At 54.9% G+C, this 57,671-nt stretch carries 45 protein-coding genes and 1 pseudogene (2 of these 46 only partly in view); 16 read left to right on the forward strand and 30 right to left on the reverse strand.

The window, feature by feature from the left end:
• Positions 1–438, forward strand: the 3' portion of a protein-coding gene (gene ssuC, locus EGY08_RS05295) for an aliphatic sulfonate ABC transporter permease SsuC (RefSeq protein ID WP_004130990.1). 354 nt of this gene lie to the left of the window's left edge; only the last 438 of its 792 coding nucleotides appear in the window; its start codon lies off the left edge, out of view; its stop codon occupies positions 436–438.
• Positions 435–1,208: an aliphatic sulfonates ABC transporter ATP-binding protein gene (gene ssuB / locus EGY08_RS05300; protein ID WP_004130988.1), complete on the forward strand. Its 774-nt coding sequence runs from the start codon at positions 435–437 to the stop codon at positions 1,206–1,208. The genes ssuC and ssuB overlap by 4 nt, the downstream gene beginning before the upstream one ends.
• A 66-nt stretch (positions 1,209–1,274) precedes the next feature.
• Here the strand turns inward: ssuB and pepN are convergent, their stop codons facing one another.
• The gene (gene pepN / locus EGY08_RS05305) at positions 1,275–3,890 is read right to left on the reverse strand and encodes an aminopeptidase N (RefSeq protein ID WP_123828298.1); all 2,616 of its coding nucleotides are present in this window, start codon (positions 3,888–3,890) and stop codon (positions 1,275–1,277) included.
• Between the two features lie 328 nt (positions 3,891–4,218).
• Here pepN and pncB point away from each other — a divergent pair, with 328 nt between their 5' ends.
• The 4 genes from pncB to EGY08_RS05325 all read left to right on the forward strand — a co-directional run bounded on the left by pncB (position 4,219) and on the right by EGY08_RS05325 (position 10,180).
• Positions 4,219–5,421 carry a nicotinate phosphoribosyltransferase gene (gene pncB, locus EGY08_RS05310; RefSeq protein ID WP_004130976.1) on the forward strand — a complete coding sequence of 401 codons (1,203 nt, stop codon included), beginning with the start codon at positions 4,219–4,221 and terminating at the stop codon, positions 5,419–5,421.
• Positions 5,422–5,724: 303 nt separating this feature from the next.
• On the forward strand, positions 5,725–7,125 hold the full coding sequence (gene asnS, locus EGY08_RS05315) for an asparagine--tRNA ligase (RefSeq protein ID WP_004130975.1): 1,401 nt from the start codon (positions 5,725–5,727) through the stop codon (positions 7,123–7,125).
• 591 nt (positions 7,126–7,716) lie between these two features.
• Entirely contained in the window at positions 7,717–8,802 is a 1,086-nt protein-coding gene (locus EGY08_RS05320; RefSeq protein ID WP_004130973.1) for a porin, read from the forward strand.
• 187 nt (positions 8,803–8,989) lie between these two features.
• On the forward strand, positions 8,990–10,180 hold the full coding sequence (locus EGY08_RS05325) for an amino acid aminotransferase (RefSeq protein WP_004130971.1): 1,191 nt from the start codon (positions 8,990–8,992) through the stop codon (positions 10,178–10,180).
• A 59-nt stretch (positions 10,181–10,239) separates the two neighbouring features.
• Here EGY08_RS05325 and EGY08_RS05330 read toward each other — a convergent pair whose 3' ends face one another.
• The 7 genes from EGY08_RS05330 to cmoM all read right to left on the reverse strand — a co-directional run bounded on the left by EGY08_RS05330 (position 10,240) and on the right by cmoM (position 20,962).
• Positions 10,240–10,887, reverse strand: coding sequence for an MBL fold metallo-hydrolase (locus tag EGY08_RS05330; RefSeq protein WP_112165336.1), 648 nt, complete (start codon positions 10,885–10,887; stop codon positions 10,240–10,242).
• 13 nt (positions 10,888–10,900) lie between these two features.
• Complete coding sequence (locus tag EGY08_RS05335; RefSeq protein WP_004130967.1) at positions 10,901–11,452, reverse strand: YcbK family protein; 552 nt, start codon at positions 11,450–11,452, stop codon at positions 10,901–10,903.
• Between the two features lie 295 nt (positions 11,453–11,747).
• On the reverse strand, positions 11,748–13,541 hold the full coding sequence (gene ldtD / locus EGY08_RS05340) for a L,D-transpeptidase (RefSeq protein WP_123828299.1): 1,794 nt from the start codon (positions 13,539–13,541) through the stop codon (positions 11,748–11,750).
• 182 nt (positions 13,542–13,723) lie between these two features.
• A complete protein-coding gene (gene mukB, locus EGY08_RS05345; RefSeq protein WP_087830109.1) occupies positions 13,724–18,172 on the reverse strand; it encodes a chromosome partition protein MukB in 4,449 nt (1,482 codons plus the stop codon).
• Complete coding sequence (mukE, locus tag EGY08_RS05350) at positions 18,172–18,876, reverse strand: chromosome partition protein MukE (protein ID WP_004100725.1); 705 nt, start codon at positions 18,874–18,876, stop codon at positions 18,172–18,174. The genes mukB and mukE overlap by 1 nt, the downstream gene beginning before the upstream one ends.
• The gene (gene mukF, locus EGY08_RS05355) at positions 18,857–20,179 is read right to left on the reverse strand and encodes a chromosome partition protein MukF (RefSeq protein WP_004130959.1); all 1,323 of its coding nucleotides are present in this window, start codon (positions 20,177–20,179) and stop codon (positions 18,857–18,859) included. Before mukF ends, mukE begins: the two co-directional genes overlap by 20 nt.
• Before the next feature lie 3 nt (positions 20,180–20,182).
• Positions 20,183–20,962 carry a tRNA uridine 5-oxyacetic acid(34) methyltransferase CmoM gene (gene cmoM, locus EGY08_RS05360; protein ID WP_123828300.1) on the reverse strand — a complete coding sequence of 260 codons (780 nt, stop codon included), beginning with the start codon at positions 20,960–20,962 and terminating at the stop codon, positions 20,183–20,185.
• A gap of 121 nt (positions 20,963–21,083) precedes the next feature.
• Between cmoM and elyC the strand changes: the two genes are divergently transcribed.
• Positions 21,084–21,863 (forward strand): envelope biogenesis factor ElyC, encoded by a 780-nt coding sequence (elyC, locus tag EGY08_RS05365; protein WP_049113078.1) that lies wholly within the window; start codon positions 21,084–21,086, stop codon positions 21,861–21,863.
• Here the strand turns inward: elyC and EGY08_RS05370 are convergent.
• The 14 genes from EGY08_RS05370 to EGY08_RS05435 form a co-directional block, all read right to left on the reverse strand.
• Entirely contained in the window at positions 21,840–22,733 is an 894-nt protein-coding gene (locus EGY08_RS05370) for a YcbJ family phosphotransferase (RefSeq protein ID WP_004130954.1), read from the reverse strand. The genes elyC and EGY08_RS05370 overlap by 24 nt on opposite strands.
• 142 nt (positions 22,734–22,875) lie before the next feature.
• Entirely contained in the window at positions 22,876–23,622 is a 747-nt protein-coding gene (gene kdsB, locus EGY08_RS05375; protein WP_004130953.1) for a 3-deoxy-manno-octulosonate cytidylyltransferase, read from the reverse strand.
• Entirely contained in the window at positions 23,619–23,801 is a 183-nt protein-coding gene (ycaR, locus tag EGY08_RS05380) for a protein YcaR (protein ID WP_004130952.1), read from the reverse strand. The genes kdsB and ycaR overlap by 4 nt, the downstream gene beginning before the upstream one ends.
• Before the next feature lie 52 nt (positions 23,802–23,853).
• Positions 23,854–25,083, reverse strand: a complete 1,230-nt coding sequence (locus EGY08_RS05385) for a winged helix-turn-helix domain-containing protein (protein WP_087830102.1) — start codon at positions 25,081–25,083, stop codon at positions 23,854–23,856.
• A 46-nt stretch (positions 25,084–25,129) separates the two neighbouring features.
• A complete protein-coding gene (lpxK, locus tag EGY08_RS05390; protein ID WP_123828301.1) occupies positions 25,130–26,110 on the reverse strand; it encodes a tetraacyldisaccharide 4'-kinase in 981 nt (326 codons plus the stop codon).
• The gene (gene msbA, locus EGY08_RS05395) at positions 26,107–27,855 is read right to left on the reverse strand and encodes a lipid A ABC transporter ATP-binding protein/permease MsbA (protein ID WP_004130949.1); all 1,749 of its coding nucleotides are present in this window, start codon (positions 27,853–27,855) and stop codon (positions 26,107–26,109) included. Before msbA ends, lpxK begins: the two co-directional genes overlap by 4 nt.
• Before the next feature lie 45 nt (positions 27,856–27,900).
• Entirely contained in the window at positions 27,901–30,156 is a 2,256-nt protein-coding gene (locus EGY08_RS05400) for a ComEC family protein (RefSeq protein WP_004130948.1), read from the reverse strand.
• A 215-nt stretch (positions 30,157–30,371) separates the two neighbouring features.
• Positions 30,372–30,659 carry an integration host factor subunit beta gene (ihfB, locus tag EGY08_RS05405; RefSeq protein WP_004100704.1) on the reverse strand — a complete coding sequence of 96 codons (288 nt, stop codon included), beginning with the start codon at positions 30,657–30,659 and terminating at the stop codon, positions 30,372–30,374.
• Between the two features lie 150 nt (positions 30,660–30,809).
• Positions 30,810–32,483, reverse strand: coding sequence for a 30S ribosomal protein S1 (gene rpsA / locus EGY08_RS05410; RefSeq protein WP_004100702.1), 1,674 nt, complete (start codon positions 32,481–32,483; stop codon positions 30,810–30,812).
• A gap of 137 nt (positions 32,484–32,620) precedes the next feature.
• A complete protein-coding gene (gene cmk, locus EGY08_RS05415) occupies positions 32,621–33,304 on the reverse strand; it encodes a (d)CMP kinase (protein ID WP_123828302.1) in 684 nt (227 codons plus the stop codon).
• A gap of 171 nt (positions 33,305–33,475) precedes the next feature.
• Positions 33,476–34,243, reverse strand: a complete 768-nt coding sequence (locus tag EGY08_RS05420; protein WP_004130944.1) for a M48 family metallopeptidase — start codon at positions 34,241–34,243, stop codon at positions 33,476–33,478.
• 146 nt (positions 34,244–34,389) lie between these two features.
• Positions 34,390–35,673, reverse strand: a complete 1,284-nt coding sequence (aroA, locus tag EGY08_RS05425) for a 3-phosphoshikimate 1-carboxyvinyltransferase (protein ID WP_004130942.1) — start codon at positions 35,671–35,673, stop codon at positions 34,390–34,392.
• Positions 35,674–35,745: 72 nt separating this feature from the next.
• Complete coding sequence (serC, locus tag EGY08_RS05430) at positions 35,746–36,834, reverse strand: 3-phosphoserine/phosphohydroxythreonine transaminase (protein WP_004130941.1); 1,089 nt, start codon at positions 36,832–36,834, stop codon at positions 35,746–35,748.
• A 186-nt stretch (positions 36,835–37,020) separates the two neighbouring features.
• Entirely contained in the window at positions 37,021–37,713 is a 693-nt protein-coding gene (locus EGY08_RS05435) for a DUF421 domain-containing protein (RefSeq protein WP_123828303.1), read from the reverse strand.
• A 114-nt stretch (positions 37,714–37,827) separates the two neighbouring features.
• Here EGY08_RS05435 and ycaO point away from each other — a divergent pair, with 114 nt between their 5' ends.
• The 4 genes from ycaO to pflA all read left to right on the forward strand — a co-directional run bounded on the left by ycaO (position 37,828) and on the right by pflA (position 44,110).
• Entirely contained in the window at positions 37,828–39,588 is a 1,761-nt protein-coding gene (ycaO, locus tag EGY08_RS05440) for a 30S ribosomal protein S12 methylthiotransferase accessory factor YcaO (protein WP_087830093.1), read from the forward strand.
• A 386-nt stretch (positions 39,589–39,974) separates the two neighbouring features.
• Positions 39,975–40,832 (forward strand): formate transporter FocA, encoded by an 858-nt coding sequence (gene focA, locus EGY08_RS05445; RefSeq protein ID WP_004849465.1) that lies wholly within the window; start codon positions 39,975–39,977, stop codon positions 40,830–40,832.
• Positions 40,833–40,883: 51 nt separating this feature from the next.
• Positions 40,884–43,166, forward strand: coding sequence for a formate C-acetyltransferase (gene pflB, locus EGY08_RS05450; protein WP_004130933.1), 2,283 nt, complete (start codon positions 40,884–40,886; stop codon positions 43,164–43,166).
• A 203-nt stretch (positions 43,167–43,369) separates the two neighbouring features.
• Positions 43,370–44,110, forward strand: a complete 741-nt coding sequence (gene pflA / locus EGY08_RS05455) for a pyruvate formate lyase 1-activating protein (RefSeq protein WP_004871674.1) — start codon at positions 43,370–43,372, stop codon at positions 44,108–44,110.
• A gap of 54 nt (positions 44,111–44,164) precedes the next feature.
• Here pflA and EGY08_RS05460 read toward each other — a convergent pair whose 3' ends face one another.
• Positions 44,165–45,022 (reverse strand): MurR/RpiR family transcriptional regulator, encoded by an 858-nt coding sequence (locus EGY08_RS05460; RefSeq protein WP_004130930.1) that lies wholly within the window; start codon positions 45,020–45,022, stop codon positions 44,165–44,167.
• Between the two features lie 122 nt (positions 45,023–45,144).
• Between EGY08_RS05460 and EGY08_RS05465 the strand changes: the two genes are divergently transcribed.
• The 5 genes from EGY08_RS05465 to EGY08_RS05485 are packed head-to-tail and all read left to right on the forward strand — an operon-like array spanning position 45,145 to position 48,906.
• Positions 45,145–45,420 (forward strand): PTS sugar transporter subunit IIB, encoded by a 276-nt coding sequence (locus tag EGY08_RS05465; protein WP_004100672.1) that lies wholly within the window; start codon positions 45,145–45,147, stop codon positions 45,418–45,420.
• Positions 45,421–45,437: 17 nt separating this feature from the next.
• The gene (locus EGY08_RS05470) at positions 45,438–46,703 is read left to right on the forward strand and encodes a PTS ascorbate transporter subunit IIC (protein WP_004130928.1); all 1,266 of its coding nucleotides are present in this window, start codon (positions 45,438–45,440) and stop codon (positions 46,701–46,703) included.
• A 12-nt stretch (positions 46,704–46,715) separates the two neighbouring features.
• A complete protein-coding gene (locus EGY08_RS05475) occupies positions 46,716–47,513 on the forward strand; it encodes a transketolase (protein WP_004130925.1) in 798 nt (265 codons plus the stop codon).
• On the forward strand, positions 47,513–48,424 hold the full coding sequence (locus tag EGY08_RS05480; RefSeq protein ID WP_004130924.1) for a transketolase family protein: 912 nt from the start codon (positions 47,513–47,515) through the stop codon (positions 48,422–48,424). Before EGY08_RS05475 ends, EGY08_RS05480 begins: the two co-directional genes overlap by 1 nt.
• A gap of 44 nt (positions 48,425–48,468) precedes the next feature.
• Positions 48,469–48,906, forward strand: coding sequence for a PTS sugar transporter subunit IIA (locus EGY08_RS05485; protein ID WP_123828304.1), 438 nt, complete (start codon positions 48,469–48,471; stop codon positions 48,904–48,906).
• A gap of 42 nt (positions 48,907–48,948) precedes the next feature.
• Here the strand turns inward: EGY08_RS05485 and EGY08_RS05490 are convergent, their stop codons facing one another.
• The 7 genes and pseudogenes from EGY08_RS05490 to lolA all read right to left on the reverse strand — a co-directional run.
• Positions 48,949–50,097: an MFS transporter gene (locus EGY08_RS05490; protein WP_049113364.1), complete on the reverse strand. Its 1,149-nt coding sequence runs from the start codon at positions 50,095–50,097 to the stop codon at positions 48,949–48,951.
• A gap of 273 nt (positions 50,098–50,370) precedes the next feature.
• Positions 50,371–51,234: a dimethyl sulfoxide reductase anchor subunit family protein gene (locus EGY08_RS05495; RefSeq protein ID WP_049113363.1), complete on the reverse strand. Its 864-nt coding sequence runs from the start codon at positions 51,232–51,234 to the stop codon at positions 50,371–50,373.
• 1 nt (position 51,235) lies between these two features.
• A pseudogene (locus EGY08_RS05500) lies at positions 51,236–51,853 on the reverse strand (DMSO/selenate family reductase complex B subunit).
• A gap of 10 nt (positions 51,854–51,863) precedes the next feature.
• On the reverse strand, positions 51,864–54,302 hold the full coding sequence (gene dmsA, locus EGY08_RS05505; RefSeq protein WP_004130918.1) for a dimethylsulfoxide reductase subunit A: 2,439 nt from the start codon (positions 54,300–54,302) through the stop codon (positions 51,864–51,866).
• Between the two features lie 200 nt (positions 54,303–54,502).
• On the reverse strand, positions 54,503–55,795 hold the full coding sequence (serS, locus tag EGY08_RS05510; protein ID WP_004130915.1) for a serine--tRNA ligase: 1,293 nt from the start codon (positions 55,793–55,795) through the stop codon (positions 54,503–54,505).
• Between the two features lie 90 nt (positions 55,796–55,885).
• Complete coding sequence (gene rarA, locus EGY08_RS05515; RefSeq protein WP_004130913.1) at positions 55,886–57,229, reverse strand: replication-associated recombination protein RarA; 1,344 nt, start codon at positions 57,227–57,229, stop codon at positions 55,886–55,888.
• Between the two features lie 8 nt (positions 57,230–57,237).
• On the reverse strand, positions 57,238–57,671 hold the 3' portion of the coding sequence (lolA, locus tag EGY08_RS05520; RefSeq protein ID WP_123828305.1) for an outer membrane lipoprotein chaperone LolA. 178 nt of this gene lie beyond the right edge of the window; 434 of the gene's 612 nt are visible here — the last part of the coding sequence; its start codon lies off the right edge, out of view; it ends in the stop codon at positions 57,238–57,240.

The following is a 57,671-nucleotide window of genomic DNA, read 5'->3' on the forward strand; positions in this document are numbered from 1 at the left end:
TGGTTCGGCATCGATGAGAGCGCCAAAATCTTCCTCGTGGCGCTGGGAACCATGTTCCCGATTTATATCAACACCTGGCACGGTATTCGAAACATTGACCGGGGACTGGTCGAGATGGCTCGTAGCTACGGCTTATCGGGTTTTGCTCTGTTCCGCCATGTGATCCTGCCCGGCGCCCTGCCCTCAATTATGGTCGGCATCCGTTTTGCGCTCGGCCTGATGTGGTTAACGCTAATCGTGGCCGAGACCATCTCGGCTAACGCCGGTATCGGCTACCTCGCGATGAACGCCCGCGAATTTCTGCAGACCGATGTCGTGGTCGTCGCCATTATTCTTTACGCTATTCTCGGCAAACTGGCCGACTTCAGCGCCCAGCTGCTTGAACGCGTCTGGCTACGCTGGAATCCGGCCTATCACCTTCAGGAGGCCAACGCATGACCACAGCGCGTCTTAATCCGGGGATCCCACTGCTGCTTAACGGCGTAAGCAAGCGTTACGGCAGCAAGACGATTCTGAATGAACTCGAGCTTCATATTCCCACCGGGCAATTCGTCGCGGTGGTCGGGCGCAGCGGCGGCGGTAAAAGCACCCTGCTGCGTCTGCTTGCCGGGCTGGAAAAACCCAATGCCGGACAGCTGCTGGCGGGTTCGACGCCGCTGGCGCAAATCCAGGATGATACCCGGATGATGTTTCAGGATTCCCGCCTGCTGCCGTGGAAAACGGTGATCGATAATGTCGGCCTCGGGCTGAAAGGCCAGTGGCGCGAGGCCGCGCTCAGGGCGCTGGCAAGCGTCGGCCTTGAAGACCGCGCCGGTGAATGGCCCGCGGCGCTTTCCGGCGGGCAAAAGCAGCGCGTGGCGCTGGCTCGCGCGTTAATTCATCGCCCCGGATTATTGCTGCTTGATGAACCGCTGGGCGCGCTGGACGCGCTCACCCGCCTGGAGATGCAGGATCTGATTGTCTCGCTGTGGCAGGAACATGGATTTACCGTCCTGTTGGTCACTCACGACGTCAGCGAGGCGGTGGCGATGGCCGATCGCGTCTTGCTGATTGAAGAGGGGAAGATAGGGCTGGATCTGCTGGTGGACATTCCACGTCCGCGGCGCACGGGTTCGCCGAAGCTGGGCGAACTGGAAGCGGAAGTTTTGAATCGGGTAATGCAGCGCGGCAAGAACGAGTCTGCGCCGCGCTTAGCGAGACACGGCTGAACCGTCGTCGTTTTTATAACATCCGGCCACAGCGCAGCTGCGCCCTGGCCGGAAATCACGTCACTGTTACGCCAGCGCTTTACTGATTTTCTCGAACAGATCCCCGGAAAGATTCTCCAGCCCCTTCAGTTGCTCCAGCGCCCCGCGCATCAGCGCCTGACGCTTCTCGTCGTAGCGCTTCAGGCGGATCAGCGGTTCAATGAGACGCGAAGCAACCTGCGGGTTGCGGCTGTTCAGTTCAGTCAGCATCTCGACCAGGAACTGATAGCCGCTACCGTCTTCAGCGTGGAACGCCGCCGGGTTGCTGCCGGCAAAGGCACCGATCAGGGAACGGACGCGGTTCGGGTTACCCATGCTGAACGAGCGATGATTCAACAAGCCGCGAACCGTCTCCAGGACGTTATCCGCCGGGCTGGTGGACTGCAGGATAAACCATTTATCCATGACCAGTCCGTCCTGGTGCCATTTGTCGTCATACTCCTGCATCAGCGCATCACGGCACGGTAGCTGAGCCGCTACGGCCGCCGCCAGCGCCGCCAGCGCGTCGGTCATATTGTCCGCATGATGATACTGCGCGCTAACCAGTTTATCCGCCAGTCCGGCATCGCCAAACGCCAGATAGCGCAGGCAGGTGTTACGCAGAGAACGCTTGCCGATATCGGCATGCTCAACGCGGTAGCTGTCGAGCTTGTTGGCGTGGTAAACCGCCAGGAACTCGTCCGCCAGCTCTTTCGCCAGCGTGCGGGTAAGCGCTTCGCGCACCGCGGCGATGGCGATCGGATCGATAATCGCAAACAGCTCCGCCATTTCATTTGCCGAAGGCAGGGTCAGGATCTCCGCCGCCAGCGCCGGATCGATCTTCTCATCCAGCAGAATCGCACGGAACGCATCGGCGACGTGGATCGGCAGCGACAGCGGCTGCCCTTGCTGGTGACGGTTGACGTTGAGTTTGATATAGGTCGCCAGCAGGCTCTGCGCCGCGTCCCAGCGGGAGAAATCATTCCGCGCGTGACGCATCAGGAAGGTCAGCTGCTGATCGCTCCATTTATACTCCAGCTTCACCGGCGCGGAAAACTCGCAAAGCAGCGCCGGTACCGGCTGGAAGTAGACTTTATCGAAAACAAAAGTCTGCTCCGCCTGGGTCACGTTCAGAACGTGATGCACCGGATGGCCGCCCTTCTGCAGAGGGATCACTTTGCCTTCGTTATCGTACAGCTCGATATCGAACGGGATATGCAGCGGCAGCTTCTCCGCCTGTTCTGACGTCGGCGGCGTGCGCTGGCTGATGGTCAGGGTGTACTGCTCCGTTTCCGGATTGTAGTCGTCATGAACGGTGACAATCGGCGTACCGGACTGGCTATACCAGCGGCGGAAATGGGACAAATCGACGTTGGAAGCGTCTTCCATCGCCTGGACAAAATCATCACAGGTCGCGGCGCTACCGTCGTGGCGTTCAAAATAGAGCTGCATTCCTTTCTGGAAATTCTCTTCGCCCAGCAGAGTATGCAGCATGCGGATCACTTCCGCGCCCTTCTCATACACCGTCAGGGTGTAGAAGTTGTTCATCTCAATCACGCTGTCCGGGCGAATCGGATGCGCCATCGGGCTGGTGTCTTCGGCGAACTGCAGGCCGCGCATGGTGCGTACGTTATTGATGCGGTTGACCGCGCGTGAGCCGAGGTCGGAGCTGAACTCCTGATCGCGGAAAACGGTCAGGCCCTCTTTCAGGCTAAGCTGGAACCAGTCGCGGCAGGTAACGCGGTTGCCGGTCCAGTTATGGAAATATTCGTGACCAATGACGCGTTCGATATCCAGATAGTCTTTATCGGTCGCGGTATCGGTACGCGCCAGTACGTATTTGGAGTTAAAGACGTTAAGCCCTTTGTTCTCCATGGCGCCCATATTGAAGAAGTCGACGGCGACAATCATATAAATGTCGAGGTCGTACTCGAGACCAAAGCGGGTTTCGTCCCACTTCATTGAATTTTGTAGCGAGGTCATCGCCCATGGCGCGCGGTCAAGGTTGCCGCGGTCAACGTACAGCTCCAGCGCGACTTCACGCCCCGAACGTGTTTTAAAGGTATCACGCAGGACGTCGAAATCGCCGGCCACCAGCGCAAACAGGTAGCACGGTTTCGGGAACGGATCCTGCCACTGGATCCAGTGGCGGCCGTTTTCCAGCTCGCCCTGGGCCAGGCGGTTACCGTTGGAGAGCAGGAACGGGTATTTTGCTTTATCGGCGATGATTTTGGTGGTGAAGCGCGCCAGAACGTCCGGGCGGTCCAGATACCAGGTAATATGGCGGAAGCCTTCCGCTTCGCACTGGGTACACAGCGCTTCGCCGGACTGATACAGTCCTTCCAGCGCGGTATTCGCCGCGGGGCTAATTTCGTTGACGATGGTCAGGGTGAAATGTTCCGGTAAACCGCTAATGACCAGTTGGTTATTTTCTTCTTTGTAGTCGCTCCACGGTTGGCCGTTAACCTGAAGAGAGACCAGCGTCAGGTCTTCGCCATCCAGACGCAATGGCACATCAGACGTAGCCGCCTGGCGGGAGACCTTGCTCTCAGCCGTCACTACGGTTTTCGCGGCATCCAGGTCAAAGGTCAAATCGATATCGCTAATCAGATACTCCGGCGCACGATAGTCGTGGCGGTATTTGGCTTGGGGCTGTTGTGTCATAAAAAACCTTTAGCGTGTCCTGTAAAGTGTCGACTCAGTCTATTCCTGTTGCGCAAATCTCGCTATGCAGAATCTTCATCTTTTCAATGCTAAACATAAAAATTGCTACATTTTGATAACACAAGAGGCACGAAATGCGCTCGACCAGGCGCAAACCTTGTGGTGTGATGCGTGTTCAATATATTAAACTAGGCCTCGCAAATGACCGTCTGCGTCGCCATCAGCCGTCGCCGCGGGACAGAGTCGGGTATTACAGGTATACTCCGCCTCCTTTTTACCGCTTTGGTTTTGATGGAAACGCTCCAGTGAGAGGATGCTACTGCGCACCATGACCCAATTCACTTCTCCTGTACTGCACTCGTTGCTTGATACGGATGCCTATAAGCTGCACATGCAGCAGGCTGTCTTCCACCGCTACAATGATGTACAGGTTGCGGCGGAGTTCCGCTGCCGTGGGGATGATTTGCTCGGCATCTACGCCGATGCGATTCGCGAGCAGGTTGAGACGATGCGCGACCTGAGGCTACAGGACGATGAATATCACTGGTTGTCGAGCCTGCCCTTCTTTGCGCCAGACTATCTCGAATGGCTACGCGGCTTCCGCTACGACCCGCGCCAGGTTACCGTCATCAATGACAACGGCAAGCTGAATATCCGCCTTTCCGGGCCCTGGCTTGAAGTTATTATGTGGGAAGTTCCGCTGCTGGCGGTGATAAGCGAGCTGGTGCATCATTATCGCTCGCCGGAAGTCAGCGTCGATCTCGCGCTGAATACCCTTGAGCATAAGCTGACTGACTTTAACCGCCTCACGGCTGATATCGATATGTCGGGCTTCCGCCTGATGGATTTCGGTACCCGCCGCCGCTTCTCCCGCGAGGTGCAGCAGGCCATTGTTGAGCGTCTTCAGCAGGAACCCTGGTTCACCGGCACCAGCAATTACGATCTGGCACGTCGTCTGAATCTGACGCCGATGGGAACTCAGGCGCACGAATGGTTCCAGGCGCATCAGCAGATCAGCCCGAACCTGGCAAGCAGCCAACGCGCCGCCCTCGCGGCCTGGCTGGAAGAGTACCCGGATCGGCTGGGGATTGCCCTGACCGACTGCATTACGATGGACGCTTTTCTGCGCGATTTCGGACCGGAGTTTGCGACCCGCTATCAGGGGCTGCGCCACGACTCCGGCGACCCGGTGGAATGGGGCGAGAAGGCTATCGCCCACTACAAAAAGCTGGGCATCGACCCGCTGAGCAAAGTGCTGGTATTTTCCGATAATCTCGACCTGACAAAAGCGGTCGATCTCTATCGCCACTTCTCCTCGCGGGTGAACCTGAGCTTCGGTATCGGTACGCGTTTAACCTGCGATATTCCTCAGGTGAAGCCGCTGAATATTGTTATCAAGCTGGTGGAGTGCAACGGTAAGCCTGTCGCCAAACTTTCTGACAGCCCGGGTAAAACGATTTGCCACGACAAAGCGTTCGTTCGCGCTCTGCGCAAAGCCTTCGATCTCCCCCCGGTTAAAAAAGCCAGCTAGGTCATATAAAGACAAAATGCGTCCGCCAAAACGGGCGCATTTTTATTCGCCTCCGCTTATCACCCCGAGACGTTATCAAGCGTTAAGAATCCCGTTCGCCCCGCATGGGATAATCGCGATGAACGAATCCCTCTTAATATCAGGCTCTCACACAGCAAAGAAGGCGATCTCCTTATTTATTTCCTAAAAGCCCCCTTTCTTGTGCGAAATCTACTTGTCTGATGGAAGATGACAGGTAACATAGATATCCCCCTGCTGAAGGGGAATACAGATTTTTCTATTGGACTAACAAGAGAGACTATTATGAGCGTTGTGCCTGTAGCCGACGTACTCCAGGGCCGCGTTGCCGTTGACAGCGAAGTCACCGTGCGCGGATGGGTGCGTACCCGCCGAGATTCTAAAGCTGGCTTTTCTTTCCTCGCCGTCTATGACGGTTCCTGCTTTGATCCTGTACAGGCCGTTATTAGTAATTCTCTTCCCAATTACAATCAGGAAGTCCTGCGCCTGACCACCGGCTGTTCGGTCGTGGTAACCGGCAAAGTCGTGGCGTCTCAGGGACAGGGCCAGAGCTTTGAAATCCAGGCTAGCCATGTTGAAGTCAGCGGCTGGGTTGAAGATCCGGATACTTATCCGATGGCGGCTAAACGTCACAGCATTGAGTATCTGCGTGAAGTTGCCCACCTGCGCCCGCGCACCAACCTGATTGGCGCGGTGGCGCGCGTTCGCCATACGCTGGCGCAGGCGCTGCACCGTTTCTTCGACGAGCAGGGCTTCTTCTGGGTTTCTACTCCGCTGATTACCGCTTCCGATACTGAAGGCGCCGGCGAGATGTTCCGCGTTTCAACGCTGGATCTGGAAAACCTGCCGCGCAACGACCAGGGCAAAGTCGATTTCGATAAAGACTTCTTCGGCAAAGAGTCGTTCCTGACCGTTTCTGGCCAGTTGAACGGCGAAACCTACGCCTGCGCGCTGTCTAAAATCTACACCTTTGGCCCGACCTTCCGCGCGGAAAACTCCAACACCAGCCGCCATCTTGCGGAGTTCTGGATGCTGGAGCCGGAAGTCGCCTTTGCTAACCTGAACGATGTGGCAGGTCTGGCAGAAGCGATGCTGAAGTACGTTTTCAAAGCCGTTCTCGAAGAGCGCGCGGATGACATGCAGTTCTTTGCCGAACGGGTTGATAAAGACGCCATCGACCGCCTGCAGCGTTTTGTTTCCGCTGATTTTGCCCAGGTTGATTACACCGACGCGGTCACTATTCTGGAAAATTGCGGTAAGCAGTTCGAAAACCCGGTCTACTGGGGCGTGGATCTCTCCTCCGAGCACGAACGCTATCTGGCGGAAGAGCACTTTAAAGCGCCGGTTGTCGTGAAAAACTATCCGAAAGATATTAAGGCGTTCTATATGCGCCTTAACGAAGACGGTAAAACCGTCGCTGCTATGGACGTGCTGGCACCGGGCATCGGTGAAATCATCGGCGGCTCCCAGCGTGAAGAACGCCTGGACGTGCTTGACGCGCGTATGGCGGAAATGGGTCTTAATAAAGAAGACTACTGGTGGTATCGCGACCTGCGCCGTTACGGCACCGTGCCGCACTCTGGTTTCGGTCTGGGCTTTGAACGTCTGATCGCTTACGTGACCGGCGTGCAGAACGTTCGTGACGTCATTCCGTTCCCGCGGACTCCGCGTAACGCGACATTCTGATTTTTTTCTGCAATTTTTGTCAAAGGCCAGCGCAAGCTGGCCTTTTTTTATGTCAATTTACGTTAATGAATATCAGGAAACTTAAACATCAACCAACATGATTCACAATTATGTTACGCACTATTTCATTAGTGAGCGCTAATTAAAACCGCACCTTTTGTTCATAAACTGGCAAACACGCTGATTATATTGCTCGTTTTTTAACCACACGCAGCACAACTTGCAACGACAAGATTTGAATAAAAATAAAGCAAAATGCTGATGCAAAATGCACAAACCCTCTCTTATCTAAATTATTCATAATTAATTCATATAGATATATAAAGAAAGGCGATTTTGTCAGCAAACGGGACCGGAATGTTGATTGAGTTCACAAAGTTCCCAAAAATACACATTTAGTTACATAGAATTTCCTTTTGTTACTCATATGCGATATTGGTAGCATTTTCAGGCTAGCGAAACGTTGTTCTGAATGGAAAGATGCCTCCAGACACCAAACTATCATCAATAGTTCCGTAAATTTTTATTGACGAAACTTATTGGCGGCAGTGGCAAGTGTTCATAAAAAAATATAAATGAGGGTAATAAATAATGATGAAGCGCAAAATTCTGGCAGCGGTAATTCCTGCCCTGCTGGTAGCCGGTGCAGCTAACGCTGCAGAAATCTATAACAAGAACGGCAACAAACTGGACTTCTACGGGAAAATGGTTGGCGAGCACGTTTGGACCACCAACGGCGACACCAGCAGCGATGATACCACTTACGCCCGTATCGGCCTGAAAGGCGAAACCCAGATCAACGATCAGCTGATCGGCTACGGTCAGTGGGAATACAACATGGATGCGTCCAATGTTGAAGGTAAACAGACCACCAAAACTCGTCTGGCTTTCGCAGGCTTAAAAGCCGGTGAATATGGTTCATTCGACTACGGTCGTAACTATGGCGCCATCTACGACGTCGAAGCGGCAACCGATATGCTGGTTGAATGGGGCGGCGACGGTTGGAACTACACCGACAATTTCATGACCGGCCGTACCAACGGCGTAGCCACCTATCGTAACTCTGACTTCTTCGGTCTGGTTGACGGTCTGAGCTTCGCGCTGCAGTACCAGGGTAAAAATGACGCTTCTAGTCGTGATGTTAAGAAACAAAACGGCGACGGCTTCAGCACCGCGGCAACCTACGCGTTTGACAACGGCGTTGCGCTGTCTGCAGGCTATGCGAACTCCAACCGCAGCGGCGATCAGAAAGCTGACCGTCAGGGCGAAAAAGCTGAAGCATGGGCAACCTCCGCTAAATATGACGCGAATAACGTCTACGCTGCGGTCATGTACTCTCAGACCTACAACATGACGCCGGAAAACGAAGGCAACTACTTCGCCAACAAAACTCAGAACTTCGAAGCCGTCGTTCAGTATCAGTTCGACTTCGGTCTGCGTCCGTCCATCGGCTACGTACAGACTAAAGGTAAAGACCTGCGCTCTCGCGCTGGCTTCTCAGGCGGCGATGCTGACCTGGTTAAATACGTCGAAGTGGGTACCTGGTACTACTTCAACAAAAACATGAACGTCTACGCTGCGTATAAATTCAACCAGCTGGACGACAACGACTACACCCGTGCTGCGAAAGTCGCGACCGACGATCAGGCAGCGGTTGGTATCGTTTACCAGTTCTAATTTGCAGTACACCCCTTCGTGATATGCCTAAAAAGCAGGACTTCGGTCCTGCTTTTCTGCGTTCCTGAGAGGAAGATCGTAACTTTCAAAAACCTTCTCGCTTTTTGTCGCAAACGGTTGGCAATTAACATAACTCCCGTTAACCTGATAGCGGATTTCCCTTCAGTAATCACAATGGAACCTCGTCATGTTTGAGAACATTACCGCCGCCCCTGCCGACCCAATTCTGGGCCTCGCCGATCTATTTCGTGCCGATGACCGCCCAACAAAAATTAATCTTGGAATTGGTGTTTATAAAGATGAAACGGGTAAAACACCGGTCCTGACTAGCGTGAAAAAAGCAGAGCAGTATCTGCTGGAAAATGAAACCACTAAGAATTACCTGAGCATTGATGGTATCCCCGAATTTGGCCGCTGCACCCAGGAGCTTCTGTTTGGGAAAGGAAGCGCAATTATCAATGATAAACGCGCCCGCACCGCTCAAACGCCGGGCGGTACAGGCGGCCTGCGCGTCGCTGCCGATTTCCTGGCGAAGAACACCGATACAAAACGTATTTGGGTGAGCAACCCATCCTGGCCGAACCATAAAAGTGTATTCAATTCAGCCGGCCTGGAAGTACGCGAATATACCTATTACGACGCCGCTAACCACAAACTCGACTTCGACGGTCTTCTGGCCAGCCTGAACGAAGCCCAGGCCGGCGACGTGGTACTGTTCCACGGTTGCTGCCACAACCCTACCGGTATCGATCCGACGCTTGAGCAGTGGCAACAGCTGGCGCAGCTGTCGGTAGAAAAAGGCTGGCTGCCGCTGTTTGACTTCGCTTATCAGGGCTTTGCCCGCGGTCTGGAAGAAGACGCGGAAGGCCTGCGCGCTTTTGCTGCGCTGCATAAAGAGCTGCTGGTTTCCAGCTCCTACTCGAAGAACTTTGGCCTGTACAACGAGCGCGTAGGCGCCTGCACGCTGGTTGCCGCGGACCAGGAAACGGTAGACCGCGCGTTCAGCCAGATGAAGTCCGTCATTCGCGCTAACTACTCTAACCCGCCGGCTCACGGCGCCTCGGTAGTGGCGACGATTCTCAGCAATGACGCGCTGCGCGCTATCTGGGAACAAGAGTTGACCGACATGCGTCAACGCATCCAGCGTATGCGCCTGCTGTTCGTTAATACTCTGCAGGAAAAAGGCGCCAGCCGCGATTTCTCTTTCATCATTCAGCAAAACGGGATGTTCTCGTTCAGCGGTCTGACAAAAGATCAGGTGCTGCGTCTGCGTGAAGAGTTCGGGATTTACGCGGTGGCGTCCGGACGTATAAACGTCGCCGGTATGACGCCTGACAACATGGCGCCGCTGTGCGAAGCGATTGTCGCCGTGCTGTAACCTCAGCGCAGGGCAAACAAAAGGCCGCATTTGCGGCCTTTTTTACATTCTGACTCCGGTCACCAGACCGGCATTTCATCCTGCAGGAAAGGGTTATGCAGACGCTCATAGCCAAGGGTCGACATCGGTCCATGACCCGGAATAAACGACACGTCATCGCCCAGCGGCAACAGCTTGCGTTTAATCGCATCGATCAGTTGATTATGGTCGCCGCGAGGGAAGTCGCTACGCCCTACTCCGCCTTTAAAAATCACATCGCCAGAAATCAACAATCGGCAAGCAGGATCGAAGAAGACCACGTGCCCCGGCGTATGGCCTGGGCAGTGCAGCACCTGCAGGGAAATATTCCCCACGCTGACCGTATCGCCTTCGTTCAGCCAGCGATCCGGCTGCAGCGGCTGGCAATCTTCCAGACCGAACATCCGGCTCTGTGCCGGTAATCCTTCCAGCCAGAACTCATCTTCTTTTTCCGGCCCAATAATCGGCACGCCATAATGTTGTGCCAGCTCTGCCGCCGCACCAACGTGATCGAGATGACCGTGCGTGAGCAGAATCTGCATCAGGCTAACACCTGCCGCCGCGACTTCCTGTTTGATTCGCTCAGCATCACCGCCGGGATCGACCAGCGCCGCCAGTTTGGTTTGTTCGCACCAGATTAAAGAACAGTTCTGCGCGAACGCGGTAACCGGAATAATACGATAGTTCATGAGGCTCCTTTCGTTACCAGTGCCGTACTGGCCCGGTATCAATATGCACAAAGTTGCTACGTGGGTAGTATCCTACACCACCTGTGCGCATAGATAACGCCGCTTTGCGAACATTGCTTAACGAAATGCCTTCAATATGGAAATCCATAGCCTGGCCTTTAGTGTGGTAGCTGTGTTTCGCCACCCCTCGGCTGCGGGCACGAAGCTCATTATTGGTATCAACAGAACGATAACCGGAAATAAGCTGGACAGGCTTGTTGGTGCCAAGTAATCCCTGCAAACGATAGAGTTGATCGAACAAACCGGGATCGATGGATTTAATCTTATTCGCGCGATAGTCACGGAAAAAATGATTAAGTCTTGCTAATTCATCCTGAATATAGCCTCTGCCATCGAAAAACTCCGCCTTGAGTGATTCACCAGTATGCAGGTTGTTCAGCGTCAAAATACGCGGTCGGGGGGTCGAGAGGGTGGCAAATGCCGGCGCAGGCAGAATGGCAGCAGCACCGAGCGCGGCTCCACCTAACGCCAGCAGTTTGCGGCGATTAGCGTCAAATTTGTCCATGATAATCAGGTCTACAGGTAAATGAATCGTAATATACTTTTCCCGCAATCCGCCCGTTGGCCGCCAGCGCGCGCCCCCTACGGCTAATAAATATCAGCTATAGAGAATGGGCTGCTTACTGCCACAGCGCCTTTGCAGGATTATATGTATATGCACTTCTGGCGCACGAAAGGCACCTTACCGGGCATTATTGCCAACGTCAAGGTAGCCTAACCCCAGTAAACTCGGGCCTTGCAGCGTGCAAGGCCCGTTTTCACACACAGGTAGGACAACCAAATCCGTTGAACTACTTCATTTATCTGATTAATTGTTCAGCTTTAGGTAGAATTTGTGCGCTGGATCGCGCGGTGAGATCGTAATTGTAAATATCTGTTCGATATTGTGTACGTCCATCAGCGCCGACAAACGCAGTCAAATAATAGAGATTAACCGGGATATTCTGGCGAATATTAACGTAGCGGGTGTTGCCCTGTTTAAGCGCATCTGAAATACGCGCGTCATTCCAGCCAGCATCTTGCAGCAGCATATTCGCCAGTTCAGAGGCTTTATTGACGCGTACGCATCCGGAGCTCAACGCGCGCCCGTCCTTCTGGAACAGATTGTGATTTGGCGTATCGTGCAAATAGATCGCGTCCGAGCTTGGCATATTGAATTTATAGCGCCCCAGCGAATTGCGCGCCCCGGGAGCCTGCTGGAAGCGGAACGGCAGATTCGACGCGGTTATCGTTTCCCAATCGACCTGATAAGGATCGATTGTCTCTTTGCTATTCCAGCCGCGCATCATCGTATAACCGTGCTGCTCAAGGTAGCCAGGGTTATTGCGCACCTTAGGTAGAATATCGTTTCTCGCCAGCGTCGGCGGCACGTTCCACGGTGGGTTGACCACGACATTGTTCAGAGCGCTGCTCATCATCGGCGTTTTGCGGTCCGGACGACCAACGATAACCCGTGATGCCAGCACCTGACTGCCGTCCTGGTAATAGACCAGCGAAAAGGCGGGAATATTCACCATGATGCCGGTCGCCAGATTACCCGGCAGCAGTCGCAAACGCTGAATATTCAATGCCAGTACGCCGGCACGCTGCGCGGGAGAAACGTTGAGCCAGTCGCGGGTCGCCTGACCAATCACGCCGTCAGCGCCCAGCCCCTGCCAGGCCTGGAAGCGCTTAACGCCCTCGACTAACTGGCGATCGTAAACGCCGCGGCCGCTACTTTTGGCCTTTTTCCCGGCAGATGGGCTCACTGCCTCATCGCCCGGCAAAGCAATCTTTGCCGATTCATCCAGCATACCGGTGCGCTGTAAAATTTCGCGCAGCGCGCCGGCATCATTGCTCCATTCGCCCGGGCGCAGCGACGTCTTGCTGGTAAGCTGCGGCCATGGACGGGAATCGGCAACCTGCGCTAATAGCGCCTGATGCATTGCGGCATACTGCGGATGCTGCGGGGCGAGCCCGGCAATAAACTGCGGCAGCGAACCGTTATCCAGCGCCACCTGCCACTGGTTAATGACCGACAGAGGCGGCGTCGACATCGCATACGGTTTTGTGCCGTACAGCCAGCGGTTGCCCTGAGTCGGAATACCGCTAATAAAATGCAGATAGCCCATCATGGCGTCAGAAAGAACAACATCCCGCGCCAGACCATTCACTGCCGGGTCGGTCAACAGCTCAACCCAGGTGGTGAACTGCGGCTGGAACCCGGCGATAGCCACTTCAGCCAGCTGCTGTTGAAACGCCTGCACTGCCTCGCGGTTATCCCACATCGGTTTCATATCCCTGGCCGCATACAGCGATACCAGCGGATTCATAAATACGGGTTGATAACCGGACGGCAGCACCGCCTGAATATCGGCACGGCTTTTTGCCGCCGCCTCGGCAGGAAGCGCCTGCTCGCCGACCATTTTGGCGACCGTCGCAGATTGGTTCGCGCTTTGGCTCAACGCGGAAGAGAGCTCGCTGATGGTTGCAGCGCTATCCGATGGTACAACTTCAGGCTCTTCGGCCTGGACATTGAACAGTGGAGCAAATGCAAAAGCCAGGCTCAAACTGAGCGCAGACAATTGACGACCATACCGTTTCTTTAGCAACATCCCTTGCCCCCTGTTAACACATTGCTGCCCGCTAAATTGGGGCTTACTTTCAGTATATGAAGACGAAAACGCTTTTGCCTTCCCAAATGTAAAGAAGTTAAAAGATTATACAATCCTAAAATACAGTAACGGATAACAAAAAGGGCGACATCGTGTCGCCCTTTGGCTACTTAGCGCCCCTCTTACGAAGCGTTTGCCGTTCCCGGCAGCGTTTCGGGAAGCTGCGGCGCAAAGCCACGCAGTCCCACCACGTGTACGTGCTCGTGGTTATTCACGACTTTACGCACAAGTTTATAGGTGGTGCCTTTTTCCGGACTGATATTTTCCGGCGCCGCGATAATTAACTGCATTTCCAGACGATCGCAGAGCTCGAACAGCGTCGCAATAGAGCGGGCATCCAGACGCGCCGCTTCATCAAGGAACAGCAGACGACACGGCGAAATGTCCTTACCGCGCAGGCGCATGGATTCATCTTCCCAGCTCTGTACCACCATTACCAGAATCGACATCCCGGTACCGATAGCCTCACCGGTCGATAGCGCACCGGATTCCGCGCGCAGCCAGCCGTCGGAACCACGGTTAACTTCCACTTCCATCTCCAGATAGTTGCGGTAGTCCAGCAGCTCTTCACCGATGGTCTGCGGCGTACGCTGCCCCATATCAATTTGTGGATTCAGGCGCTGATACAGCTTTGCCAGCGCTTCCGAGAAGGTCAGACGATTGCTGTTGAACAGATCCTGATGCTGTTCATGCTGTTCAGACAGCACGTCCAGCAGCATCGAGTGGGTTTCCCGCACGTTGACGTTTAGACGCACGCTGTTAACCTGGCCGAAGGAGACGCTCTGCAGCCCCTGGTTGAGCATGCGAATACGGTTTTGCTCGCGCTGGATAGTCTTGCGGATAATATTGGCCACGCTGCGGGAGCTGATAGCCAGCTTCTGCTCGCGGTTGGTCAGCTCTTCCGTCAGACGGCTAAGTTCGATCTCCATCTGCTCAATCGCTTCCACCGGATCGTCGGTGCGAATGATATCCTGGCGAATACGCTCGCGCAGATGCTGATAAACGGCGACAAAGAACTGGATTTTACGCTCCGGGCGTTTCGGATCTTCAGAAATACGCAGCACATCGCGCAGATGTTCGTTATCCGAGACCGCCAGACGAAGCGCGCCAAGCGCCTTATCCGACATTGAGCGCAGCTCATCTGCAGACAGGTAAGCCAGCTCGCGACGATGCAGGCGACGCTCCACGCCGTTGTCTTTTACCAGGCGCATGACCGCGCACCAGCCCGCTTTGGCGCTGACCACCTGTTCGCGCATTTCGCAGTAATCGCGCTCCAGCTTGCGGAGCCTGCGGGTCAGGTTATCCATTTCCGCTTCGCAGAAGGTCAATGCTTTTTCGAGCTGATTGCGGCGCGCGCGGTTGTTGCTGAGCTGAGCGTGGAGCTCATCGCGGCGCAGGCGGGCGCGCTCTTCGGCTCCGGCATCGGCGCGTACGCCAATATCCTTAAGCTCTTTATGCAGGTCGTTGAGCAGCTCTTTTTTGGTGTCATACGAGCTTTTCAGCGATGCCAGCACCTGATGGTACTGATTAAGCTGCGCGGCGTGGGTACGCAGCGCGTCGCGGGTACGGGCGCGTTCCGCTTCCGCCTGCTCCAGGCGATGGCGCAGTTTCTCATTCAGATCGCTATTACCGCTAAGCATCTCTGCGGAATCAGAGTAGCTAAAGTGGGCGCGACGCTGCACCACTTCGGTCAGCGCAAACGCCTGCTGACGCGCGTCGCGCTGGGTCTGCTGCGAATATGCGTAATCTTCTTTCAGCTGTTCAAACTGCTCCGGGTCGCTTTGAAGAACGGAAACGATCGGCTCCAGCTTTGCCAGTTGATTCCCATGCTGCTGCACGAAGCGAGCGGCTTCCTGAGCTTCGTCAAGGCGTTCCTGGATCTCATCCACGCGATCGGCCAGCGAGTCATCGGCCAGCAGATTCAGACGCGGCAGCAGGCGATTGAGTGCGGATACGCCCTCTTTAGCCTGCTCATACTGCGCCCGGTTCTGCTGGTTATCGCTCTCATGGGCGGTTAGCGCCCGCTCCAGTTCGCCGCGACGCGTATTCAGTTTGCGGATTTCTTCTTCCGGGTCATCCTCAAAGGCCACCGCCAGATGGTTACCGATAAAGCGGCTGAAGGCCTGGTGGAGGCGCTGAGTTTTCTGAACATCAAACGACAGCGTCGCAAAGCGCTCGGACAAACTTTCGCGCTCGGCGTGCAGCGTTTCAACGCGGCTTTCGCGGGCGGCACGACCAAACAGCGGCAGCGTTGGGAAACGTGAATAGCGCCACTGGCGATCGGCAATCTTGACAACCACCGCCTTTTCCAGCTCATCGACGCTGAATACGCTGTCATCAAACGACTGCGGATCGCCTTCGATCAGGTAGAGATCTTCAGGGCAATCTTCGAGACCTTCCAGCTGATCGGCAATCAGCGACAGATCCGGTACCACAATGGCGTGGCGGGAAGGACCGTAGAGCGCAGAATAATACGGCGCATCATCGAGACTCACGTCATCGTAGATTTCCGACAACAGTACGCCGCCAAAACGTTCCGCCAGCGCGTTCAGGCGCTGATCTTCCGCACCGCCCGGCTGGCTAAGACGCTCAATTTCATCATCGATAGCGCGCTTGCGGGCGCCGACTTCATCGCGCTCTACGATAGCTTCGCGTTCACGCTCCAGCAGCTGCTGGAGATATTCGGTGACTTCCTGGCTGGACTCAAACTGCTCGCCGCTCTGCTCGCACAGCTGGTTAAGGCTGTTCTGCGCCGCCAGCCAGATGGGCGCGCGACGCATCAGCGTTTGCGTCCGCGACTGCAGCTGTTCCAGCTCCTGGCGTAGGGTCATCCGCCGTTCGCTGGCGGAGGAGACGCTGTCGGAAAGCGACGCGATGCGGGCTTCCAGTTCCTGGTGCAGGGCTTCCAGCTCGTCGATATCGTAGCGTTTGCCCTGCCGCTTACAGAACTCATTGAGCTGGCGTTCGGCCTCCTGCTGTTCACGCAGGCGCTGTTCGAGCTCGGTCAGGCGGCTGCGGAGTCCGTGAGCCTGTTCAGCCTGATGGCGTTGATTAACGCCCTCGCGCAGCAGTTCGCGCGCCACGTTCCAGGCTTCATTACGCGCCAGCGGGCCGTTGATCTCAGCCACCAACTGGTATGCCTGCTCAAACTGGCTGTGCGCGGTTTGCGCCACGCTCATTTTCTGTTCCAGCGACAGCATTTTTTCCGTCGCTTCCTGCTCTTTCGCCTGGAACGTTTCCAGCCACTCGTCGGCGCTTTCCGGCGTTAAATCCGGCAGATGGCAGAGGGCTTTTGCCCGCTCCAGTGCCTGCAGCGCCTGGGTGTACTGAATCGCGCGAGTCTGCTGCACATCCAGCGCCTGCTGATAGTCGGCAAGCTGGTTTTTCAGCTCATCCACTTCCAGCTCGGCGGCTTCGGCGCGGGCTTCGTTCTCTTCCTGTAGGTCAACCGCTTCCGCGACGACTTCATTTTGCTCTTCGAGGCGAATCTGCAGTTCATCAAGATCCGCTTCATAGCGCTCGATTTTTTCCTGCTGGCGCAGCGCGGTCTGTACCAGGTTCAGGTGGTCGCTGGCGGCCTGGTAATCGGCTTCCAGATCGCCTTCCGCGCCGTTATGTTCCTGCAGTTCGCGGGCCATATCGACGTGCTTATACTGTTCCGCCGCGAGCTGAGCGCGGGAGGTGAACAGATCCCGGCGATATTCCAGCGCCTTGTCGAGATGAATGCGTCGTTCATTGGCGTGACGCATATAGTCGGCGGCAACGTAGTTGGTGGCTTCGCTGATCAGATGCTTGAAGAGATCGCGGTCCGACTGCGTCACGCGGATGGCTTCCAGCGTCATGCGGTTTTCACGCAGCGCCGCTTCCATATCCTGGAATGCCTTACGCACACCGCTGTTTTCCGGCAACAGGTAGTCGCGCAGCGAGCGGGTGATGGTGCTCGAAATACCGCCGTACAGCGAGGCTTCGATCAGGCGATAGTATTTGCTACGGTCCGAAGCCGAACGCAGGCGACGGGCCACCACGCCGAGGTCGAACATCAGCGAGTGATATTCGGTAATAGAGTTAAACTGCTTGAACTGCACCCCTTCCATCGCTTCAAGCTTATCTTTCAGCTCGTTGAGCGTCACCACGCGCGCCTGGCGCTCGTTAAGGGTTTCGGTCAGCAGCTGGGTTGGCTGGATGGAGGTTGGCAGGCCCTGGATCGCAAACGGCTTGATATCGACTTTACGATCGCGACCGGCCACCTGCTGTAGGCGAACGCCGACCACCACGCGCTGGTGGCGGGAGTTGATCACGTCCAGCACCGAGTAGCAGACGCCAGCGCGCAGCTTACCGTGCAGGCCTTTATCGCGCGAGCCGCTGGTGGCACCTGCTTCCGTGGTGTTACGGAAGTGCAGCAGCGTCAGGTCTGGGATCAGTGCGGTGACGAAGGCGGCCATGGTCGTGGATTTACCGGCCCCGTTACCACCGGAAAGCGTGGTCACTAATTCATCAAGATCAAAAGTCCGGGCAAAAAAACCGTTCCAGTTAACCAGCGTTAGCGAGCGAAATTTACCGCGTTCAATCATTACTCTTCCTCCCCGCTATCCGGCTGATTCTCTTCATTCTCATCATTGAGCTGCAGGCGATTTTCCAGCGCCATCGCTTCACCGTCGCGGATCATACGCAGTTGGGCTTCGCGCGGATCGTCACCGGCGCGCACGTCGGCACCAAAGCGAAACACCGATTCGGTAATGCGGAATTTGCTGCTGTCGTGGCCCATAAACCACACCATGCCAAGGCGGCGCAGGCGGTTGAGCGAAGCGCGCATTTTTTCCTGCAACTTCTGGCGGTCAAGGTCGGAGCCGGTCGAACGGTTATTGACCAGCTTCAGCAGCTTGGCTTCGTCCGCCAGAGTCAGCAGCTCGTCGTAAAGCTCTTGCTGGGTGAAGATGCCTTCATTCGCCAGGCGCTCCGGGCTGAGGTAGAGATAGCAGAGAATTTTACCCACCATCATATCCAGCTCGGAGAGCACCGAGCGCGGGATCAGCGTGGTCGACCGCGGACGCAGATAGAAAAATCCTTCCGGGGCGCGAATCAGCTCGACGTTGTAGCGAGCATAAAATTCTTCCAGGTAATCCTGAAAATCCATTAAAAATGCGTGATTATCCAGCTCGTCGAGGCCGATATGGCGGCCCGCGCGCAGGGCGCTATCCAGCGCCGGAAATAACGGATTAGCCAACGCTTGCGCCAGTTTAACCGGCATCACTTGTTCAATATTTGTCGATGACATGCGCCTGTACCTTGGCTCCGTAATCATTAATCGGCTGCCATTTTGCCGGCAGTCCGGTGAAATCTGCTTGCGCTACGCCCAAACGTACCGCCTGGTCGACCACAATGCGCGCGACATCAAAGTGGCGTGCGCGCGGATATTGCGACAGATATTCGCGAACGACCAGGCCAAGATCCAGCGGTAGTCCCTTCTCTTTATAGACCACCAGCTGTCCTTCAATCAGCGCCGCCAGCTGTTCGCGAATTTCATTAAACTCTTCGTACTCCAAATCCGCCGGAAGTTCCCCGGTAACCTCTTCATCATGCAGCGCCATCTCTTCATCGCGCATATCAAGCAGACGATCGGCATTCGCATGGGTGAGCGCCCATGGAGCGTCGAAGTAGGTTTGCACCGACTGACGCAGACGCTGCGCGAAGACGCGGTTTTTATCCATATCGATGGCGGTGCGGATAAATTTATGCACGTGGCGATCGTAGCCGATCCACAGGTCAATCGCCTGCTGGCCCCAGCTGACGATGCGGTCCAGCTTGCTTTGCAGATCGAACACCAGACGATCGATAAAATTCAGATCGTCGCGCGCTATGGTCGAGTCCTGGATACGCAGCAGGTTTGCCTGCAGCTTATCGCCCGCCGCGTCCAGGGTATCCTGCAGTTCGCGCAGGGTACCGGACGTTTCCGACAACAACAGCTCACAGCTGGAGATCGCCGCCCGCCAGTCCTTGTTCAGCAGTTGAGCAATATCATCTTTCACCATCTGCTGCTGCTCATCCATGATCCGCTGAGTCAGGTCGATGCTGTCAAAAATTTCCGCTACCGAGTACTTCAGCGGGGCGAAAACGTTGCGATGCCAGTGGAATTCATCGCCGCCCTCTTCTGCCGAATCGGCGGCGCGCTTGAGTTCGCCGGCAACGATGGAGAGCTGCATCGACAGGCGCAGGGTGGAGAACTCGCGCTGGCGAATATAGTAGTCGGTGATCCCGATGCCCAGCGGCGTCAGGCGATAAATAGCATTACCCTCGGTGATTTCGCTGGTAAAGCGGTTCAGCAGACGCTGGCGCACCATATCGTTTATGGCATTATTGGCGCGCTGGCTGATGGTTTCGCTGGTCTGCTCAAACGCATCACTCACGTGGCGGAACGCGTCCACCAGTTCTCCCTCGGTCATTTCCCCTTCCATCCGCTCGCCGTTTAGCGTGGCGATCGCCAGCAGAAAAGAGAGTCTGTCGACCGGTAGCGAAATAGAAAAATCATTTTTCCTGGCCCAGGCAACCAGTTCGGGGACTGTCTGGGAAAATTCACTCATAGTTTATCCTTGCATCTGCGGCTTAAGCGCGGTGACGTGAATATAACGGCCTAAGCTAATATACGGCTCCTGGCGACAGTAGCGCGTTTCCAGCTCCAGCAGCGCCGCAAATTTGTCGTGCTGTTGGTGTTTTTCACGCAGATAATCATGAAACACCCGTACGCCTGTCTTACCGGTAATCTGCCAGCCAATCTCTTCCAGCCAGCCGTAAACCTGCTGCGGATCGCGCGGATAGTCCGGCGACAGCGTGCGTTTTTTCTTTTTCGGCATGCCGATTTGCACATAGTCGAGATTTCCGGCGACCATATTGTGCATCAACAGACCGTTAGCATTGTAGAACATCAGCGACAACGCGCCGCCGGGACGTAGCATCGCCCACAGCGTACGCAACATCGCCTGAGGTTCGGCTACCCATTCCAGCACCGCATGAAACAGTATCAGATCGACCGGACTTTCCAAATGCTGCTCAATATCCTGAGCCGCGCATTGTACAAAATGCATGTTGTCGATCACACCTTTATCGGCAGCCGCTTGCTTGGCGCGAGCCACCATTTCACCGGAAAGATCGCATAACGTGACGTGATGGCCCATTTCCGCCACTTTGATCGCCGTCTGCCCTTCGCCGCCGCCCGCGTCAAGAACTCGCAATGGCCCTGGTCCCAGTTGCTTCAGCAGCGGTTGCAGATCCTGCCAGAGGATCGCCTGCCGCAGCTGGCCTTTGGTGGTGCCATATATATTGCGCGAAAACTTTTCAGCAATATCATCGAAATTACGATCCTGCACGGGTGACTCCACACGCCAACACAAAGCCGCTATTTTGTCATACCCGCGCGGAGAATGAAGCGATCTGTTGTAAGATCCGGGTATATCTTTGGTTAGATGGTTAAAAAAGGAACCGTACGGCATGCTTTTTACGCTGAAAAAGGTTTTAGGCGGTATGCTGCTGCCGCTTCCCCTGCTGCTGTTGCTGATTGCACTCGGGATTGCGCTTCTGTGGTTTAGCCGTTTCCAGCGCACCGGCAAGCTCTGCGTCAGCCTCGGCTGGCTACTGTTACTGCTGTTGAGCCTGCAACCCGTAGCCGATAGCCTGCTAAAGCCGATTGAAGATAAATACCCGACGTGGAGAGATGAAAAGCGCGTGCAGTATGTCGTCGTGCTTGGCGGCGGCTACACCTGGAACCCGAGCTGGGCCCCCAGCTCAAATCTCATCAACAACAGTCTGCCACGGCTGACGGAAGGAATCCGCCTGTGGTATGAAAACCCGGGCTCGAAACTCATTTTTACCGGCGCCGCGGCAAAAACGAATCCGGTCAGCACGGCGGAAGCCGGGGCCAGAGTTGCCGAGAGCCTGGGGATACCGCGCAGCGAAATCATCGTTCTGGATAAACCCAAAGATACCGAAGAAGAAGCCGCCGTGGTGAAGGAGGCGATAGGCGATGCGCCGTTCCTGCTGGTTACCTCCGCTTCGCATCTGCCACGGGCGATGATTTTCTTTCGCCGCGCCGGGCTAACCCCCCTGCCCGCACCGGCTAACCAGCTGGCGATTGAGTCACCGCTCAACCCATGGGAACGGGCAATCCCTTCGCCCGTTTGGCTCATGCATAGCGATCGGGTGGGTTACGAAGCGTTAGGCCGTATCTGGCAATGGCTGAAAGGATCCTCAGGCGATCCAGGGCAGGATTGATTTTGCCGCCAGATCAAACCGGGTGCGGTCAAAGCGCCCGGTATTCACCAGATTATCCACTTCGTCCCACAGCAGATACAGCCAGCGCCGCCAGAGAAACGCTTCCGCCACCGGCGCCCGCCGGAGATAGTGCCACAGCAGCTCCTCTTCCTGACCGCTATCGGCCAGACGGAATAGCTCATATTCCCGCGGCGCCCAGAGCATCATGCCCGGCCCTACCATCGCCAGCAGCTGATCGCTGCGCGGATCTTTAAGCATGCTGCGCAGCGTGAAGCTACCGTGTACCAGCACGCAGTTATCATTGAAATCTTTAAACAAATCCATAAGGCATTCGCGGGTGCGGAACAGAATGCGTTTATCCTGCATCGTCAGGCCGGTATCCTGATAAAGATTCAGCGTGCTCCATAGCACCTCCACACGCTGGCGATACCAGTACGGCCAGAGGTTTTCCTGAGTACTATCGACCATCCCGACGCAGCCGCCGCTGTCCTGGCGGTGCCAGGCCAGCAGCGCTTCAACGATCTGCTCCTGCAGCTGCTCCCAGCGCTCTGGCGTACGTGCGGGGGCTTCAACCGAGACGCCGCGCAGCCGTTCGATCAGCAGAACATCGGGGCCGGGATGCTCTTCATGCGTCATTACGCCGTAGACAACCGGCATACGCACGGTGCCGCTTCGCGCGAGGGTCGATATTTTCCACGCCAGCTGCCGCGCTATCCCCGGCGTCGTAAAGCTGCGCGCCAGCAGCGGCATTGGGTTTCCCTGTGCATCATATAGCGACCACAGCGCCGACGAGGGTTTCTCGCTGACGCACTCCACGCGGCTTAGTTTTTCACCCAGCAGGTGGCTCAGCTCGGTACGCAACTGTTCCATTTCTGATTACCCCTATGAAAACTACCGGTTTCATAATGAGCGCCTGCGCAGGGGTTGTCATCGGGTGAGATCAAAATTGACGTAAAAAAGTATGGAATAACGGCCTGGGGATATCCCCTCCTCGCGGAGGGGATGGGGGGGATTAACGCAGCTCCGCGCGAACGCGCTCCAGATCTTCCGGTGTATCGACACCTGTACCGGGAACCACTTTCGCCACCGCGACATGGATTTTTTCGCCGTACCACAGCACGCGCAGCTGCTCGAGCATCTCTATTTGCTCCAGCGGGCTCGGCGTCCAGCTCACATAGCGGCGGATAAATCCGGCGCGATAGCCATAAATACCGATATGACGCAGCAGCGAATCACCGATAGTCTCGCGGGATTTGGCGAAACGGTCGCGATCCCACGGAATGGTGGCGCGTGAGAAGTAGAGCGCATAGCCCTCAGCATCCATCACGACCTTCACCGCATTCGGATTAAACGCTTCTTCCGCATCGTGGATTGGCACCGCTAAGGTCGCCATACCGCTCGTACTTGCCGCCAGATTTTCGGCTACCTGACGCACGATAGCTGGCGGGATCATCGGCTCGTCGCCCTGAATGTTAACGATGATGGTATCATCGCTGAAGGCGCATTTTTCGACCACCTCGGCAAGGCGTTCGGTACCGGACTGATGATCTTCACGCGTCATGCAGACTTCGCCACCGGCGGCTTCCACCGCGCGTGCCACGTCTGGATGGTCGGTAGCAACGATAATCCGCTCGGCCCCGGATTCGCGAGCGCGTTCCAGAACATGGACAATCATCGGCTTGCCGTTGATATCCTGGAGCGGTTTCCCTGGCAGGCGGGTAGAAGCAAAGCGCGCGGGGATAATAACCACGAAACTCATGACTGGCTCTCTTCTACAGGAAGCGGGCGGGCTTCGGTTTCCAGCAGTACGGGAATGCCTTCACGCAGCGGAAAAGCCAGGCGATCAAGTTTGCAGATCAGTTCTTGCTTATCCTGGCTGTAATACAGCTTACCGTTACAAACCGGACAGGCGATAATTTCAAGTAAACGGTGATCCATGATTCCTCCAGATGGACCGAATAGATTCTTCAGCAGCATACCACACGTGGGCTCAGGCGGCGTCAATTTCCCAACCCTGTTGCAGGCCGGCAAAAAGCGCCGGAGGTAGCCGTCCGCAGGACACTCGCGTGGCGTCCTGCCAGAGGGCAAAATCATCGATTGCACGTTTAAGCCCTTTCTCCAGCCCGGACGTTACCTTTACCCCCTCCTCCAGCCACAGGGCGATAATTTCTAGAACGCCGGTTTTGCGGTGCATTTTGCTATCCATTCTGCCAACCAGTCTTCCCTGGTGCAGCAGCGGTAATACGAAATAGCCATACTGCCGTTTCGGCGCGGGGGTATAGCACTCCAGCCGATAGGTAAAGCTAAACAGCTGTTCAGCTCGTTTGCGATCCCATACAACCGGATCGAAAGGCGAAAGCACGGCGCTGTGGCTTGCGGCGAGCCTACCGGCGGGAGAGGACTCCAGCAGCGTCAGGGCATCACGGTGGAGCCACATTTCGCCCAGCGTCTCAACGTTAACCGGCACCACCAGACCCTCGTCCTGCCAACTCGCCAGCAGCAGCGGTAGCGAGGGCTGACGCAGACGATAATAATCCGCCAGCCACTGCGCGCGAAAAATCCCCAGGCTACGAGCGCTATTGCGTAACATAATGGCTTCGGCCTGCTCCTGAGATAGCCCGTCTCGCGCATCGTCCCAGTTAGGCATGACCCGATGCGTCAAATCGTAAACGCGCTGAAAATTACGCCGCTCGATAACCATCACTTCACCGGCGGTGAATAAGCCTTCGAGATGGCGCTTATGCGGCTTCCACTCCCACCATCCGCTGGCGCCTTTGCGAGGATGCTCGAAGTCGGCCGAGCGAACCGGGCCATTTTCGGCAATATAGGCCAGCAACTCCTGAATGCCCTCGGCGTGCTCGGTCATCCATGCCTGGTGATATTTCCAGCCCATTTTATCGGGCGTCAGCATGCGGTGACGCACCAGCGAAAAGTCGCTGCGCGGTAAAAAGCAGGCTTCGTGCGCCCAATACTCCATCAGCTCACCGGCGCGGAGCGCCTCGTCCAGCCAGCGCTGCGGATAGTGGCCGAGGCGGCTGAACAGCACCAGATAAGGACTGCGCGCAACAACGTTGATGGTATCGATTTGCAGCAGGGACATCTGCTTAATGGTCTGCAGAATATCCCCGGGCTTTGCGCGGCGACGGGGCTTTTTTAGCAGCCCCTGTGCGGCAAGGTGGAGATGGCGGGCTTCTTTGAGCGAGAGGGACAATACCGGCATGCAGCTTCTCCGTTAAGGGTTCCGGCGCAAGCGGTGATGGTCAAAATCAGCGTTGCGCCAGCGTAATTAAATCAGTGAGCAACCGCTGCGCGCGTTCATCAGTCATTATCGCGTCGACCGGGAGATACCACCAGTTTGCCTGAGCAAACTCGCGGCACTTCACCGCATCTTTTTCGGTCATCAGCAGGTTTTGCTGCAGCGTCGCCAGAGCGGCAACTGCGCTCGGCGCCAATGCCTGATGATCGGCTAAGGCGACGGTTTTTACCGGCCTGACGCCGCAGCTTTCAAGAGTGGCGAAGAAGCGCGGCGGGTGGCCGATTCCGGCCATCGCCACCACGTTGCCCAATGCCGCCGCATCCCGGCGTTCACCGGTCAGCAGATTTACCGCCTGCCCGGGGCGAAGCTGCATCGGGATCTCTCCCTGACGGGCGAGACCGCCGTTAACGATAACCGCATCCACGCTGCGTAACCGCGAAGCGCGCTCTCGCATGGGGCCGGCAGGCAGCCACCAGCCATTGCCAAAACGGCGCACGCCGTCAATCACCACAATTTCTTTGTCGCGTGCCAGCTTATAGTGCTGTAGGCCATCATCAGTGACGATAAGCTGAAGATCGTGAGCGGCGAGCAGGGCCTGTACCGCATCGCTGCGTACCGGCGAGACGGCAACCGGCGCGCCGGTACGCTGGTAAATCAGTACCGGCTCATCCCCCGCTTCCCCGGTGCGGGTATTCGGATTAAGCAGCAGCGGATAGCTCGCCGCTTTACCGCCGTAGCCGCGAGAAACGACGCCAACGCGAATACCGTTCAGCTGGAGCTGTTCCACCAGCCAGACGACAACCGGCGTTTTACCATTGCCGCCTGCGGTCAGGTTACCCACCACCACGACCGGCACCGGCGCTCGCCAGGCTTTTCGCCAGCCCAGTTTATAGCTAAGCCGTATCAACCCGCTCACCAGGCCATAGAGCCAGGAGAGCGGAAGCAGCAGCCGCCATAATGGCGACTCGCCGGACCAGATGCGAGCAATCATGCGCCGAACTGCATCTTATGCAGCTGAGCGTAGACGCCCTTGTGCTCAAGCAGATCGGTATGGCTACCGCGTTCAACGATCTGGCCATCTTCCACCACCACGATCTCATCAGCCTGCTCAATCGTCGACAGACGGTGGGCAATAACCAGCGAGGTGCGGTTTTTCTGCAGTTCGTCCAGCGCGGCCTGAATCGCGCGTTCGGATTCGGTATCCAGCGCCGATGTGGCTTCGTCGAGGATCAGGATCGGGCTGTTACGCAGCAGGGCGCGAGCGATTGCGATACGCTGACGCTGGCCGCCGGAAAGCATCACGCCGTTTTCACCGATAATCGTATCCAGGCCATTGTCCATTTTGTTGATAAAGTCCATGGCATAAGCCATACGAGCGGCTTCTTCTATCTGCTCGCGGCTGTACTCTTCGGTACGCGCATAGGCGATGTTATTCGCTACGGTATCGTTAAAGAGATGAACATTTTGCGACACCAGCGCAACCTGATCGCGCAGGGAGCTCAGGGTGTATTCACGCAGGTCGTGGCCGTCCAGCAAGATCTGCCCATCATCGACATCGTAGAAACGCGTAATCAGGCTGGCGATGGTCGATTTACCCGAACCCGAGCGCCCTACCAGCGCCACGGTTTTCCCTTCAGGAATATTCAGGTCAATATTGCGCAGCGCGGCGACTTCACGTCCCGGGTATCTGAAGGTGACGTTTTTAAATTCGAGGTTGCCCTTCGCACGTTCGATAATCCGCGTGCCTTCATCTTTCTCCTGCTCGGAGTCAAGGATAGCGAAAAGCGTCTGACAAGCGGCCATCCCGCGCTGGAACTGCGCGTTGACGTTAGTCAGCGACTTCAGCGGGCGCATCAGCGCGATCATCGAGGAGAAAACAACGGTGATAGTACCGGCCGTCAGCGTCTCCATCACGCTCGGGAAGCTGGCAGCATAGAGCACGAAAGCCAGTGCCAGAGAGGCGATCAGCTGAATTATCGGGTCAGAAATTGACGACGCGGAGACCATTTTCATCCCCTGCAGGCGCATTTTATTGCTGACTTTATCAAAACGTTTGGTTTCGACGGCCTGACCGCCAAACATCAGCACTTCTTTATGCCCTTTCAGCATCTGCTCTGCGCTAGTCGTCACCTGGCCCATGGTGTTCTGCATATTTTTGCTGATATTACGAAAACGCTTCGATACCACGCGAATAGCAATAGACACAATCGGCGCCAGCACAATCAGAATGACCGACAGTTGCCAGCTGTAGTAGAACATCATGACGAACAGACCAATAATCGATGCGCCTTCACGCACAACGGTAATCAGCGCGCTGGAGGAAGAAGACGCGACCTGCTCAGAATCATAGGTAATACGCGATAAAAGCGTTCCGGTGGACTGTTTGTCAAAAAAGGCAACCGGCATCCCCATCATATGGCTGAATAAACGACGGCGCATCGTCATCACGACTTTGCCGGATACCCAGGAAATACAGTAGCTTGAAACGTAGCTGGTAATGCCGCGCAGAATCATTAACCCGATCACCACCAACGGCATCCATATCAGCACGGAGCGATCCGTTTTACCAAAACCATCATCCAATAACGGTTTAAGAAGCGATAGCATGAAGGTATCACTAGCCGCGTTAAGCACTAACGCTACCGCTGCAACGATTAGCCCGGGTTTAAACGGCGCTATAATCGGCCAGAGTCGGCGGAAGGTCTGCCACGTGGAAAGATCTTTATCGTTCTGCATTCAATAAACCAGCTTGTGTTGAAATAGCCGCATATTCTACCCGTTCTACGCCTTCCCGCCAAACCACTGATGATACCAACGAGGTAAAACTTGATCCCTTAAGCCATAGATTTGCCAGCCGTCCGGGGAAAAAACAACCGTAATTTGCCCCTGATGCGGCGTATCGAACCATTGATAACTCTGATTTCGGTAGCGCTGAATCACTTTCGTTGATGGCATACGCCAGGCGTTATAGCGGGAAGCGGAAGCAAGCGCCGCCTTGCCGCCAACGCTCCGCAGCAGGGCTATCCCTGACGAGGTATTACTGCCGTGGTGCGGAACCTGGATAAGTGTAGACGCAAGATGCTGCCAGTAGTGGCTAATCATCGCCAGCTCCGCCGGCGTTTCAATATCCCCGGTCAGCAGAATACTGTACTTCCCGTCATCAATTCGCACCACGCAAGAGCGATTGTTTCCCGTTTTTGTCGCGCCGGGCAGCGGCCAGAGCGCGCGGAAGGTTAAGCCTCGCCACTGCCAGGTTTCCCCGCGCCGGCACGCTAAATGACCAGCCCAGCCCAACGGACTTCGCACCTCTGTCTGCGGCCATGCTTTTAACACTGAGTTGAGCCCACCGCGGTGATCGAGATGCTCGTGGCTGAGAACGATCCCCTCCAACTGCAAATGATGCCAGCGTAGCCAAGGGATAATAATCTGCTGGCCGCTGTCGCCATCAGGCCAGGCAAGCCCGGTGTCATAGAGAAACGCTGCGCCCTGACGTTCAATGACCACCGCCAGCCCCTGCCCTACGTCCAGCATAGTGGCTCGCCATTCGTCAACTGAGGCGCTTCGCCAGAACGGCCTGCTCAGCAGCACGAGGCAGGTTAAGCAAAATGCGGGCGCCGTCCGCCAGGCATGAAATCGCCAGACGATCAACGCCAGCCACGGCACTATGCTTATCCCAAGCCAGCGAGCGTCGAGCCCCAGCCAGCCGGGCGGCAGCTGGCGTAATAACCAGAATAAGGCAGCCAGGATCCTGTCCGCTGATTGCCATACCGCCATCTCAATGATAGACGGCGCGCAGAGGTGTAAAAACATGGCAGCCAGGATCAACGGGACGACGACAAAGGTCACCAGAGGCACGGCGATAAAGTTGGCGACCACCGACGTTAAGCTTATACCGTGAAACAGAGCAATCTGTAGAGGAGCGAGCAGGAACATCAATCCGATCTGCAGGTGGCATAACGCCAGGCTTTGACGCAGTAGCCAGTTCTTTTTGCCGCCCGGCATCGGCGCCAGTTGATACAAAAAAATAAGCGCCGCTACGGCGAACGCGGAGAGCCAGAGGCTTTCGGATAACATCGCCAGCGGATCGGCAAACAGTATTGCGCCAATGCAGCAGACCCATAGCTGCCATGGCGACCAGCGTTTTCCTGATAGCCTTAGCGCGCAGCCCGCAGCCAGCGCAACGCAGGTGCGCAGCGCGGGCGGCTGCATGCCGGTCAGCCCGGCGTAAAATATCGCGCTCGCCAGGCCAACGAGCAGCGGCGCTCGCCAGCCAAGCCAGCGGCACGGGAGAAAGAATTGCGCGCCCCTGAGCAGCAACCAGCCCAGAGAAGCCCCCAGCGCGATATGTAAGCCAGAAATCGCCATCAGGTGCGATATGCCGGTTTCCTGCATCAGGGATTTTATCTCGCGCGGTATCGCCAGACGCTCCCCCATGCCTAACCCTAGCATCACCGATTGCCATGGAAACACGGCCAGCGTGTGATTCAGCGAAGCCAGATAACGCGCTCGCAAACTGCAGTTCCGCTCCCGGATTTCAGCCGTGATAAAGCGCCCGGTTAACGGACGATGCTGCGATAATGCGTAGCGTTGGCTATCAAACCCACCATCATTAAGCTGACCGTGGACCGGACGCGCCCGCAGCGTCATGGCCCAAACCTGGCCTGCGCAGGGCGTTTCTGGCAGATAGTTGCCGTAGAGGCTAATCCCCGGAGCAGGAAACAGCCGCCGCCCATCCAAACGAATAATTTTGCCCTGATGCGTTGTCTGCCCGTCCGTTGCTGTCAGCTCAACTTCAACCCGCAGATTTCTGTCCGTTAACCTCTCTGTCGGCCATAGCGTCTGGCGGGCGCTGAGCACTCCCCAGACAAAAAACAGCGTTATCAATGCCGCGTATTGCGCAGGTCTGCATCGACATTGCGCAATGAGTAGAGCCAGGACCATTAACCCCCAGGTAACCCACCGCCCTGGCAGAATGGGCAACCAGAGCAGCGGCAGGATTGCGATAATCACGCAGCCCGCAAGTTGTGGTAAACGCATGAGCACCTCCCTGTCAGAGGGAGTGTTACGCTAAACAGGAAGGCTGTCTCTGAGGACGGCGAGAAACTGCATCGCGCTATCCAGAGAATTTACTTTTCTGGTGCAAAAGGACCTGCGTTTTGCGAGGTAGCTTCAAAGAGAGATTTAAAGGCATAAAAAAAGCACCCGAAGGTGCTTTTTTAACGTTTAAGTAGGTTGTCGCCAATCGGCGAAACTTACTCTTCGTAAATATTGGCGCGGTCACGTAATTCTTTGCCCGGCTTAAAGTGGGGAACGTATTTACCTTCCAGTTCCACTTTATCGCCAGTCTTTGGGTTACGCCCGGTGCGAGGTGCTCGATAATGCAGAGAGAAGCTGCCGAAACCGCGGATTTCAATACGCTCGCCTTGAGCAAGCGTTGAGGCCATATGCTCCAGCATTTCTTTAACAGCATCTTCCACTGCTTTCGCAGGAATGTGAGATTGCTGGCTGGCAAGTCTTTCTATCAATTCTGACTTGGTCATTATTCCTCCGGTTTCCTTCAAGGCAAAATTAGCTAACAGCTTAAACAAGGGCGGCCGTAGCCGCCCTTTGTGCTTGATTACAGGACGAATCCCGCAATCTGTCAAGTAAACTCGTCATAATTCAGGTTGTTGTAACCCGAAAGACTGAGATTACTCGCCTTTAGCTGCTTTGAAAGCTTCAGCCATTGCGTTGTTAGAGAAGTTTGCATCTTCCTGTTTGTTAACAGTTGCGATTGCATCTTTCTCATCAGCTTCGTCTTTCGCACGAACAGACAGGCTGATTGCGCGGTTTTTACGATCAACGCCGGTGAATTTAGCTTCAACGTCGTCGCCAACGCTCAGAACCAGAGTTGCATCTTCAACGCGGTCACGGGAAGCTTCAGAAGCGCGCAGGTAACCTTCAACGCCGTCAGCCAGCTCTACGGTTGCGCCTTTAGCGTCAACAGCAGTAACTTTACCGTTTACGATTGCGCCTTTCTTGTTCAGTGCAACCCAGTTGTTGAACGGATCTTCTGCGAGCTGTTTAACGCCCAGAGAGATACGCTCACGCTCTGCGTCAACCTGCAGAACAACTGCTGCGATTTCGTCGCCTTTTTTGTATTCACGAACTGCTTCTTCGCCTGCAACGTTCCAGGAGATGTCAGACAGGTGAACCAGGCCATCGATGCCGCCGTCCAGGCCGATGAAGATACCGAAGTCAGTGATAGACTTGATTTTACCTTCAACACGGTCGCCCTTGTTGTGGGTTTCCGCGAACTGCTGCCATGGGTTGTTTTTGCACTGCTTCAGGCCCAGAGAGATACGACGACGTTCTTCGTCGATATCCAGAACCATAACTTCCACTACATCGCCAACGTTAACAACTTTGGACGGGTGGATGTTTTTGTTGGTCCAGTCCATTTCGGAAACGTGAACCAGGCCTTCAACGCCTTCTTCGATTTCAACGAAGCAGCCGTAGTCGGTCAGGTTGGTCACGCGACCGGTCAGCTTGGTACCTTCCGGATAACGTTTAGCGATAGCTACCCACGGATCTTCGCCCAGCTGTTTCAGGCCCAGAGATACACGAGTACGTTCGCGGTCGAACTTCAGCACTTTAACAGTGATTTCATCGCCAACGTTTACGATTTCGCTCGGATGCTTAACGCGTTTCCATGCCATATCGGTAATGTGCAGCAGGCCGTCAACGCCGCCCAGATCAACGAATGCACCGTAGTCAGTGAGGTTCTTAACGATACCTTTAACTTCCATGCCTTCCTGCAGGTTTTCCAGCAGCTGATCGCGCTCTGCGCTGTTTTCGGATTCGATAACGGCACGACGAGAAACAACAACGTTGTTACGTTTCTGGTCCAGCTTGATGACTTTGAATTCAAGCTCTTTGCCTTCCAGGTGCAGCGTATCGCGCACCGGACGAACGTCTACCAGGGAGCCCGGCAGGAACGCACGAATACCATTCAGCTCAACAGTGAAGCCACCTTTAACTTTGCCGTTGATAATACCGACTACAGTTTCAGCGTCTTCGTAAGCTTTTTCCAGCGTGATCCAAGCTTCGTGACGTTTAGCTTTCTCACGGGACAGCAGGGTTTCACCGAAGCCGTCTTCTACTGCATCCAGAGCAACGTCAACTTCGTCACCAACCTGGATTTCCAGCTCGCCCTGGGCGTTTTTGAACTGCTCTGCCGGAATGGCAGACTCAGATTTCAGACCGGCGTCAACCAGTACTACGTCTTTGTCGATAGCAACAACAACACCACGAACGATGGAACCCGGACGGGTTTCGATTGTTTTTAAGGATTCTTCAAATAGTTGAGCAAAAGATTCAGTCATGTTTAATCTTCAGGTTTCATATTTAACGTCCACCTGGCTCCATGCCGGATGGGGTTGTTTAACATACCCGCTAACACTCCATTGCTGCGGGGGTACTGCTATAATTCGGAGGCTGTTGTGCTTTATCGATAAGACGATTAAGCGGAAGCCAGTTTTTCGCGCGCATAGTGTAGCGCTTTTTCAATCACTTGCTCAATGTTTAGTTCTGTTGAATCAAGAACTAAAGCATCGACAGCCGGGATCAGGGGCGCGACTGTACGATTGCGGTCGCGATCGTCGCGCTCTTTTATCTCGGATAAAAGGCAATCAAAGTTAACACTAAAGCCCTTCTCCTGCAACTGGAGCATGCGGCGATGAGCACGTTCCTCCGCGGAGGCGTCAAGGAAAATTTTCACTGGCGCATCAGGGAATACGACGGTTCCCATATCGCGCCCGTCGGCGATCAGGCCAGGCAATTCGCGGAAGGCCCGCTGACGACGCAGCAACGCTTCACGCACGCGCGGAAAGGCAGCCACTTTAGATGCCGTGTTGGCAACATCCTGCGTGCGAATTTCAGCGCTGACGTCCTCCCCCTCCAGCACCACTTCCAGGCTGCCGTCAGTGGAGACAAAACGAACATCCAGGTGCGCAGCCAGCGGCACCAGCGCCTCTTCGGATTCCACATCAACATGGTGATGCAGCGCAGCGAGAGCAAGCACGCGATAAATCGCCCCAGAATCGAGCAGATGCCAGCCCAGCGTTTCTGCCATTGCCTTGCATAACGTGCCTTTGCCCGCACCGCCAGGCCCATCAATGGTGATTACCGGAACTGTTGCCGTCATCTTTTTCTCCTTCAGCAAGGCGCATAAATATATAAACGCCGCGCATTATACGCATCTCTACGACGGAAAGTGAGTATTGCTTTTAAATTACGGATAAGTGGAAATCTAATGCGGAAGAATTGTGCAATTATAGCGGGCTGATGGAGTATCAGCCCGGAAGATAACGCAGTTTTACTTTTTATCTTCAGCGATACGGTCACGGATATGCTGCGCGCGTTCAGCTGAAGGCGGGTGTGAATCGAACAGAGATTTACTGTGGCCGGCGTCAAGGCTGGCCAGTTTGTCGAAGCTTCCCACCAGCCCCTGAGTGCTGATGTTGCGCTTTTTCAGCAGATCGTAGGAGAAATCATCAGCATCCGACTCTTGAGAGCGGGAGAAAGCAGAGTTAACCATCCCCTCAGCGATATCGCCCAGCTGCGATTTAGACAAGCTTGCAGCCGCTTCGCTGGTAGATGAAATTGCATCGCGCGCGGCAATAGTCGCATACGCGGTTTGCATCGCTTTGCGCGAATGTCCCAGCGCTACGTGGCCCAGCTCATGGCCCAGAACCGCTTCAACTTCATTATCGGTCATCATGTCCATCAGGCCGCTATAGACGCGGACGCAGCCGTTGGCCATTGCCCAGGCGTTGACGTCTGATGTCATGTAAACCTTATAGTTTACCGGGGTTCCATTGATATTATTTCCTAACGCTTTGGCAATTTTATTCAGGCGTTTAGTGTACTTACTTGAAGCACCGGCCTTTTTATTTTCGCTATCCATTTGCTTACAGGCATCGTCGGAAAGCGTTTTGACTTCAGCGTCAGAAAGCGTTGCCGCTTTATAGGCCGTCATCCCTGAACTTACGAGGGCGTTGGCGTCCATCCCCTGCATATTTTTACAACCTGCCAACAACGTGGCGGAAACCGCTAAAGCCAGCATTAATTTTGTATTTTTCATATCAATCATCCATTGATTACCATAATAAATGCTTATAAATCCTGCATTTACAAGCAGCCAAGGCTAGCATTTAGATTCCCGCCCGACAAGCAGGCATAAAAAACGCCGACACGATGGTCGGCGTTTTTACCTTAAACGCGCGTTACTCAGGCCAGCGTACTGATTCGCGCCAGCTGCTCGAAGTAGTCCGGAAACGTTTTCGCCGTACACTTCGGGTCAAGGATGGTGACTGGCGTATCGGAAAGCGCCACTAGCGAGAAGCACATTGCCATACGATGGTCGTTATAGGTGCCGATCTCAGCAAACTGAAGCTTCGCAGGTGGAGTAATGCGGATGTAATCCTCCCCCTCTTCAACCTCTGCTCCCACTTTACGTAGCTCCGTGGCCATAGCAAACAGACGGTCAGTCTCTTTGACACGCCAGTTATAGATGTTGCGTAGAGTCGTGGTGCCTTTTGCAAACAGGGCTGCCGTGGCGATCGTCATCGCCGCATCCGGAATATGGTTCATATCCATATCGATGGCGTTCAGTTCACCATGAGTGCAGGCAATGTAGTCATCGCCCCAGGTGACGGTTGCGCCCATTTTTTCCAGCACATCGGCAAAACGGATATCGCCCTGTACGCTGTTACGGCCAATACCGGTGACCTTCACCGTACCGCCTTTGATCGCGCCAGCGGCGAGGAAGTAGGATGCCGAGGAGGCATCGCCTTCAACCAGGTAGTCGCCCGGCGAGCGGTAGTGTTGATTGCCACGCACGATAAAGCGCTGGTAAGACTGGTTTTCAACCTCAACGCCAAAGGTTTTCATCAGATGCAGCGTGATATCGATATAGGGTTTGGAAACCAGATCGCCTTTAATCGCGATGACGGTATCCTGAGGCGCCAGTGGGGCGGTCATCAGGAGCGCGGTTAGAAACTGGCTGGATACGCTGCCGTCCACTTCAACCTGGCCGCCGCTGAAACCGCCACGCAGACGCAGCGGCGGGTAGTTTTCCTGCTCCAGGTAATCAATCTGCGCCCCGCCCTGACGCAGCGCGTCAACCAGGTGGCCAATCGGCCGCTCTTTCATTCGCGGCTCGCCGGTCAGCACAATATCGTTACGGCCTAAACATAACGCAGCCGCCAGCGGACGCATCGCCGTTCCGGCATTACCGAGGAACAGTTCTAATGCTTCAGCCGCCTGCAGAGGGCCACCGTTGCCGATGACTTCACAGCGGGTACGATCGGAAGACAGGGTATAATGAACTCCCAGTGCGCTCAGGGCATTCAGCATGTGGCGTACATCGTCGCTATCCAGCAGGTTGGTCAGCACCGTAGTGCCACGGGCCAAAGCCGCCAGCAGCAAGGCACGATTAGAGACACTCTTGGACCCGGGCAGGTTAATCGTGCCATCTACGCGTGCGATGGGTTGTAACGTCAGGGATTCCATTAAACTCAACTCTCAAACAAACAGAATAAAAACCCCGCAGAGCGGCTGCGGGGATGAAAAACACGACAGCGATCAACCGTGACGGCGTTCGAAGTCCTGCATAAAGTCGGTCAGCGCCTTCACGCCCGCCAGCGGCATAGCGTTATAGATGGAAGCACGCATGCCGCCCACGACGCGGTGGCCCTTCAGCGCATGCAGACCGGCGGCAAATGACTCTTCGAGGAACAGTTTATCAAGCGCGCTGTCCGCCAGTTGGAACGGCACGTTCATGCGCGAGCGGTTCGCCGCAGCGACATCGTTGCGATAGAAACCGCTGTTATCGATGGTGCTGTAGAGCAGGTCGGCTTTCTGCTGGTTAATTTTATCCATAACGGCAACCCCGCCCTGCTCTTTCAGCCACTTAAACACCAGACCTGACAGGTACCAGGCAAATGTCGGCGGCGTGTTAAACATGGAGTCATTGGCGGAGAGAATGGAGTAATCCAGAATCGATGGACAGGCTACACTGGCTTTACCGAGCAGATCTTCGCGCACAATAATCAGCGTCAGTCCTGCAGGACCGATGTTTTTCTGCGCGCCCGCGTAGATCACGCCATAGCGGCTAACGTCAATTTCACGAGATAAAATCGTCGATGACAAATCCGCCGTGACGACCACATCGTCGCCAAAGTTTGGCGCTTCTTCAATGGCAATACCGTCAATGGTTTCGTTCGGGCAGTAGTGCAGGTAGGCAGCGCCCGGGGTCAGTTGCCACTCGCTCATCGGCTTAACCGCGCGCAGGCCGTCAACGGTGATTTTGGCGTCGATCACGTTCGGCGTGCAGTATTTATGCGCTTCTTTTACCGCGCTGGCCGCCCAGTAGCCGGCATCGACGTAGTCGGCAACGGTTTTATCGCCAAGCAAGTTCAGCGGGATACCAGCAAACTGTCCGCGACCGCCGCCGTGGCAGAATAAAACTTTATAATTGGAAGGAATATTGAGCAGGGAGCGAAAATCCTGTTCCGCTTCTTCAGCCACTTTAATGAACTCTTTACCACGGTGGCTGATTTCCATCACCGACGTCCCCAAACCGTTCCAGTCGCACAGTTCCTTTTGTGCCAGTTTGAGTACTTCCGCCGGCAGCATTGCCGGGCCTGAACTGAAGTTATAGACCTGAGCCATTTCCCCTCACCACTTGCTATGTTATTTACCCGCGAACCGTCGCGGGCATAAGTTATTCCTGTGGCTATCGGTTTTATCATTCAGTGACACACACCGCAATGGCTAAAACTGAGCGTCGGGGAAATGCGGTCTCGCTCACACAAAAGAATCTGCCAGCTTGACGTCATAAAACCGACATAATTGCTGTCAGGTGACTCTTTTTGCCCGGCTGACCTTCGACCATTCTGCATTTGCGCAGCGAGGGCATAATTGTTTATCCCCGGCTCGTAGCGTAAGGATTGCGCTGCAGCGGACGCAGGCATACTCGTCGTCCCGGGGTATAGTGGTAAAACGCTCGCTAAAGCGAGAAGGAAGAATGGAGAGTCCGGCTTTAACATCATCATCCTCATAGAAATAGAGGCTGATCTGGCCGTTGGTTTCCAGAATAGCCAGCCGCACCTGCCCCAGTTGCTCAACCCCGCTGGTTCTTAGTTCCATAAAAAATTCAAATTCGGTCATGTTTTCCGCCTGCAGTTTCTCCCAGGCCAGCTCGCCGTTTTCCACAACAATAATCGGCTTACCTTCAAGCAGATCCTCCAGTTTTTCGCTATGCCCCATCAGCCACATAATCAATCGATACAACAGCGCCAGCGTGATAAAAACCGCCAGTACCGGCAGCATAGGGACGTCATCGTAAAATGCGACGTCGCCCGCGGCCGAACCGAGAGTCAAAATGATGAGGACTTCGAACAGAGACATCTGACGAACGCCCCGCCGCCCGGTTATCTTGAGAAAAATAAATACCAGTACGAAGGTGTAGAGGCTCCGTAATGCCACCTCGGCCAAAAATTCCACGGGCACTTTATCCAGTGCCATACGATGCCAGTCAAATGTCTTCATGATTAACGCCTGAACAGTTATTGAGTGACATAAGCATAGCCAGACGATGGAGATAGCACCCGTCATCTAAAACCCGTATCATTGCGCGCTTTACGTACGATAAAAGTGACTGCCATGACTCAAACATTTATACCCGGCAAAGATGCCGCCCTGGAAGATTCCATCGCTCGCTTCCAGCAGAAGTTGCTCGACCTCGGATTTGATATTGAAGAGGCCTCATGGCTCAACCCGGTACCGCACGTCTGGTCAGTGCATATCCGCGATAAAGAGTGCGCCCTGTGCTTCACCAACGGTAAAGGCGCCACCAAAAAAGCCGCGCTGGCCTCCGCGCTCGGTGAGTACTTTGAGCGCCTCTCAACTAACTATTTCTTTGCCGATTTCTGGCTGGGCGAGACCATCGCGAACGGCCCTTTCGTCCATTACCCTAATGAAAAATGGTTCCCGTTAACCGACGATGATGAAGTGCCGGAAGGCCTGCTGGATGCTCGCCTGCGCGCGTTCTATGATCCTGACGAGCAGTTAACCGCCAGTATGCTGGTCGATCTACAGTCTGGTAATGACGAGCGCGGCGTCTGCGGCCTGCCGTTCACCCGTCAGTCTGATGGTGAAACGGTCTATATTCCGATGAATATTGTCGGCAACCTGTACGTTTCTAACGGGATGTCCGCGGGCAACACCCGCAACGAAGCCCGCGTTCAGGGGCTTTCGGAAGTGTTTGAACGCCATATTAAGAACCGCATTATCGCCGAGAGCATCAGCCTGCCGGAGATCCCTGCGGAAGTGATGGCGCGCTATCCGGGCGTAGTAGAATCGATCAATAAGCTGGAGGCCGAAGGCTTCCCGATTTTCGCTTATGACGGTTCGCTCGGCGGCAAATATCCGGTTATCTGCGTCGTGCTTTTTAACCCGGCTAACGGCACCTGTTTCGCCTCTTTCGGCGCGCATCCCGATTTCGGCGTGGCGCTGGAGCGTACCGTTACCGAACTACTACAGGGCCGCAGCCTGAAAGATCTCGACGTCTTCACGCCGCCAACCTTCGATGATGAAGAAGTCGCCGAACATGCGAACCTTGAAACGCACTTTATCGACTCCAGCGGCCTGATCTCCTGGGATATGTTTAAACAGGATGCCGACTATCCGTTCGTGGACTGGAACTTCTCCGGGACCACGGATGAAGAGTTCGCCACTCTTATGGCTATCTTTAAACAAGAAGATAAAGAAGTTTACATCGCTGATTACGAACACCTGAGCGTCTACGCCTGCCGCATCATTGTACCTGGCATGTCTGATATCTATCCGGCAGAAGACCTCTGGCTGGCGAATAACAGCATGGGCGCGCCTCTGCGGGAAACGATTCTTTCCCTGCCGGAAAGCGAGTGGGAAAAAGAGGATTATTTAGCGCTTATCGAACAAATGGACGATGAAGGCCTCGATGATTTCACCCGCGTGCGCGAACTGTTGGGTCTGGCGACCGGTAAAGACAACGGCTGGTATACCCTGCGCATTGGCGAGCTGAAAGCAATGCTGGCGCTGGCGGGCGGCGATCTCGAGCAGGCGTTGATCTGGACCGAGTGGACGATGGAGTTCAACGCCTCCATCTTTAGCGCCGAGCGCGCCAATTACTACCGCTGCCTGCAAACCCTGCTGCTGCTGAGCCAGGAAGAGGAGCGTCAGCCGCTGCAGTATCTGAACGCTTTTGTACGCATGTACGGCGCCGATGCCGTCGAAGCCGCCAGCGCCGCGCTGAGCGGAGAAGCGCCGTTCTATGGCCTGCAGGCAGTGGACAGCGATCTGCTTGCGTTCCCGGCTCATCAGTCGCTGCTGAAAGCTTACGAAAAGCTGCAGCGCGCAAAAGCAGCATTCTGGGGTAAATAAGCGCACTTTACCGCCGCAATAACCCTATGATGGGGGCCAGTAAAGGCCCCCGTTTTTTATGCTTTCCGCAACCCCAAAGCCAAGTTGTAGCCATAAAGTTAATTAGTAGTGAGAAATAATAAAATCCCACCGCAAATATTGTTAATTTTAATAAAAATACCCCATTTTAATTAACCGAAAAACGGGGGCAAAATGAAAATAATCAACATTATTTGTAAATTTTAAAATTTATTTTTCCATTAAAAAACAAAAAGTTAACTCAACAAATATGCAAATCCACACACTAAAAAGGCCTATAGTTCCGGTAGGATATGATCTACATCAAATTCCCTTCTATAATGCTTTGTTAGTATCTCACCGCCAACTTACATAAAGAGAGAGTTAGTGTGAAAGCTGACAACCCTTTTGATCTTTTACTCCCTGCTGCCATGGCGAAAGTCGCCGAAGAAGCAGGTGTCTATAAAGCGACAAAACATCCGATAAAGACGTTTTATCTGGCTATCACCGCAGGTGTCTTCATCTCTATCGCTTTTGTTTTCTATATTACCGCGACAACCGGCACGGCCGGGATGCCATTCGGGGTTGCCAAACTGATTGGAGGCATCTGCTTCTCACTGGGTTTGATTCTCTGCGTTATTTGCGGTGCCGACCTGTTTACCTCAACCGTTCTTATCGTTGTCGCGAAAGCCAGCGGAAGAATCACGTGGGGTCAACTGGCGAAAAACTGGCTCAACGTCTATGTTGGTAACCTGATTGGTTGCTTACTGTTTGTATTGCTGATGTGGCTTTCAGGCGAATATATGACTGCCAACGGTCAATGGGGACTTAACGTTCTGCAAACCGCCGACCACAAAATGCACCATACTTTTGTTGAAGCCGTGTGCCTGGGTATCCTGGCAAACCTGATGGTCTGCCTTGCGGTATGGATGAGCTACTCCGGCCGTAGCCTGATGGATAAAGCCATGATTATGGTTTTACCGGTGGCAATGTTTGTTGCCAGCGGGTTTGAGCACAGTATCGCGAACATGTTTATGATCCCGCTGGGTATCGTTATCCGCGACTTTGCAAGCCCGGAATTCTGGACCGCAGTTGGTTCAACTCCGGAAAGTTTCTCTCACCTGACCGTCATGAACTTCATCACTGATAACCTGATTCCGGTAACTATCGGGAACATCATCGGCGGTGGTCTGCTGGTTGGGTTGACATACTGGGTCATTTACCTGCGTGGCGACGACCATCACTAAGGGTTGTTTCAGGCAGTAAATAAAAAATCCACTTAAGAAGGTAGGTGTTACATGTCCGAGCTTAATGAAAAGTTAGCCACAGCCTGGGAAGGTTTTGCGAAAGGTGACTGGCAGAACGAAGTCAACGTCCGCGACTTCATCCAGAAAAACTATACCCCGTACGAAGGTGACGAGTCCTTCCTGGCTGGCGCAACTGACGCGACCACCAAGCTGTGGGACACCGTAATGGAAGGCGTTAAACAGGAAAACCGCACTCACGCGCCTGTTGATTTTGATACTTCCCTTGCATCCACCATCACTTCTCATGACGCTGGCTACATCGAGAAAGGTCTCGAGAAAATCGTTGGTCTGCAGACTGAAGCTCCGCTGAAACGCGCGATTATCCCGTTCGGCGGCATCAAAATGGTAGAAGGTTCCTGCAAAGCGTACGATCGCGAGCTGGACCCGATGCTGAAGAAAATCTTCACTGAATACCGTAAAACTCACAACCAGGGCGTGTTTGACGTTTACACCAAAGACATCCTGAACTGCCGTAAATCTGGTGTTCTGACCGGTCTGCCGGATGCCTATGGCCGTGGTCGTATCATCGGTGACTACCGTCGCGTTGCGCTGTACGGTATCGACTTCCTGATGAAAGACAAATACGCTCAGTTCGTTTCTCTGCAAGAGAAACTGGAAAACGGCGAAGATCTGGAAGCAACCATCCGTCTGCGCGAAGAAATCTCTGAACAGCACCGCGCGCTGGGTCAGATCAAAGAAATGGCGGCTAAATATGGCTGCGATATCTCTGGTCCTGCTACCACCGCTCAGGAAGCTATCCAGTGGACCTACTTCGGTTACCTGGCTGCCGTTAAATCTCAGAACGGCGCGGCAATGTCCTTCGGTCGTACCTCCAGCTTCCTGGACATCTTCATCGAACGTGACCTGAAAGCCGGTAAAATCACCGAGCAAGACGCACAGGAAATGATTGACCACCTGGTCATGAAACTGCGTATGGTTCGTTTCCTGCGTACCCCTGAATATGATGAACTGTTCTCTGGCGACCCGATCTGGGCAACAGAATCTATCGGCGGTATGGGCGTTGACGGCCGTACTCTGGTCACCAAAAACAGCTTCCGTTTCCTGAACACCCTGTACACCATGGGGCCGTCTCCGGAGCCGAACATCACCATTCTGTGGTCTGAAAAACTGCCGCTGAGCTTCAAAAAATACGCCGCGAAAGTGTCCATCGATACCTCTTCTCTGCAGTACGAGAACGATGACCTGATGCGTCCTGACTTCAACAACGATGACTACGCTATCGCTTGCTGCGTAAGCCCGATGGTTGTTGGTAAGCAAATGCAGTTCTTCGGCGCGCGTGCTAACCTGGCGAAAACCATGCTGTACGCAATCAACGGCGGCGTTGATGAAAAACTGAAAATGCAGGTTGGTCCTAAATCTGAACCGATCAAAGGCGACGTTCTGAACTTCGACGAAGTGATGGACCGCATGGATCACTTCATGGACTGGCTGGCTAAACAGTACGTCACTGCGCTGAACATCATCCACTACATGCACGACAAGTACAGCTACGAAGCTTCCCTGATGGCGCTGCACGACCGTGATGTTATCCGCACCATGGCATGTGGTATCGCAGGTCTGTCCGTTGCGGCTGACTCCCTGTCTGCAATCAAATATGCGAAAGTTAAACCGATTCGTGACGAAAACGGTCTGGCTGTCGACTTCGAAATCGAAGGCGAATACCCGCAGTTTGGTAACAACGACTCTCGCGTCGATGATATGGCCGTTGACCTGGTTGAACGTTTCATGAAGAAAATTCAGAAACTGCACACCTACCGCAACGCTATCCCGACTCAGTCCGTTCTGACCATCACCTCTAACGTTGTGTATGGTAAGAAAACCGGTAACACCCCTGACGGTCGTCGCGCTGGCGCTCCGTTCGGACCAGGTGCTAACCCGATGCACGGCCGTGACCAGAAAGGCGCTGTTGCCTCTCTGACCTCCGTTGCAAAACTGCCGTTTGCTTACGCGAAAGATGGTATTTCTTACACCTTCTCTATCGTGCCGAACGCGCTGGGTAAAGACGACGAAGTTCGTAAAACTAACCTCGCCGGCCTGATGGATGGTTACTTCCACCACGAAGCGTCCATCGAAGGCGGTCAGCATCTGAACGTCAACGTTATGAACCGCGAAATGCTGCTCGACGCGATGGAAAACCCGGAAAAATATCCGCAGCTGACCATCCGCGTATCCGGCTACGCAGTACGTTTTAACTCCCTGACTAAAGAACAGCAGCAGGACGTTATTACTCGTACCTTCACTCAGACCATGTAATGGTATTGACTGAAATCGTACAGTAAAAAGCGTACAATAAAGGCTCCACGCAAGTGGGGCCTTTTTAGCAATATCATCCTGCCCCAGTCTCTTTTGTCTGCTGTCTATACTTTATGGATAACAGCCAAAACAGACTCGACATAGCCTTTGAGCTGTGCATCTACATAGGCCCCGGATGGGCCAAATTCGGAGATATCACCGCAATGTCAACAATTGGTCGCATTCACTCCTTTGAATCCTGTGGCACCGTCGATGGCCCGGGGATTCGCTTTATCACCTTCTTCCAGGGCTGCCTGATGCGCTGCCTCTATTGCCACAACCGCGATACCTGGGATACCCACGGCGGCAAAGAGATTACCGTTGAAGAGCTGATGAAAGAGGTGGTGACCTATCGCCACTTTATGAACGCTTCCGGCGGCGGCGTGACGGCATCCGGCGGCGAGGCTATCCTGCAGGCCGAATTTGTTCGCGACTGGTTCCGCGCCTGTAAGAAAGAAGGTATTCATACCTGTCTCGATACCAACGGCTTTGTGCGCCGCTACGATCCGGTTATTGATGAACTGCTGGAGGTCACCGACCTGGTGATGCTCGATCTCAAGCAAATGAATGATGAGATTCACCAGAACCTGGTCGGCGTCTCTAATCATCGGACGCTGGAGTTTGCCCGCTATCTGTCAAACAAAAACATCAACGTCTGGATCCGCTACGTTGTGGTTCCGGGCTGGTCCGACGACGACGATTCCGCACATCGCCTGGGCGAGTTTACCCGTGACATGGGCAACGTCGAGAAAATCGAACTGCTGCCGTACCACGAGCTGGGCAAGCACAAATGGGTAGCCATGGGCGAAGAGTACAAGCTGGACGGCGTCCATCCGCCGAAGAAAGAGACCATGGAACGCGTGAAGGGCATTCTGGAACAGTACGGTCATAAAGTGATGTACTAAAATCCCCGCCCGGTAGAGATTGCGCTACCGGGTGTTTCCCCAACAAAATCAGCGTCAGGACATAAAATATTCCGACAGCTTATTCGCCACGCTCTCAATCGAGAAAATGCGCTTCTGATGCGCTTTTCGGTATTCCGCATAGCGTTCATCCTGCTCTTCCAGCGCGCTGAGGATCCGGTCGGCCACCATCATTGCGCCGGCGATTTCCGCAAACCCCGACTCCCCTTCCCCCTGTAAAGCCACCGCCGCCTGAAGATTCCAGTCAGATAAACGGGCCAGCGGCGCAAACGTCCCGCGGGTCAGCGACAAAATTTTAACGCCCTGCTGCTTTGCCAGCGACAGGGCCTGCATCATATCCGCCGATGCCTGTTCGCTGTGAACGACGATGATGCCGGTTTTTTGACTGTCAGCCAGCAGCGGCATCGCCGCCGGATAGGAGCGATCGATAAAGCTGGCCGCCTTACCCATATTGATTAAATTCATCTGCAGGAATAACGCCACCGGCACCGCCGTGCCCACGGCATAGATAGCAATGCTGTTCAGGGAGTTAAGCCAGTCAGCCGCGGCTTTCAGCTCCTGGCTATCGACAATAGCATTACTGTCGCGAATGCTCGCCAGCACCGGCGCAACCTCTTCGCTCTCGTTGCTAGCGCTGTCTTCCGAGCGCGCGGCGCCCTGCTCCATCGCCAGCGCCGTTCTGAAATCCGAGAAACCTTTAAAACCAAAGGCCCGACAAAAACGGGTGATGCTCCCCTCACTGGTATCAATGGAGTCGGCCAGTTCTGAAATCGTGTGACGCATCACAAAGTCAGGATTTTCCGTGATAAAACGGCCCACTTTCTCCAGTATCGGGCTTAGCCCTGAAGCTCCATTTCTTATGCTAATCAACAAGTTATTGTCTATATGGCTCATTTTTTGCCCTATTTGCTCAAAATGCAATCACAATCACATCTTTCGGCCTGCGGTAAAGATAATAATTATTATCTCACACAAATAAATAAAAATAATTATTTTTACACACAGGAGAACATCGAATGAAAGGTCTCATAGTCTGTCGTACCGGTATGGGCAGCTCCTTAATGCTCAAAATCAAAGCCCAAAAAATCATCGACAAACACGGCTGGGATATCGAGCTGGAACATGACGTCCTCTCAGGCTTACGCACCTGGCGAGATATTGATTTTGTCATCACTATGCGCGATCTCACCGACGAAGTCGAAGCCGCCGGATTCAGAGCGGTCGGCATCACCGACCTGATGAACAGTGAAGAGATGGAGTCTGCGCTCACCGACATCGTTCAAAGCAACTAACCTCTCCCGGAGGCAATATGGATTTCCTCAGATTTATTGTATTCGACATTCTGGGCGTAACCCCACTTTTAGTTGGCTTTATTGCATTAATCGGCCTGTTAATCCAACGCAAGCCGATTGAAAAAGTCCTTTCCGGCACCTTCAAAACCATCGTCGGCTTTCTGGTTTTTGCCGGCGGCGCCGGTCTGGCGGTCACTTCCCTGGGTAACTTTCAGACCTTATTCAGCGATGGATTTGGCCTGAAGGGCGTTATGCCGCTGGCAGAAGCGCTAACCGGACTGGCGCAAACCAAATTCGCCATGTGCGTGTCGCTGATCATGGTGATTGGTTTTGGCTGGAACCTGTTTTTTGCCCGCGTGACGCCGTTTAAATACATCTTTCTTACCGGGCAACATAATCTTTATCTCTCCGCGCTGCTTACCGTAACGCTGAAGGCGCTGGGCTACAGCGACATGACGACCATCATTGTCGGCTCCATACTGCTGGGTCTCGCCGCCTGCCTCTATCCGGCTATTGCGCAGCCGTGGATGCGAAAAATTACCGGTAACGATGAGATCGCGATGGGGCATTACGTCACCCTGGCCTACGCCGCATCCGGCTGGATCGGCTCAAAAGTCGGCGACCCTAAACAGTCTACCGAAAAGCTGAATCTCCCCGGCTGGCTGGGGATCTTTAAAGACTACATCGTCTCGGTGTCGATCTCGGTAAGCATTTTCTATTACATCGCCGCGCTCGCCGCCGGGAAAGCCGCGGTCACCGCTGCGGCCGGCGGGATGCACTGGCTGGTTTACCCGCTCTTTCAGTCGCTGACCTTTACCGCCTCGCTGTACATCATTATTACCGGCGTACGCCTGCTGCTGTCAGAAATTGTTCCGGCCTTCCTTGGCATCTCGGAAAAGTTTATCCCTAACGCCAAACCCGCGCTCGATTGTCCGGTGGTATTTCCCTACGCCCCGACCGCCACGGTGCTGGGGTTTATCTCTTCGTTTATCGGCGGGCTGGTGGTGATGGGCTTTCTGGCGATCCTTGGCCAGACCGTGATTATCCCGGTAGCCATCCCCTACTTCTTCATTGGTGCGACCGCAGCGGTGTTTGGCAATGCCTCCGGCGGCTGGAAAGGCGCGATTGCCGGGAGCTTCATCACCGGGATCCTGATTGGCATCGGCCCGGCGCTGATTTACCCGATTATGGAATCCGTCGGTCTTTCAGGCACCAGCTTCCCGGAAACCGACTTCGTCGCTCTGGGTCTGGTCGTGTACTACATCGGTAAAATGCTGCCCTAAGAAGGAATGAACATGAACATTGATGAACTGAAATCCCACGCGCTTGCCGCCCGCCGCGAGATCGTCACCATGATTTACGAGTCCGGAATTGGTCATCCGGGCGGGGCGTTATCGATAATCGACATTCTAACCTGGCTCTATTACCAGGAAGTCGATCTGGCCGCCTCCCCCCGTTCGCGCGTGGTGATGAGTAAAGGCCACGCTGTCGCCGCGCAGTACGCCATGCTGTATCAAAAAGGGAAGATCGATCGTAGCGAGTTCTCTACGTTCCGGCAGATCAACTCGCGCCTGCAGGGGCACCCGAGCATTAAGTCACTGCCGGAAGTCGATGCGACAACCGGACTGTTGGGTCAGGGGCTGTCGATTGCTTTTGGTATGGCGGCCGCCAAAAAGCGGCGCAACGATCCGCACCGGGTATTTGCCATCGTGGGCGATGGTGAAATGCATGAAGGCCAAATCTGGGAGACGCTACAGCAGGCCGGGCATATGAAAATGGATAACCTGGTCGCCATCATCGATTACAACGGCTTCTCTTCCCACGATCCGGTCAATGAAGTCGTTAACCTCGAGCCGCTGGCGGACAAAATCCGCAGCTTTGGCTGGCATGTACTGGAACTGCACAACGGCAATGATATGCATCAGGTTGCCGATACCCTGATGCTATCCCGCCACCTGAAAGGTAAACCTGTCGCCATCGTAGCGCGCACCACCAAAGGTTCCGGCGTCAGCTATATGGAAAACAACGGCGACTGGCACTCAAAAACCCCGAGCAAAGAACAATTTCAGCAGGCGATGGAGGAGTTACAGTGATGAAAGCACCCCGTGATGAGATCGGGCATGCCCTGATTGCGCTAAAAGAAAAGGGCTATCCCGTTGTTGTTATCGACAGCGATTTAGCCAGCTCTACCCGTACCGACCAGTTTCAGGCCGTCTATCCTGAGGCCTTTTTCGAAATGGGCATTGCGGAAGGTTCCGCCATGAGCTTCGCGGTCGGCCAGGCACTAGAGGGCTTTATGCCCTTCTACGTCAACTTTGCCATGTTCGTAACCGGTACCGCCTGGACCCAGCTGCGGCAGGCGTGCTATGCCAAAGCCAATATTAAACTCGTCGGTAGCCACCCCGGTATGGACGATGGCCCGGATGGCGCTTCACACCATGCGCTGGAGGATTTAGCGCTGACCCGCATCCTTCCGGGGTTAACCGTCCTGACCCCGGCAGATGCGGAAGAAATCGCCGAAGCCTTTGAGCAAGCGGCCAAAATAAAGGGACCCGTTTATATTCGCGTGGCGCGCGAGCCGATGCCGATTCGCGATAAAAGCGTCGTTCCGCGGGTCAGCGATATCGCCGCCATCGCCGATAGCGGCGCCGATTTCGCGATTCTGTTTGAAGGGACGGTGCTGGAGCAGGCTACCGATGGCTATGAAAAGCTGCTTGCCAGCGGCAAAAAGGGCAAACTTATCCACGTTGCAACCCTCAAGCCCTTTAACGAGCAGGCATTTTATCAGCTGGTTGAAGGCTGCCCGCTTATCGCTACGCTTGAAAATCACACGGTAAACGGCGGTCTCGGCGGACTGATCGCGGAAACCCTGGCGCAGAAGGCGCATCCGGCCCGCCTCACTCGGTTGGGAACGCCGGACACATTTACCGAGTCGGGTAATAGCAGGCAGCTAAAAGCGAAATACGGCATCTCGGGAGAAGCGTTATTTGCCGCTCTACGCTAACCACCAGGCGAGCCGGTCAGCTCGCGCGTAAAGGGAATATATATATGGAAGAGACGCTATTTTCCGCCTGTCAGTTCTCCAGCGACAGCCTGAACTGGCGCAGCGCCGTTCAGCTCGCCTGTCGACCGCTTGAGCAGCAGGGAAAAATCACCGGAGGCTATGCCAGGGCTATTATCAGCGCCACGGAGCAGGATGGTCCCTGGTATATATTGAGCCCGGTGTTTGCGCTACCGCACGCGCGTCCGGAAGCCGGAGTGCTGAGCAGAAACAGCGCGCTTTCGCTGCTTTGCTGTAGCGAGGCCGTTGATTTTCCGGAGCATCCCGGCATTCGGCTGATAGTCGTACTGGCGGCGGCTGATAGCGAACAGCATATCCAGACTATCCAGCGGTTAGTCTGCTGGCTGGATGAGGGGGAGAGACTACGGCGATTCACCGAGATCCACAATCAGGCCCAGTTTGAAGCGCTTCTCGCTTCGCATTAATCGATAGCCAGGGACATCTCTCCTGGCTATTTTCGACCAAAATCAGGCGTGAGCCACCGGCGTAGGATGATGCCCCGCTTTGCGCAGCAGCGTCAGCAGGTAGATGAAGGACACGCTGGCTATCATGATAAAAAGCAGATTGTCAGAGAAATTCTGCATCAGCATCGCGGTCAGCGTTGGCCCAAGCAGGCTGCCCACGGTATAGCTCATTAACAGCGCCTGGTTCATCGCCACCAGTTGATGGCGCTCCACTTTTTCGCACGCCCAGGCCATAGCGACCGGATAGAGCGTGAAGCCGGAAGCGCCCAGCACGAATAGCGCAGGCGCCATTGCGGCCTGGCTTAACATCGCCAGACAGCCGAGAATTACCACAAACACCTGAACGCGCAGAACCAGCAGGCGGCCGTAGCGATCGGCGAGCCGACCAATCGGCCACTGCCCAACGATGCCTGCGCTCACCATCACCGCCATCCAGAAGCCGATGCCGGAATCGCTGACGCCCTGGTGGTTAAGCCACAGCGGCATCAGGCCATACAGCGAACCGAGCACGATACCGGAAATAATGCAGCCATTGACCCCGTGACGGGCCTGACGCAGCCTTAACATTGGCCAGATACGCGCCGGTTCGTGCGGCTCATCGCCCTGAGTCGTCACGCGAGCAAACAGCAGCGGCAGAATGGCCGCCAGAGCCAGCGCCGTCACCCACGGCAGGACGCTCATCAAATCAGTCGGCAGTTTGCTGACCATTAACTGGCCCAGCACCGTGCCAACGTAATAAATCATCATATACGCCGCCAGCAGGCGACCGCGGCTCCGCGAAGTGCCGCTACAGACCAGCGCGCTCTCCACCACCACCCAAATCATCGCGCAGCCGACGCCCGCAATAAAGCGCCAACTGAACCAGCTCCAGAAGCCAAGCGTAATGCCGAGACCAACGCAGCCCACGGCAAAAATAATGGATGCCAGATAATAACTACGATTAAAACCCAGACGCTTAATCACCCATCCGGCGAGCAATGTCCCCACCAGATTACCGGTGAAGTAGGACGACCCTACCATTCCGACCTGCCAGGTCGGCATATTTTCATGGGCGAGCCAAAGCGGGACGAGCGTATTTAAAACCGCTATCGCCAGGGTCAACAGAAGCAGGCCACAGAGCAACATTTGCACTGGCCGGGTGTAGATGGTCATGGATATAAACCGTGATGGAGTTCAGATTTCGTGCGCATCATGCCACTGCTGTAAACATTGTCAATCCACCTGAAATCAGGCGTGACGCGGTTTGCGGGCGTACGATAGAAGTTTTTTATCCAGCGGATCGACAACAGAATAGTTGTTTATATTATTCCATTGTTTTTATTAATTTATTAGGAAAATGAGGTGGGAGTATCGGTAGAAATATTTCATGAATCGACAGCACTTTTTATCGCGCCAGAAAGCATTATTCTGGCGCGATAAAGGGCGTTAGCTGGCGATTGCCATCCCTACGGTCATATGCAGGCCGTAGAAGACGCCGCGGCCGATCATCTCGCCAACCAGTATCAGCACAAAAGCCAGCACCAGCATCGGCAATGCGGGCTGATAGCCTTTGAGCTGCGGGGCGATCCAGCAGACCAGCGCCAACGCCAGCGCAACCAGACGCCAGGCCATTAGCGCGCCGTAGTCCGGCACCAGCGCGGAAGCTTGCTGGATGGAGCTATGAATTGTCGCTAGCTCGCTTCCCTGCATTAGCGCTACGATCGCACTAATCACCAGCGCCAGCAGGGTCACCGCCGGCAACAGGCGCATAGCCCATCCGGTAACGTCCGCAACGCGCAGCAGCAGATACCCCAGCAGCGGACCGCCGATAAACATCGTCAAGAAGAAACTCAACGGCGTCCAGACCGTATACCAGGTGGGGACCGTATCAATAGTGTTATAGACGCGGACCATCATCCAGACAAAGATAACCCCCAGCACCATGGTAATAACCAGCCAGAGATGACGCAGTCCCGCCGGTAGCTTATTGAGCGCCGCCAGAAGCCAGCCAATACCTCCGACAGCAAAGAAAAGCGCCCCGCTGGCGATTTCATTACTGAGCGACGAGGCCCCTACTCGATTGAGAGAGTTAAACGCGCGCATTGGCGACCCAAGATGCAGGGTGGAGGCAATAAAGCCTACGCCCATCAGCACCCACAGGCCAAACATACTCACCACCACGCGCTGCTGCTGTTCACGCGATAAGTCGCCTTTCATGAGCGCCAGAGCCAGTACAATAAAGCCGCCCACTACACACTGACCAAAGACCGTGAAAATAATCAGCGGCCATTCATGCCATCCACTCCCCATCTCACACCTCCTTCGGGTTAGCCAGATAGCCGGTGGTATCTCCACACGGACGGCTGTTGGCGTTAGGTTTAATCACAATACTTGGTTTAGTGAAGTGGGCCGAAGGCAGCGGCGCAACGGCAGCCAGCTGTCCGTGTTTTTTACGCAACTCTTCAATCGGGCCAAAATCAAGCGCGCGGAGCGGACAGGACTCTACGCAAATCGGCTTATTGCCATCGGCTACGCGCTCGTGGCAGCCGTCGCATTTGGTCATATGACCTTTTGTCGCATTGTACTGCGGCGCGCCGTACGGGCAGGCCATATGGCAATAGCGACAGCCGATACATACCTCTTAATCCACGACCACAAAGCCATCTTCACGTTTATGCATCGCCCCGCTCGGGCAAACTTTGGTGCAGGCCGGATCCTCACAATGGTTGCAGGCGATAGAGAGGTAATAGGCAAACACGTTCTGCTGCCAGACGCCGTTATCTTCCTGCCAATCGCCGCCCGCGTATTCGTAGATACGACGGAAACTCACCTCCGGCGTGAGGTTTTTGTAGTCTTTGCATGCCAGTTCGCAGGTTTTGCAACCGGTGCAACGGGCGGAATCAATAAAAAATCCATATTGAGTTGTCATCGGTTACTCCTTACAGCTTTTCAACCTGGACGAGGTTGGTATGCGATGGATTACCTTTCGCCAGCGGCGATGGGCGTTGGGTGGTCAGCACGTTAATGCTGCCAGCCTGATCCACGCGACCGGCGTCCGGGTTATACCAGGCCCCCTCACCCAGCGCGACCACGCCCGGTATCATCCGCGGGGTCACTTTGGCTTCGATATGCACTTCACCGCGATCGTTAAAAATGCGGATCCGATCGCCATTGGCGATACCGCGTTTCTGTGCATCAAGTGGGTTGATCCACATCTCCTGACGGCATGCGGCTTTCAGCACGTCAACGTTGCCGTAGGTGGAGTGAGTACGGGCTTTGTAGTGAAAGCCGGTCAGCTGCAGCGGATATTTTTTAGCCAGCGGATCGTCATAATTTTCAAACCCAGGGCTGTAGATCGGCAGCGGGTCGATAACATCCTCTTCTTTCAGCTCCCAGGTCCCTGCGATTTCCGCCAGCTGCGCAGAGTAAATTTCAATTTTCCCTGACGGCGTCGTTAACGGATTGGCGGCGGGATCTTCGCGGAAAGCCTTATAGGCAACGTGGTGGCCTTCCGGATCGCGCTGTTTGAAGATCCCCTGCTTGCGGAATTCATCAAACGGCAGTAGCGCCGGGATCGCTTTACGGGATTGCTCATAGAGGTGACGCAGCCACTCTTCCTGAGTGCGGCCTTCGGTGAAGCGTTGCTCAACGCCCATGCGCTTCGCCAGCTCCGTCGTCATCTCATAGATGGTTTTGCACTCAAAACGTGGTTTGATGGCCTGGTCGGCAAAAATCACGTAGGACATGTTGCCGCAAGAGGCATCGAGGGCAAAATCCATCTGCTCCGAAGCCGTACAGTCCGGCAGCAGAATATCGGCATATTTCGCAGACGAGGTCATATGGCAATCAATGACCACAATCATCTCGCACTTCTTGTCATCCTGGAGGATGTCATGGGTACGGTTGATTTCTGAATGTTGGTTGATCAGGCAGTTACCGGCATAGTTCCAGACCATTTTGATGGGGACGTCAAGCTTATCTTTGCCGCGCACGCCGTCGCGCAGTGCGGTCATTTCCGCTCCGCGCTCAATCGCATCGGTCCACATAAACATGGAAATACTGGTTTCAACCGGGTTATCCAGCGTCGGCATGCGCTCAAACGGCAGCGAGTAAGAGCCTTCACGCGCGCCGGTATTCCCGCCGTTGATCCCGACGTTGCCGGTTAAGATCGCCAGCATGGAGATCGCGCGGGAAACCAGCTCGCCGTTGGCATGGCGCTGCGGACCCCATCCCTGAGAAATAAAGGCGGGTTTAGCGCTGGCGATTTCGCGCGCCAGCTGCACGATACGCGCCTGGGGAATGCCGGTAATCGTCGACGCCCACTCTGGGGTCTTCGCGATACCGTCTTTGCCCTGGCCGAGAATATACGCCTTATAGTGGCCATTGGCTGGCGCGCCTTCCGGCAGCGTTTTCTCGTCGTAGCCTACGCAGTACTTGTCGAGGAAAGGCTGGTCAACGAGGTCTTCGGTAATCATCACCCACGCCAGCGCGGAGACCAGCGCGGCGTCGGTTCCCGGGCGAATAGGGATCCACTCGTCTTCGCGTCCGGCACCAGTGTCGGTATAGCGTGGATCGATAATAATCAGCCTGGCGTTGGATTTCTCCCGCGCCTGCTCTAGGTAATAGGTTACCCCACCGCCGCTCATCCGGGTTTCCCCGGGGTTGTTGCCAAACAGCACCACCAGCTTGCTGTTTTCGATATCCGACGGGCTATTGCCATCGGCCCAGCCGCCGTAGGTGTAGTTCAGGCCAGCGGCGATTTGCGCTGTGGAGTAGTCGCCATAATGGTTGAGATAGCCGCCGCAGCAGTTCATCAGGCGGGCAATCAGAGTTTTTCCCGGTGGCCATGAGCGAGTCAAAGTTCCGCCGAGGGTACCCGTTCCATAGTTCAGATAGATGGACTCATTGCCGTACTCTTTTATCAGGCGCTGCATATTGCTGGCGATAGTATCGAACGCTTCTTCCCAGCTGATTTTCTCGAATTTGCCCTCGCCGCGTTTGCCTACGCGCTTCATCGGATATTTCAGGCGGTCCGGGTTGTAGACGCGTCGACGCATCGAGCGGCCGCGCAGACAGGCGCGAACCTGATGCAGGCCGTCGTAGCTATCATCGCCGGTATTATCTGTTTCTACATATTTGATCTCACCATCGACAACATGCATCCGCAGCGGACAGCGGCTACCGCAGTTAACCGTACAGGCGCTCCAGGTAACGGTTTCGCTGGCGGGACTCAGGCTATCCGCAGCGTAGGCAATGCGCGTGAAGGGTAAGGTAAAAGCGCTGCTGGCCATTGCCAGCCCGCCAATCGCCGTGGTTTTCATTAAACCACGCCGGCTCACCTCGGCAGCCAGTAAAGCATCGGGGGTTTTGGTTTTCATAGATACTCGCTTTGGTTGCTCACAATTAACTCAATCCCGCTATATAGTTTGATATATAGCGAAATTAGACTTTATTAGTTTTTTATGCTGGTTAATCCAAAGGGAGTATCTGCGTAATCGAGAAGTCGATTATTGCCCGGTATCAAGAAGGGGGTAAAAAAAAAGCGCCCGCAGGCGCTTTTGAGAAAAGAGTCGAAAAATCAGCCGATAAACTCAAGGCCGCGCATATATGGGCGTAGGACTTCCGGGATCGCAATGCGACCATCCGCCTGCTGATAGTTTTCCATCACCGCGACCAGCGTACGACCAACCGCCAGGCCAGAACCGTTCAGCGTGTGTACGAGGCGAGTTTTCTTGTCAGACTTGCTTCGGCAGCGCGCCTGCATACGACGCGCCTGGAAATCCCAAACGTTAGAGCAGGAAGAGATCTCACGATAGGTATCCTGCGCCGGTACCCACACTTCAAGATCGTAGGTTTTGCATGCGCTGAAGCCCATATCGCCCGTGCACAGAGCCACTTTACGATACGGCAGACCCAGCAGCTGCAGCACTTTCTCGGCGTGGCCAGTCATCTCTTCCAGCGCCGCCATGGAATCTTCCGGACGTACAATCTGCACCATTTCGACTTTGTCGAACTGGTGCATACGGATCAACCCGCGGGTATCGCGGCCATAGGATCCGGCTTCAGAGCGGAAGCACGGCGTATGCGCGGTCATTTTGATCGGCAGATCGTCTTCATCAATGATTTCATCGCGCACCAGGTTGGTCAGCGGAACTTCCGCCGTCGGGATCAGCGCGTAGTTGCTGCTGTCGGCTTCTTCTTCAAGCGGACGGGTATGGAACAGGTCGCCGGCGAATTTAGGCAGTTGGCCGGTACCGTACAGCGTGTCCTGGTTAACCAGATACGGGACGTAGTTTTCGCTGTAGCCGTGCTGTTCGGTATGCAGATCCAGCATAAACTGCGCCAGCGCGCGGTGCAGACGTGCCAGTTGGCCCTTCATGACCACAAAACGAGAACCGGTCAGCTTCACGGCGGCGGCAAAATCCAGCCCTCCGTGCATTTCGCCCAGCGTCACGTGATCGCGAACGTCAAAATCAAACTCGCGCGGCGTACCCCAGCGACTGACTTCAACGTTGTCATTTTCGTCGCGGCCGGCCGGAACGTCATCGTGCGGAATGTTAGGGATGGTCAGCGCGATATCGCGGATTTCAGCCAGCAGCGCGTCCAACTCGGTCTTAGCGGCATCAAGCTGCTCGCCGAGTTTGTTCACTTCCAGGCGTAATGGCTCAATATCTTCCCCGCGCGCTTTCGCCTGGCCAATGGATTTCGATCGGGAGTTACGCTCCGCCTGCAGGTTTTCAGTTTGAACCTGCAGAACTTTACGACGCTCTTCCAGAGCGCGAAGTTTATCTACATCCAGCTTAAAGCCCCGGCGTGCCAGTTTTTCTGCGACTGCGTCTGGCTCGGTACGCAGCAGATTGGGATCGAGCATGCTTATCCTGTGCTTATCGAATTAATAAAGAAAAATGGCCGCAGAGCGCGACCACGGAAATAGTGTGACAACCTTACCGCAACGCCTCAATTATCGGTAGCGTTTTATCGGGCTATTTTGATCCTGTTCGGTTAACCAGGCGAGCTTTTCGCCTATTTTGCCCTCCAGCCCCCGGTTTGTCGGCTTATAATAGCGCGTTTGCGCCATTTCCTGCGGGAAGTACTGCTCTCCGGCGGCATAGGCATTCGGTTCATCATGGGCATAGCGATACTCCTGCCCGTAGCCCATCTCCTTCATTAACTTCGTTGGGGCATTGCGTAAATGTACCGGAACGTCGTAATCGGGCCGTTCGCGGGCATCGGCCATCGCCGCTTTAAACGCGGTATAGACCGCGTTGCTTTTCGGCGCGCAGGCAAGATAAACAATGGCCTGAGCAATCGCTCGCTCGCCTTCCGCCGGTCCGACCCGGGTAAAGCAGTCCCAGGCGGAGATCGCAACCTGCATCGCGCGCGGATCGGCATTGCCGACATCTTCCGACGCAATCGCCAGACAACGGCGCGCTACGTAGAGCGGATCGCCGCCGGCGGTAATAATCCGCGCGTACCAGTAAAGGGCGGCGTCCGGGGCGCTGCCGCGAACCGATTTGTGCAGGGCGGAGATTAAATCGTAAAAGCGATCGCCTTTGTTGTCGAAACGCGCGCTGCGTTCACCGGCAATTTCAGTCAGCAGTTCAACTTTCAGCACGCGATTGCCGGAGGCCTCGGCCTCGGCCATATCGGCCATCATTTCCAGGGTATTCAGCGCCCGGCGCGCATCGCCGTTGACAAGGTCGGCGATGGCCTTACGCGTCTCGTCCGGCAGAACGATATTTTGCCCGCCGTAGCCGCGCGTTTTATCGCTCATCGCCTGGTTGAGCACCTGCTCGATATCATCGCTGGTCAGCGACTTCAGCAGATAGACGCGCGCGCGGGATAACAGCGCGGAATTGAGTTCAAAGGAGGGGTTTTCCGTCGTCGCGCCGATAAAGGTGATGGTTCCGTCTTCAATATGCGGCAGAAAGGCATCCTGCTGGCTTTTATTGAAACGGTGCACTTCGTCGACAAACAGAATTGTGCGGCGACCCGCGTTGCGGTTTTGTCGCGCGCGTTCAATGGCCTCGCGGATCTCTTTAACACCGGAGGTCACCGCTGAAATACGTTCAACGTCGGCGCTGGCATAGCGCGCAATCACCTCAGCCAGCGTGGTTTTCCCCGTCCCTGGCGGCCCCCAAAGGATCATGGAGTGCAGATGACCGGCTTCAATCGCCCGCGGTAAGGGTTTACCCGGCGCCAGCAGATGCTGCTGACCAATGTACTGCGCTAAATTTTCTGGCCGCATGCGTGCGGCCAAGGGTTGAAACGCGTTGTCGGAAAAATCGAGCGACAGATTGCTCACGTTCGCCTCTACTTACGTTGATCGTCCACCGTAACCCCTTGCGGCGGCGTAAAGGTGAACTTAGATGCATCCACGGCACCATTTTGTTGCGACTTCAGTTGATAGCTGCTGCGTTGATCGTCCTGCTCCACGGCGCTGAACTGATGAATCGTGCCGTCACGACCCACGTTAATGGTGAACTGCTTCAGATTGCCGCTACCGTTTTTCGGCGTCAGAACAAAATCATCGCCGTTCTGCTTAATGTTGTAGTTCTGCCAGTCGCTGGCCTGGTTGCGGGCAATCAGCATAAACGGCGTGTTGCTGGTCGCATCTTTCAGCCAGGTGGCGGTAGCCTGCTCAACAAAGGGGTTGTAGAACCACAGCGTTTTGCCATCGGAAACCAGCACGCTTTCATCCGGCTGGGTCATATGCCAGTTGAACAAATTTGGTCGCTTGACCCACA

This window comes from Klebsiella sp. FDAARGOS_511 (assembly GCF_003812845.1).
Classification (GTDB): domain Bacteria; phylum Pseudomonadota; class Gammaproteobacteria; order Enterobacterales; family Enterobacteriaceae; genus Klebsiella; species Klebsiella grimontii.

Coding starts and splice junctions, on each gene's coding strand:
- elyC (WP_049113078.1), top strand. CDS start 21,084: ATGCTTTTTACGCTGAAAAAGGTTTTAGGCGGTATGCTGCTGCCGCTT.
- EGY08_RS05420 (WP_004130944.1), bottom strand. CDS start 34,243: ATGAAAAATACAAAATTAATGCTGGCTTTAGCGGTTTCCGCCACGTTG.
- mukF (WP_004130959.1), bottom strand. CDS start 20,179: ATGAGTGAATTTTCCCAGACAGTCCCCGAACTGGTTGCCTGGGCCAGG.
- EGY08_RS05400 (WP_004130948.1), bottom strand. CDS start 30,156: ATGCGTTTACCACAACTTGCGGGCTGCGTGATTATCGCAATCCTGCCG.
- mukB (WP_087830109.1), bottom strand. CDS start 18,172: ATGATTGAACGCGGTAAATTTCGCTCGCTAACGCTGGTTAACTGGAAC.
- dmsA (WP_004130918.1), bottom strand. CDS start 54,302: ATGAAAACCAAAACCCCCGATGCTTTACTGGCTGCCGAGGTGAGCCGG.
- EGY08_RS05335 (WP_004130967.1), bottom strand. CDS start 11,452: ATGGACAAATTTGACGCTAATCGCCGCAAACTGCTGGCGTTAGGTGGA.
- serC (WP_004130941.1), bottom strand. CDS start 36,834: ATGGCTCAGGTCTATAACTTCAGTTCAGGCCCGGCAATGCTGCCGGCG.
- EGY08_RS05480 (WP_004130924.1), top strand. CDS start 47,513: ATGAAAGCACCCCGTGATGAGATCGGGCATGCCCTGATTGCGCTAAAA.
- EGY08_RS05495 (WP_049113363.1), bottom strand. CDS start 51,234: ATGGGGAGTGGATGGCATGAATGGCCGCTGATTATTTTCACGGTCTTT.
- serS (WP_004130915.1), bottom strand. CDS start 55,795: ATGCTCGATCCCAATCTGCTGCGTACCGAGCCAGACGCAGTCGCAGAA.
- pncB (WP_004130976.1), top strand. CDS start 4,219: ATGACCCAATTCACTTCTCCTGTACTGCACTCGTTGCTTGATACGGAT.
- pflB (WP_004130933.1), top strand. CDS start 40,884: ATGTCCGAGCTTAATGAAAAGTTAGCCACAGCCTGGGAAGGTTTTGCG.
- EGY08_RS05490 (WP_049113364.1), bottom strand. CDS start 50,097: ATGACCATCTACACCCGGCCAGTGCAAATGTTGCTCTGTGGCCTGCTT.
- EGY08_RS05475 (WP_004130925.1), top strand. CDS start 46,716: ATGAACATTGATGAACTGAAATCCCACGCGCTTGCCGCCCGCCGCGAG.
- kdsB (WP_004130953.1), bottom strand. CDS start 23,622: ATGAGTTTCGTGGTTATTATCCCCGCGCGCTTTGCTTCTACCCGCCTG.
- pepN (WP_123828298.1), bottom strand. CDS start 3,890: ATGACACAACAGCCCCAAGCCAAATACCGCCACGACTATCGTGCGCCG.
- lpxK (WP_123828301.1), bottom strand. CDS start 26,110: ATGATTGCTCGCATCTGGTCCGGCGAGTCGCCATTATGGCGGCTGCTG.
- EGY08_RS05330 (WP_112165336.1), bottom strand. CDS start 10,887: ATGAACTATCGTATTATTCCGGTTACCGCGTTCGCGCAGAACTGTTCT.
- ldtD (WP_123828299.1), bottom strand. CDS start 13,541: ATGTTGCTAAAGAAACGGTATGGTCGTCAATTGTCTGCGCTCAGTTTG.
- EGY08_RS05370 (WP_004130954.1), bottom strand. CDS start 22,733: ATGGAACAGTTGCGTACCGAGCTGAGCCACCTGCTGGGTGAAAAACTA.
- ihfB (WP_004100704.1), bottom strand. CDS start 30,659: ATGACCAAGTCAGAATTGATAGAAAGACTTGCCAGCCAGCAATCTCAC.
- EGY08_RS05460 (WP_004130930.1), bottom strand. CDS start 45,022: ATGAGCCATATAGACAATAACTTGTTGATTAGCATAAGAAATGGAGCT.
- EGY08_RS05485 (WP_123828304.1), top strand. CDS start 48,469: ATGGAAGAGACGCTATTTTCCGCCTGTCAGTTCTCCAGCGACAGCCTG.
- EGY08_RS05435 (WP_123828303.1), bottom strand. CDS start 37,713: ATGAAGACATTTGACTGGCATCGTATGGCACTGGATAAAGTGCCCGTG.
- EGY08_RS05385 (WP_087830102.1), bottom strand. CDS start 25,083: ATGCCGGTATTGTCCCTCTCGCTCAAAGAAGCCCGCCATCTCCACCTT.
- pflA (WP_004871674.1), top strand. CDS start 43,370: ATGTCAACAATTGGTCGCATTCACTCCTTTGAATCCTGTGGCACCGTC.
- ssuB (WP_004130988.1), top strand. CDS start 435: ATGACCACAGCGCGTCTTAATCCGGGGATCCCACTGCTGCTTAACGGC.
- aroA (WP_004130942.1), bottom strand. CDS start 35,673: ATGGAATCCCTGACGTTACAACCCATCGCACGCGTAGATGGCACGATT.
- EGY08_RS05465 (WP_004100672.1), top strand. CDS start 45,145: ATGAAAGGTCTCATAGTCTGTCGTACCGGTATGGGCAGCTCCTTAATG.
- ycaR (WP_004130952.1), bottom strand. CDS start 23,801: ATGGATCACCGTTTACTTGAAATTATCGCCTGTCCGGTTTGTAACGGT.
- EGY08_RS05320 (WP_004130973.1), top strand. CDS start 7,717: ATGATGAAGCGCAAAATTCTGGCAGCGGTAATTCCTGCCCTGCTGGTA.
- msbA (WP_004130949.1), bottom strand. CDS start 27,855: ATGCAGAACGATAAAGATCTTTCCACGTGGCAGACCTTCCGCCGACTC.
- asnS (WP_004130975.1), top strand. CDS start 5,725: ATGAGCGTTGTGCCTGTAGCCGACGTACTCCAGGGCCGCGTTGCCGTT.
- EGY08_RS05325 (WP_004130971.1), top strand. CDS start 8,990: ATGTTTGAGAACATTACCGCCGCCCCTGCCGACCCAATTCTGGGCCTC.
- cmk (WP_123828302.1), bottom strand. CDS start 33,304: ATGACGGCAACAGTTCCGGTAATCACCATTGATGGGCCTGGCGGTGCG.
- ycaO (WP_087830093.1), top strand. CDS start 37,828: ATGACTCAAACATTTATACCCGGCAAAGATGCCGCCCTGGAAGATTCC.
- EGY08_RS05470 (WP_004130928.1), top strand. CDS start 45,438: ATGGATTTCCTCAGATTTATTGTATTCGACATTCTGGGCGTAACCCCA.
- rpsA (WP_004100702.1), bottom strand. CDS start 32,483: ATGACTGAATCTTTTGCTCAACTATTTGAAGAATCCTTAAAAACAATC.
- mukE (WP_004100725.1), bottom strand. CDS start 18,876: ATGTCATCGACAAATATTGAACAAGTGATGCCGGTTAAACTGGCGCAA.